Source organism: uncultured Serinicoccus sp., assembly GCF_947487915.1.
Taxonomy (GTDB): Bacteria; Actinomycetota; Actinomycetes; order Actinomycetales; family Dermatophilaceae; genus Ornithinicoccus.
Window position 1 is genome coordinate 1 of record NZ_CANKYH010000004.1, and the last position, 56,944, is coordinate 56,944.

Below are 56,944 nucleotides of genomic sequence, written 5' to 3' on the forward strand. Positions count from 1 at the left end.
ACATGGGGCTGTGGGCCCGCCAACGCGCTGGCCAGGACGTCACCGGGCTGGTCCATCACAGCGACCGCGGCGTGCAATATCGAGCGATTCGCTACACCGAGCGCCTCGTCGAGGCCGAGGCCGTCGCCTCGGTCGGGTCCAAGGGCGACTCGTATGACAACGCGATGGCCGAGGCGCTCAACTCGCTGTTCAAGGCCGAGTGCATCCGCAACCCCGTCATGCGACCGAAGGGCGGCTGGAAGTCGGTCGTCGATGTCGAGGTCGCGGTCGCCGAGTACGTCGACTGGTACAACCACCGACGGCTTCACGGCGAGATCGGGCTGGTCCCACCCTCCGAGTTCGAGACCAACCACTGGGCAACCCTGCACAGCGAGCACTACCGTAAGAACCCGGTCCTCACCGAGGTCCGAACCACCTAACCGAGCCTCCACGAAACCCGGGGCGATTCACCCCCCAGCACCGTGCCAAGCACCGCGCATCCCGCTCCGCCCCACGAGGGGGCACGGCCGCACTCATGGTCGGCGGCCTGGTCGCCGGCACGGTCGCCACCGCCGGCGCAAGCACCCTCAACCCGCCGACAGCGGAGCAGGCGGATGACCTGACCGGTGAGGCGTCCGGCGCGGTCATCCTGCCCGGCACCGACCGCCAGGACCCTCGCCCCGCCGGGGCCGCGCAGACGAGCCTGCGCAGCGCATCCCTGGACGAGCTGCGCGAGCAGTCGGCCGCGGACCGCAGCGAAGCCCGGTCGGCGCCCGAGGGCGAGGCCGCCTCGGTCACCACCCTGCTGGCCGACTCCACCTTCACCGGCACCACGCTCGAGGTGCAGACCGCCGACCCCGAGCCCGTCGAGCCGACCACCACGCCCCAGCCGCAGCCCGCCGAGCAGGACGAGAACCTTCACAGCGAGGCGCAGCAGGCCACCCCCGAAGCGGCCCTGCAGCAACCCGAACCGGTGCAGCAGCAGGCCACCGAACAGACGCAGCCGCAGGCGGCGCCCGCGCCCGCGGTCGGAGGATCCCTGTTCGACATCGCCGCCAGCTACGTCGGCTACCCCTACGTGCTCTACGGCACTCCTCCCCAGGCGTTCGACTGCTCGGCCTACACCTGGTGGGTCTTCAAGCAGGCCGGGATCGACATCCCCCGCACAGTGGCCGGCCAGAAAGCCGCGGTCACCCCGGTCTCCGACCCTCAGCCGGGCGACCTCATCTTCTACAACGACTGGTACCACGTGGGCATCTATGCCGGGAACGGCATGACCTACGAGGCGATGAACCCCAGCACCGACGTGCGGTACGGACCGCTGCTGTCGAACAACGTCTGGTACGGCCGCATCGGCTGACTCAGGAGGCGTCTTCAGCCCTCCGACCGCGGGCGCCTGGCGATGTCGGTGTGTCGGCGGAGCCATGCTCGTACCGGCATGCCTGCCCGACCTGCAGGGTGGAGAAGTCCCCGTCGAGGGCCGGTGAACTGGTGTGTGGTGCCTCCTGCCGCACCCGGTCTGTGTCCGCAGCGTCGGTCACCTGCAGGCGCGTCGGAGAAGACCGTCCGCCCGGACGTCGGGCTCCACGCCCGCACATGGTGCAGGTCCTCCACGCCGTTGGTGTCGCTGAGCACCGTTGTGGGCAGTTCGACCGGCTCGAAGAGCCACATGGCACCCATCCACAGCAGGTAGCCGGCCATGAGGGCCATGAAGAGCCCGTTGAACAGGGCGCCGAGAATCCCCCCCCGGCGCCATCTGAACGCGTCTTCCTGGCCGTGGCCGGCCGCTGACTGAGCCGCTGCGCGGCCAGGGCGATGAGCGCACCCCGCCGACGGCGGAGAAGGTGTGGAACGCCGTCGGAGATCACCGGATGACCACAGTTCTCCGGTCCGCCTCGGCTTCGGTGTGGGCGCCGTGCGACATCGTCCAAGCGGGCGACCTCCCTGCACCGGCGTCTCACGCACCGGGTGGACGACCGACCTTGACCAAAACTTCATCATCCGCGTTCTGAAACAGCAACCCGTGCGCAGGAGCCTGGCAGGACCACCACGAGTCGAGGAGCCCGGAAATGACCCAGTTCCCTCATGGTCCCGCGAACGGACCACGCGACAGCGGCAGCGGCGTCCCGCCGCTGCCGACCGTGACGACACCTCACCACGAGCACCCTGCCCAGGCTCCGCACGGGCACGGCAGGCACGCGTGGGCGATGTGGCTGATGTGCGTGCCCATGCTGCTGATCGTGGGTCTGCTGATCCTCAGCGGCTCAGCAGGGTTCGGTGCCATCGTCTACGCCCTGGCGTGCCTGGGCATGATGGCGGCGATGATGCTGTTCATGCAGCACGGCACCCGCCGATGAACCGCGTCACCGACGCGCGGGCCACCACCGGTCGGTCCAGGGACGCCCAGCCCGTGCCGCGAGCCACCCTGCTCACCACCACGGCGTGCCACCTGTGCGAGGACGCGCACCAGGAGCTGAGCCGTCGCGCAGGGTGCGGCGAGCTGTCCCTGGAGGTGGTGGCCGTGGAGTCTGACGAGGGGCGCGCGCTGGTCGCCACGCACCGACCAGCCATGTTCCCGCTGGTGCTCCTCGACGGCCGCCCGCTGGGTCACGGGCGCCTCTCCCGGCGCCGCCTGGACGCTGCGCTGCGGTCGGGCAAGGTGCGCTGATGGGCACCGAGCTGCTGGCCACGGGCAGCATCCTGGCGGCCTTCTTCGCCGGTGCCGTCGCGCTCTTCGCCCCGTGCTGCATCGTCTTCCTGGCCCCGGCCTACCTGGCCGCGGCGGTGAAGAACAACAGGTGGCGCCTGCTGCCGCTCACCTTCGTCTTCGCCGCCGGGCTCGCCCTCGTCCTGGTGCCCATCACCCTCGGTGTCAGCCTGATCGCCGGAGCGATCGCGAGGTACCACGTGCAGCTGTACTGGGCCGGCGGGCTGCTCATGATCGGGCTCGGTCTGCTGGCCCTGTCCGGGCGCATGTGGTCGATGCCCTCGGTGCTGCGCGCCCCGGACACCGCCCGGGGGGACTCGGCGACGTTCTTCAGCCTGGGCGTCTTCTCGGGGATCGCCTCCAGCTGCTGCGCCCCGGTCCTGGCCGGCGTGATGACCCTCTCGGCGCTGTCCGGCAGCGCCGCCGGCGGAGCGCTGCTGGGTATGGCGTACGTCTTCGGCATGGTGCTGCCGCTCTTCGTCATGGCGCTGGCCTGGGACGCAGCCGGGCTGGGGGAGCGCCGCTGGGGGCGGGCCAGGCCGCTGCGGTGGAGCGTTGCGGGACGGACGCTGCACACGAACACCGTCAACGTGGCCGTCGCACTGGCCTTCGTCGCCATGGGGGTCGCCGTCATCTCGCTGGCGGGGTCGACCACCATGACCGGCAACGCCACCTGGTTCCAGCGCCTCGCGAGCGACGGGGTCACCCGGACCGCCGAGCAGGTCCTCGGCCGGGTCGCGCCCGTGCCCGAACCCCTGCTCGGGCTGGGCCTGCTCGCCCTTGCCGCGTCGTTCGTGTGGTTCACGCTGCGCGACCGGAAACGCAGGACGACCACGGACGCCGACGGAACCGCCGACGGAACCGCCGACGATGCACCCACGCACGCGTGCCACGAGCACACGGGCGCACCAGGACAAGGAGCGCAGCAACCATGAGCACCAAGACCCAGCAAGCGCGGCGTCAGGCGCACGTCGCCCGGATCCGGCTCGAGCAGCAACGTCAGGAGCACACCGAGCGGCGCCGACGGCTCCTGGGGCTGGCCGGGCTGCTCGTCCTCGTGGCCGTGGTGACCTTCGGCCTGTGGCAGGCCCGGCCGACGACCAACGAGGTCAGCGGCGACGCGGCGCCCGGGTTCACGCTGCCGACGACCACCGGGCAGAGCGCGTCCCTGGCCGACTACCGGGGCAGCCCGGTCATCCTCTACTTCAACGAGGGCGCCGGGTGCGGGTCGTGCACCCAGCAGATGGCCGAGATCGAGAAGAACCGTGGCTTTGCCGACGCCGGCATCGTCGTCCTGCCGATCGTGATGAACACCGCCGCCCAGATCCAGGCCGACCTCGACACCTTCGGCGTGAGCACGCCATACCTGCTCGACGACGGGACCGTCTCGCAGGCCTACGGCACGCTCGGCAAGGGCATGCACGCCGGGCTGCCCGGGCACGGGTTCGTCCTCGTCGACGCCGACGGCGTGCAGCGGTGGCAGGGGAACTACCCCTCGATGTGGCTCGACCCCGACGACCTGCTGCGCGAGGCCACCTCGCGCCTGTGAGCGCCTTGACCCGTGTGACGAAGGTCCGACGTCGGTTCGATGAAGGTTTCCTGAAGGGACCCCCTCCGGGCTGGAATGACGCTGCATGGTCACGTTTACTCAGGGGGCACCGTCCCCCGACCTCTGGAGCTGGCCCCGATGATGAACACCTCTCGCCTTCGCCTCGCGACCGGCGCCCTGGCGCTGACCGCGTTCCTCGCCGGCTGCGGCGACTCCACCGAGCCCGCAGGCGGCGGCACCACCGCCGCCTCCACGACGGACGGTGAGCAGGCCGCCCAGGAGCACAACGAGGCGGACACGATGTTCGCGCAGATGATGATCGTCCACCACGAGGGCGCGATCGAGATGGCCCAGCTGGCCCAGGAGCAGGCGGTCACGCCCGAGGTGCAGGAGCTGGCCGCACAGATCGAGGCGGCCCAGGGCCCGGAGATCGAGCTCATGCAGTCCTGGCTGCAGCAGTGGGGTGAACCGGCCGCCTCCGAGGACGACATGGCCGGGATGGGCCACGGCGACACCAGCGGTATGGAGATGGACGGGATGACCCAGGAGGAGGCGATGGCTGAGCTCGAGGGCCTGTCCGGCGAGGCGTTCGACGCCCGGTTCCTGGAGCTGATGATCGAGCACCACCGCGGCGCCGTCACGATGGCACAGACCGCCCTGGACGAGGGGCAGCACCCCGACGTGCAGGAGCTCGCCGAGCAGGTCGTGACCGACCAGGAGGCCGAGATCGAGCACATGGAGCAGCTGCACAAGGGGTTGTGAACCCCGAGACGGCATGCAGCCGTGCCGGTGGTGAGAGGAGGATGGAGCCGTGACCTGGGTATTCACAGCCCTGCTCATCGGTGGCATCGCGCTGCTGGCCTACACGCTGGCGCGGGTCCTCGCCGGCGGCCTGGTTCACGGACCGACCGGGGCCGGCGTTCCGGGTCGGTCCCGCCGGGACCGGACCGAGGACACGGCACCTGCTGATGGGTCGAGCGCCCGGCGGATCCTGGACGAGCGCTACGCGGCCGGGGAGCTGAGCACGCAGGAGTACGAGCATCGCCGGGCTGTGCTGGCCGGGCGCGAGGAGGAGTCATGAGACCGGTCAGCCGGCGCACGGCGCTGACCATGGGTGGACTGGGTCTCGCCACCACCGTGATAGGTGGGACGGGCCTGTGGCGTGAGCTGACCACGCCCGGTGCGCCCGGCGATCCGGGGGGTGAGCTGGTGGAGCCGGAGGTGCTGGCCAGCGGCGGCGGGCGCCTGGACGTGCAGCTCCAGGCCCGCGTCGACACGCACGAGGTGGCGGGGCGGTCGGCCACCACGATGGGCTACAACGGCGGCGTGCCGGGTCCGACCCTGCGGCTGCGCCCCGGGGACCTGCTGCGGATCGAGCTGGACAACCAGCTGGACCACGTGACCAACCTGCACGTGCACGGGCTGCACGTGACCCCCGAGGGCGACGGCGACAACGTCTTCGTCGAGGTCGAGCCCGGCGCGAGCCGTCAGTACGAGTACCAGCTGCCGAAGGACCACCCGCCGGGGGTCTACTGGTACCACCCCCACCACCACGGCAGCGTGGCCGACCAGCTGTTCGCCGGGCTCTACGGCGCCATCGTCGTGGAGGAGGACGACCCGCCGGCCGTCGACCGCGAACGGGTGCTGGTCGTCTCCGACATCACCCTCTCCCAGGACGGGTCCGTCGTCGGCCCCTCGATGCCCGAGCGGATGATGGGCCGCGAGGGTGAGCTGCTCCTGCTCGACGGCCAGGTGGAGCCGGTCCTGACGGCACGGGGGGGCGATCGGGAGCGTTGGCGGGTGGTCAACGCCTGCTCCTCCCGCTTCGTGTCGTTGCGGTTGTCCGGCGAGGGCAGCTCCGCGCGAGTGGTCGGCCGTGACGTCGGCCGCCTCCCCACGCCGGTGGCCCTGGAGGAAATCGTCCTGGCCCCGGGCAACCGGATGGACGTGCTCGTCGACCTGGCCGAGGGCAGGACCGAGCTGGTCGCCGTGCCCGTGGACCGCGGCCAGATGATGGGCGGGATGATGGGCGGCGCCGTGGGCCCGGAGGACTCCGAACGGGTCCTGGCCAGCCTCGACGTACGCGGGGGCGGGGGGCCCTCGGCCGGTGAGGCCGGCGACGGCGGCGCGGGGGCGGCCCCCGGTCCCGACGGGCTGCTGGCCGACCTGCGGGACGCGCAGGTCGACCGGCGCCGGCAGCTGACCATGGAGATGTCCATGGGCGGCGGGATGATGGGCGGGGGCGGCCGTGGACCGGGCGGGATGATGGATCTCACCATCGACGGCCGGTCCTTCGACCCTGACCGCGTCGACCAGCGGGTGCGGCTGGGCACGGTCGAGGAGTGGACCATCGGCAACGTGGGCCCCATGGACCATCCCTTCCACCTGCACGTCTGGCCCATGCAGGTGCTCGACGTCGACGGGCAGGCTCCCGAGGAGGTGCTGTGGCTCGACGTGGTCAACGTCCCGGCCGGCGGCAGTGTCACCGTGCGCGTCCGGTTCGCCGACTTCGGCGGACGGACCGTCTACCACTGCCACATCCTCGACCACGAGGACCTCGGCATGATGGGCACGATCGAGGCCGAGTGACCCTGCGACGTCCGGACCGACCGACCACGAAGGAGAGGAGAGAACGATGATGGGCAACGGCTGGGGAGCAGGCATGGGTTGGATGTGGGTCCTGTGGCCCCTGGTCATCATCGCCACCGTCGCCGTGGTGGCGCTGCTGGTCCGCTCCGGCGCAGACCGCTCACGCCCGCCAGCGCCGGTGGACCAGCCGCCGGCGCACGAGGCGGACGAGCCGACCGCGGCCGCCGGGCAGCCCGCGGCGCGCCGGATCCTCGACGAGCGCTACGCCCGCGGTGAGATCGACGAGGAGGACTACCGGGCCCGGCGTCGACGCCTCGAGGAGCCCGACGCCTGAGAAGCACCTAGCCTGACCGCATACCCCTGCACGTACCCACGAGCCGAGGAGGCACCGCCGATGTCCGAGCACGACCAGGGCCAGCACACCGAGCACGACCAGCACGGCCGGTCCGCGCAGGACCACGAGCAGCACAAGAAGCACGAGCGCAAGATGTACCTGATCTTCGCCGGCATGATCACCACCTCGACGGTGACGATGTTCCTGCTGACCTACACCAACGCCTTCACCTGGTCGCACATGACGTTCAGCGAGGAACGGCTCTACATGGCCCTGCTCATGGGCTCGGCGATGGCCATCATCATGCTCGGCTTCATGTGGGGGATGATGTACAAGAACGTCAGGGTCAACCTGGCAATCATCGCCGGCGCCCTCGTCCTGGGCCTGACCGCGCTGTGGCTGTCCCGCTCCCAGACCCTGGTCGACGACCAGGCCTACATGAACGGGATGATCCCGCACCACTCGATCGCCATCCTCACCAGCGAGCGCGCCGACATCGACGACGTGCGCGTGCGCGAGCTGGCCGACGAGATCATCGAGGCCCAGCGCAAGGAGATCGCCGAGATGAAGTGGCTCGTCGACGACATCGAGAGCAACGGCGTGGTCACCACCGACCAGGAGGCCGAGCAGCGCCCCGTCCCCGAGTTCGGGGGTACTCCTTGAGAGGCACATCGTGATGGGGGTCGTGATGACCCTCGCCGGGATCGTGGTGATCGGCGTCGGTCTGCACGACATGTTCCACACCCTGCTGCACCCCACCGGCCAGGGACGTCTGAGCCGGATGGTGCTGACCGGGATGTGGAAAGTCTCGAAGGCGACCGGGCACCGCCTCGGCTCCACCGTGGGACCCCTGGCGATGGTCGCGGTCATCCTGGTGTGGGTGCTGCTGCAACTGCTCGGGTGGGCTTGACCCGCCGCACGTCCCCGAGGGGTTCATGTACTCCTCCGGCGTGGACCCCTCGGACTACCCTGACGCCCTGGAGGCTGTCTACCTGTCGGCCGTCACGCTGAGCACGCTGGGCTACGGGGACATGGTGGCGACCGACCTGTGGGTCAGGACCGCCTCGCCCCTGCAGGCCCTCACCGGCTTCGCTCTGCTCACCGCCGCCCTGACGTGGTTCACCCAAATCTACCCGCCGCTGTCCCGCCGCCGCGCGCTCGCTCTCGAGCTCAAGGGCCTGGCCGACAGCGACTGGGCAGGCAGCGTGGACGACGCCGACCCCGCCGTCCTCACCCGGGTCCTGGACACCCTCGCGGCGGAGGTGGTCACGGTGGGGATCGACTTCGCCCAGCACACCGAGGGCTTCTACTTCCAGGAACGTGACCCCGACCTGGCGCTGGCACGCCAGCTTCCCTACGCCCTGAGGCTGCGCGACGAGGCCCTGGCATCCTCCGAGGCGGTGGTTCGACGCAGCGGGCGGCAGCTGGCACTGGCCATCGACCAGCTCAGCTCCGAGCTCGACGACAACTTCCTGCTTACCGGTGGTGATGCTAAGGAGGTGTTCGTCGCCTACGCGGATGACCACCACCACGAACCACGCTTCTGAAGCCAGCTGTCGCGTGCGGGTGTCGTTCGCCCGTGGTTGTCCTACGCGGACCCGCCTGGGGCTGTGCCCGCCCAGCGACGTCGGCGGGCACGGCGTGCGAGGAGGCCTGTCTTAGGCGGTACTGGTCGGGCGGCCGCCGGGCAGGCCATACCACTCCTGCAGCCACGTCTGCATCATCTCGATCTCGCCGAGCTGGACGCTCTTGATCTCCTCGCACATGGCCAGCAGGTCCTCGTGCTCGGCCCGGTCGAGGCACTTCTCCGCCTCCCGGACCGCTCCCCAGTGGTGCCGGATCATCGAGCGCATGAACGCGATCTCGAACTCTTCCCCGTCAAGGTCGTGGAGGCGGTGCATCGACTCCATCCCCGTCATGTCGGGCATGTGCTCGAGGCCGTACCAGTCCATGAGCCAGCCCTGCATGGTCTCGATCTCCGCGGTCTGCGTGGCGATGATGTCCTCGCAGGTGGCGATCAGCTCGTCATGGACAGCCTTCTCCAGGCACATCTGACTCATCATGACGGCCATGTGGTGATGGTCGATCATCCCGGTGAGGAAGTCGACCTCGAACCGTTCCGCCTGCTCCGAGCTCGCCGGGGCATCCGCGACCGCGGCCGGGGCGGCTGCGACCGCCACACCGGCCACCGGGGCGAGGGCCACAGCCAGGGCGGTCAGGAAGGAACCGGTGCGTCGGCGGTTCTGTATCGCAGTCTTCACGTCGTTCTCCTTCTGTACGATGCCCGGTCCTTGTACCGGGCGGGATGGGGTGTCCCGAGAGGAAGTCCGGGCGCTGGAGGTATGAAGCTCCTGCTGGTTCAGCTGAGGCTGGCGAGGAGCTCGGCGCACGCGGTCTCGCAGCGTCGGCAGGCTTCTGCGCACACCCGGCAGTGCTCGTGCATCTGCGCGTGCTGCTCACACTCCTCGGCGCAGGCCCGACACGCGGTGCGGCAGGCCTCCAGCGCCGCCCGGGTGGTCTCGACGTTGTTCCCGGTCTGCCGGGACAGGACGTTGCCGGTCGCGGCGCAGACGTCGGCGCAGTCCAGGTTCTTGCGGATGCAGGTGACCAGGTCGGCCACCATGTCCTCGGCCAGACACGCATCCGCGCAGGCGGTGCAGGTCTGGGCGCACTCGAAGCACGCCTCGATGCACTCGGCGAGCTTGTGCTGGTCGATCGACCCCAGGTCCTTGGGGTAGGTCTGCAGCATCGTGGTCACGTGGTGGGTCATCGTGTTGCTCCTTCTCTTATGGCCGGCATCGGTGCCGGCGTCTGGATCTGGTGCAGGGCCGGCCGGGAGCTGGCCACCTCCCGACGGTAGACCTGGGGGAGACGGGTCGCGAGCGGAACCGGCCGGTGCGAGGCAGCCGGGTCACAGGGAGAAGGTGGCCCAGAGGGCTCCGGCTCCGATGCCGAGGAGAAGGCTCAGCGCTGCGGTCCCGATCGCAGCGCTGCGCGACCACCGGCCTTCTGTGCCGGCGTCCTGCTGGTGGTGCCCCGCTGTCTCCTGGTGGGTGTAGAGGGGCGCGATCCAGCGCAGGTAGTAGAAGAGGCTGGCGACGGTGTTGACGAGGACGAGCACGGCCAACCAGGCGTACCCGGCGTCCCAGGCCGCGGCGGTGGTGGTCAACTTTCCGACGAAGACCACGGTGGGCGGGGTGCCGACGAGGCCGAGGAGCGCCACGACCAGGGCTGCGCCCAGCCACGGATGGGCTCTGCCCATGCCCCGGTAGGAGCGCAGCTCGCGCCGCTGGGGGAAGGCGGTGGTGACCGCGAACGCCGAGAGGTTGGTGACGGTGTAGCCGGCGAGGTAGAGCAGCAGCGAGGGCAGGGCGAGGTCGCTGCGTCCGGCGACCGCGACCGGCACGAGCAGGTAGCCGACCTGGCTGACCGTGGACCAGCCCAGCAGGCGTCGCGGGTCGGTCTGCCAGTAGGCGGCGAGGTTGCCCAGCGTCATGCTGGCCACGGCCAGCAGCGCGACCAGCAACGGCCAGGCCAGGGTGTCGGGAAGCAGCTCGACGAGCCGGTATGCCGCGATCACGGCCCCGATCTTGGGCACGGTGGTGAGGAACGCCGCGACGGTCCCGCCGGCACCCTGGGCAGCGTCGGGGACCCAGAAGTGCGCGGGTGCTCCTCCGGCCTTGAACAGCAGCCCGCCCAGCACCGCCACGACGCCGGCGGCGACCACGCCTGCCGGTGCGTCGGCGAGCCGGTCGGTCAGCTCGGCGTAGGACGTGGTGGCTGTCACGCCGTAGAGGAGCGTGACCCCGGTCAGCAGCAGGATGCCGAAGAGGGCACCCAGCAGGTAGGTCTTCATCGCGGCCTCGGCGCCCAGGGGTGTGCGGGCGATCCCGATCAGGCCGTAGAGGGGGACGCTGGCCAGCAGGAACCCGACGGTGACGACGAGCAGGTCGTTCGCACCGGCCAGGATCAGGGTGCCGGTGGTGGAGAACAGCAGCAGCGCGTAGGTCTCGCTCTCCCGCGGGGTGCCGGCGATCTCGTCGGAGGCCAGCGCCAGCACGACGAGGGTGCCGAGCGCGGCGACGACCCGGGCGACCCCCGTGGTGGTGTCGACCGTGAAGGTGCCTTCCATCGCCACCTGCGCCGGGCCGGGCAGGTCCAGGGCGGCCAGGGCGGCCGCGACCAGCAGGGCGGCCGCGGCGACGGCACGGGTGACCCACTGGCGGGTCCGCGCCAGGAACGACCCGCCCAGCAGGGCCGCGAGCCCACCGAGGAACAGCACGATCTCCGGTGCGAGCAGGGCCGGCCGCATGGCCATGGACTCCACCGCGGTCTACCTCCCGACGAGCTGGACGAGGACCTGCGCCGCGGGCTCGATCACGTCGAGCAGCAGGCGGGGGAGGACCCCGATGAGCAGCGAGAGTGCCAGCAGCGGCCCGATGGCCCACAGCTCGGCCGGGCGCAGGTCACCGAAACCGACGGAGGCGCCCTGGGTGGCGCCGGTGAAGATGCGTTGCAGCGCCCGTAGGAACAGGGCGGCGGTGATGAGGATGCCCAGCAGCGCGACCGCGGTGACCGGTGCCGCGGCGATGCTGCCGGTGAAGATCTGGAACTCGGCGATGAAGCCGGACAGGCCGGGCAGGCCGAGCGAGGCGAACGCCCCGACGGCGAACAGCGCCGCGAGCCTGGGGGCACGGTCGGCCAGACCGCCGTAGGCGCCCATGTCGTAGGTGCCGGCCCGCTCCCACATCACGCCGGCGATCAGGAACAGGGCGGCGGTGACCAGGCCGTGGCTGACCATCTGGGTGACGGCACCGGTGACCGCCACGGACCGCGCCTGCACGGTGTCGTCGGCGACGATCCCGGCGGCGCCGACGGCCAGCACGACGTAGCCCATGTGGTTGACCGAGGTGTAGGCGACCATGCGCTTGAAGTCGGTCTGGGCTAGCGCGACCAGGGCGCCGTAGACGACGGAGACGATGCCGACGACGACGATCACCCAGGCCCACGCCCGCCACGCCTCCGGCAGCATCGGCATCGCGATCCGGACGAACCCGTAGGTGCCCATCTTGAGCAGGACGCCGGCCAGGACGGCCGAGCCGATGGCTGGGGCGTCGGTGTGCGCCGGGGGCAGCCAGGTGTGGAACGGCACCGTGGGCGTCTTGACGGCCAGCCCGAGGAGGATCGCGGCCAGCACCCACGCCCCGGCGGTCGAGGACCCCTCCAGCGGGGTCTGCTCGGCCAGCTCCACCATGTCGAAGGTGTGCGGGTCGGCAGCGACGTAGAGGCCGATGAAACCGGCGAGCAGGGCTAGGGAGCCCAGGAAGGTGTAGAGGAAGAACTTCATCGCCGACCGGCCCGCATCCCCGTGTCCCCACCCGGCGATCACGAAGTACATGCCGACGATGGACAGGTCGAAGAAGAGGAAGAACAGGATCAGGTCGGCGGCGACGAACAGACCCAGGCTCACGCTCTGCAGGAACAGGAACAGCGCCGCCTGGGTCCTCGGCCGGTCGCCGCTGCGCAGCGCGAAGACCGCGCAGGCCAGGAAGACCACCGTCGTCATCGCCACCAGGGGCAGCGACAGCCCGTCCACCCCGACGTGGTAGCTGCTGTTCACCCCAGGGATCCACTGGGCGCGTTCCTCGAACGCCAGTCGACCTGCGGCCGGTGGCTCGTAGGCCAGCCACAGCGCAGCGACGAGGGCAACGTCTGCGGCGGCCACGGCCACCCAGGCCCACCGTGCCGCCCCGTCGCCCAGCCGTGGCAGGGCCATCAGAGCCAGCGCGGCGGCCAGGGGCAGGAAGACGATCAGACTGAGCACGTTCACCTCACCGTGAGCAGGAGCAGGACGCCGACCGCGAGGACCGCGACGGCCTGGACGTAGTAGTGGTGCAGCTGTCCGCTCTGCGGGCGTCGCGCCAGCCGGCCGAGCTGGCGTACCCGTGCCGCGAGCCGCTCCACGGCGCCGTCGAGCCACCGGTCGTCCGCGCGCCCGGCCCGCTGGGCCGCCTCCATGCTCGCCCGGGAGACGGACTCCACGGCGCCGTCGAGCACCCGGTCGTCGAACCCCGCTGCCCGGCGCGCCAGACCGAGGGCGCCCGCCGCGGACCCGGTCACGGCCCGGTCCAGAGCGTGGTCGTCGAAGTGCGCCGCCGCCTGTGCCAGCGCCAGGGTCGGCCGGACGACGAGAGCCCGGGTCGCCGGCTCCAGACCCAGCCAGTCCTGCGCCCACCCGGGGCGGGGCGCTGGACGCCACCAGACGAGCGCCAGCACGGCCAGCGCGATCCCCGCCGAGGTGAGCATCTCCACGAGGGTGGGGTGCAGCGGTTCCTCCCCGAGCGCGCGGGCGAGCGTGTCGCCCACCGGTGGCAGCGCGAGCAGACCGAGGACCAGCGCACCCGCGGCGAGCACGACCATCGGTGCGCGTTCGAGCACTCCGACGCGGCCCGTGCCGCGCTCCTCCTCGTCGAGGTGCCCCTCGACCACGGCGCGCTCCGCGGCAGGGACGGGCCGCCACAGGACGACCAGGATCTTGCCGGCGTAGGCGGCCGACAGGGCGGCGGCGGCCAGTCCCACGGCATACAACCAGGGTGAGCGCGCCAGGGCCGCGGCCAGGACGGCGTCCTTGGTGGCCCACAGGGCCAGGGGTGCGACCCCGGCCAGCGAGAGCACCCCGAGCGTGCTGGCCCACCCCACCAGCGGCCAGCGCCGGCCGACCCCCCGCAGGCCGGTCAGGTGCTTGGTGCCCAGCGCGGTGAGCCAGGCGCCGGCGGCCAGGAACAGCAGCGCCTTGGTGGAGGCGTGCGCCACCAGGTGTGCCGCACCGCCGCCGACCGAGCCCAGCCCGGCGCCCATCACCACGAACCCCAGCTGGGCCGAGGTGGAGGCCGCGAGCAGCTGCTTGAGGTCCTGCTGGGCCAGCGCGACCGCCCCGAGCAGCAACGCGGTCACCGCGCCGGTCCAGGCCGCGGCCGGGGCGGCCCAGCCCGTGGAGGCGAGCAACGGCTCGGTCCGCAGCAGCAGGTAGCCGCCCATGGCGACCATCGCGGCCGAGTGCAGCAGCGCACTGACCGGGCTCGGGCCCTCCATCGCCCGGGACAGCCAGAACGAGAACGGCAGCTGCGCCGCCTTGCCCAGCGCCGCGACGAGGACACCGGCCGCCACCACGTGCCGCCACCCCTCGCTGCTCCCGGGCAGGTCGGCCAGGGCCAGCCCCGCTCCACCGGCCAGAGCCGCGCCGGCCGCGAGGTAGAGACCCAGGTCGGCCGCGCGGGTGGTCATGAAAGCGGTCATCCCGGCGGAGACCCGGTGCTGCTCGCGCCACCAGAACCCGATCAGCGCGAACGACGTCGCGCCCATGACCTCCCAGGCGAGCAGCAGCGCTGGCAGCGTCTGCGCGGTGGCGGTCAGGAGCGCGCTGGAGGCGAAGATGAGCATGAGCCCGTGGAACCGTGCCCGGGACCGCTGGATCTCACCCGCTGCGAAGAGCAGCACCAGCAGGGTGACGACCGCCACGGTCGGCACGACCAGTGCCGACAGCGCGTCCACGCCGAGGGCCAGGTCGCTGCCGGCCATGAAGGGCACCGACACCTGCGGTCGGGCCAGGGCCACGAACAGCGACAGGACCGCGGTCAGACCGGCTGTGGCCAGGGACATCGGGACCGCAGCACGCTCCAGACGCGAGAGGGCCAGTGCGCCGCCGACGACCGCGGGCAGCAGCACGAGCAGCCAGAGAGCGGCCTGGGCCATCGGCGGGCTCATCGGGTCAGGTCCGTGGCCATGTCGGTCATGTCTGCCTGGCGTTCCCGGTGCAGCAGGGTGGCGACCGCGAAGCCCATGGCCATCTCCAGGGTCATCGCCGCGATGATCACCAGGAGCAGGACCTGGCCGGTCGGGGCGGGCGCCAGGAACCACCAGAACCCGGCAGCGGCCAGGATGACCGCGTTGATCATCAGCTCCAGGCCCATCATCACCATCACCACGACCTGCTGGGAGATCGCGCCGTACAGGCCGACGGAGAAGACGGCTGCGGCGATGAGCAGGGTCGCCTCCAGGGTCATCGGCCCACACCTCCGGGCTGAGGGTCCTCGGGGGCGCGCTGCTTCAGGTCGTCGCCGAACCGGTCGTACCGGGTGCGGTGCGCCGCGAGCACGACGCCGGCCACGATGGTGGCGACCATGACCGGGCTGATCACGGCCATCACGAGCATCTTCGGGCCCATGAGGGCCTCGCCGAGGGCCACGGTGACCTCCGGTGGTGGGCTGCCGCGGCGGGCGGGCCAGTCCACCAGGAGGATGCCGGCCGCCAGCACCCCGAAGGTGAGGACCGCTGTCGCGACGGCCGTTCTGTTGCTGTGGACCATGCTCATCGGCATCAGGGCGGGGTTCATGCCCATGAACATGACCATGTAGACGGCCATGACGGCCATCTCCATGACCATCATCAGGACGGTCACCACGCCGACGTAGTTCTGCTGCAGGAACAGCACCTGCAGGCCCACGGCGATAAAGGACAGTGCGAGCGCGTACGTGGCGCGGGCCATCGAGTCGACGTAGAAGACCGCGGCGCCGCTGATCACGGCGACCAGACCGAGGCCCCAGAAGGCGATGTCTGCGACCACGCTCAGGCCCTCCAGACGGCGATGACGGCGACGAGCAGGTCCTGGACCAGCACGGCCGGGAGCAGCACCATCCAGCCCACCTCCATGAACATGTCGGGCCGGAAGGCCGGCAACCGCCGCTGCAGCCAGACCAGCAAGGAGAGCACGGCCAGGGTCTTGACCAGTACCCACGCCCAGTCAGGCAGCAGCGGACCAGCACCTCCGCCGAGGAACATCGGGACCGAGAACGCCGCACCGGCCCCCAGCAGGGCGTAGCGACCCGTCTCGAACACCAGCCGGTCCACCCCGGACAGCTCGGCCCGCACGCCGCCGGCGATGTCGCTGCCCAGCGCCGGGGCGAACGGGCCCCATACCGAGAAGGCCGCGACCCCGAGCAGGTAGACGAGGAAGGCCACCGGCATCCACACCGCGAACCACAGGCCGTCCTGGGCTGCGGCGACCGTGCCCACGTTGAGGCTCTGCGCCGCGATCGCCGGAGCGACTAGCGCAAACATCAGGGGCAGCTCGTAGCCCAGCCCGTGCGCCAGGAAGCGGTAGCCACCGACCAGCGAGTGCGCCGAGTTGGCGCCCCACCCGGTCAGCCACACCAGGGCCCAGACCAGGACGTCCATGGCGTTGAACCACATGACCCCCACGTCCAGGTCGAAGATCGTCCACCGCCCCAGCGGGACCACCGCCACCATCAGCGCAGCCGTGACGATCAGCCCTGCCCCGCCGACGCGCCACAGAAGGGTGTCGGCCTGCACGGTGGTGCGACGTCGTTGCCGCATCAGTCGCGCGGCCTCGCCAAAGGGGCGCGCCGCGCCGCTCGCGCCACCGCCCGGGCCGCCGCTGGAGCGTGCTGACAGGACGCCGTCGAGCATCCCTGCGACGAGGACCAGGGCACCGAGGATGGCCACCGCGGCCAGCGCCCAGCCGGGCGCCACGGTCACGACTGGGGAGTCCGGCACGCCTGGGCTCTGCACCAACGCCAGCTCACCCATGGGCCGCCTCGTGCTGGGCGTGGTGGGCCCGCAGCTCGTGGAGGTCGAGGCTGGCCAGGACCAGACGTGCAGCCGCGAGGTCCAGTCCGACGACCAGCTTCCCCAGGTGCTCGACACGGACAGCCGGGCGGTCGCCGAGTCGGGAGGCCGCTGCCGCACGGTCCACCATGCGGACCAGCCTGTCGTAGGTATCGCCCGCGGAGTCCGCGGGCAGCCCCTGGTGGCGGACCTCCTCCTCGGTCAGCGGGCGTAACCCCCTCAACGACCAGCGCAGCAGCCGTGAACGACGCACCCGGCGCTGGAGCCGCTCAAGGCCCCTCAGGTCCACCGGGTCTTCCCCGGCCCCCAGTGCCGCGTCGCGGAGCGTCCGTGCCTGGGCCGCGGCATCCTCCCACCCCGCCAGCGCCAGGAAGGAGACGATGTTGTCGAGCGCGCGGGCCCGGGCGTCGGTCTCGTCGCCGGCCTCGTCCGCGGCGCCGAGGACCTCAGCGCGTGCCTCGGTCACGACGTCGCCCTGCAGCGAGCAGTGCAGCACCAGTCCTGCCGGCCAGTAAGGCAGCACCGGGCCGAGCCGGACCTTCAGGACGTCCATCTCCAGACCGTCCCTGTCCTCCCCGCCCCCCGCCAGAGGGATTCCGCCAGGGGACATGTCCATGCCGTCGTGGCCGCCGTGACCTCCGTGGTCGCCGTGGCCTTCGTGTCCACCGCCTCCGCCGTGGCCTTCGTGCCCACCGCCTCCACCGTGGCCTCCGTGCCCCTCTGCGTCCTCATGGGCGTCGGGCTCCTCGGGACCTGCAGGGTGCCTGTGGTCTCCCTCGTGGCCGGCATGCTCCTCGTGGCCGGCATGCTCCTCGTGGCCGGCATGCTCCTCGTGGCCGGCATGCTCCTCGTGACCGGCATGACCCTGGTGCTCGCTGTCACCATGACCTGAGTCATCCGCGTCACCCGGCTCAACGTGGTGGTCGTGGCCACCGTGCGCGTGCTGGGCCTGGCTGTCGTGGGGCTGGCGTGCGAGCAGATCGTCTGTCCTGGGTCGGTCCGCCGCGTCGTGCCGGTGGCGGTCGGGGGAGAGAAGGAGTGCGTGTGCCTCGTCAAGGACGGCCGCGACGTCCTCGACGCGAAGGGCCTGGACGGTCACCCGCGGCCCTGGCATCTGGTGCCACAACTGGTCGACGGCCTCGCTGAGCCGTGGCCCGGGAGTGCCGCACACGACGAGAACGTCAGCGTCTGCCGGGGAACGGGCCACTTGCCATCCACGCGCGAGCACGGCGTGCTCGGCCACCATGCGCGTGCGTCCCCATCCGGGCACCTCGACCAGCAGGGCGTGCGCGTACCGCGCGGCGACGCGCGAGCTCGCCTCGCTCAGACCCATCGCAGGGCACCTTCCCGCCACGCCCAGAGGACGGCGACGAACAACGCAGCGAGGAAGAGGAACATCTCGACGACCGCCGTGGTGCCGATCTCGGCGACGACGACGGCCCAGGGGTACATGAACAACATCTCGACGTCGAAGGCGAGAAAGAGGAGGGTCGCCAGGTACCACCGCACGTGGTACCGGGACAGCGCGTGCTGCTCGGGGATCCAGCCCGACTCGAACGGGAGCACTTCGAGGGGATCCGGCGTGACCGCCGTCCGACGGTGCAGCCCGTACAGCACAAGCACGGGTACGACGGCGGCGACGGCCATCACGACGACACCCAGGTACATGGACCTCCCTTCGGCGCCCTAGATCCTGCCTGACGGTCGAGCATCTGTCGACCTGGGCGTTTAGCCAACGTCGCGTGCTGGCCCTGGCCGCGCCCGCACGATCGCAGGGGTCTACAGGGTTGGGCCGAGACCACTGTCAGGACCAGCGCCAGGCACCAACCACCGAGAGTGCAACATCGGCGAGGGCGCCGGGGCTGAAGACCGTGCTGACCGGCCCCGCCGGAGTGGCCACACGGACCGGCGGGACCGCGCTGGCCGTTCCAGGGCGAGGCATCGCCTGGAAACGCCTGACCCGTGGGGTGTCGAGGCCCTTCCTGGAGTTCTACAGAAAGGGCATCCGGCCAGGAAAACCATCGCGCAGCTCACCGAAATGGTGCACAAGGATGAGCCCTTGGGCCACCTGGCCGCTGCTGCCGTCTACGCGGAGATCCTCATCGGCATTGCCGCTCCCTTCGCTGAGCCGCGACGGCATAGGTCGACCCGCTGTGCGAGGGTCTTCATCAAAACTCCACCGTTCGGGAAGGCCTTACCCATGTCCGCCTGGTTCTCTGGGGTGGGACAGATGCCTTGGGTGGTATGGAGGTGGAGCATGACCACGCAGACGTACCGGGTGCTCGGTCTGACCTGCGGTGAGTGCCTGGCCGGGATTCTGGACAGCGTGCGCGCCCTGAGCGGCGTGCAGGCGGTCGCCGTGAACCTGGTCGGGGGTGGCCGTGCCCGCCTGAGGGTCGCAGCTCGGCATGCTCTTGACACCGAGACCGTCAGACGGGCCGTCGAGGGGGCCGGCTTCTTCATGGATGTCGCATCGTCGCACCGGGCAGCTCCGACGGCCGGAGATGAGGCGGCAGGCTCATCACGACCGCTGGGCAGTCCGGGGGACCGCTGTCACCCGGCGGGCGTCGATGCTCTGCGCGTCGCTGCGGGACAGCCATTGTGAGACTGCTGACTGAGGTCCCCTACCCGGACCTGCCGTCGTCGTTCGACGTCGGTCCCCTCACGGTGTACTGGTACGGCGTCATGTACGCCGTCGGGTTTCTGCTCGCCTGGGTCCTGGGGACCGTCCTGGCCAAACGACCGGGCTCAGGGTGGAGCACTGACCAGGTCAGTGACCTGATCCTCCACAGCGTCGTGGGTGTCGTCGTGGGCGGCCGTGTCGGGTACACCTTGTTCTACGGGTTCGAGAACGCGGTGGCCGACCCGGTCAGTGTCCTGCGCATCTATGAAGGAGGTATGTCCTTCCACGGTGGTCTGCTGGGAGTGCTGGTGGCGCTGTGGGTCTACGCACGCCGTGCCCGGCGCAGTTTCTTCGCTGTCAGCGACTTCGTGGCACCACTGGTCCCGCCGGGCCTCTTCCTCGGCCGGATCGGAAACTTCATCAACGCAGAGCTGTGGGGAAAGGAGACCGCCGTCCCCTGGGGCATGGTCTTTCCCGGCGCCGGGGACGAGCCCCGCCACCCCACCATGCTGTACGAGGCCCTTCTCGAAGGATTGCTCCTGTTCGGCGTCCTGTGGTGGTACACACGTCGCAAGCCCCCGGTCCGTGCTGTCTCCGGTCTGTTCCTGCTGCTCTACGGAGTGATCCGCGTCCTCGTGGAGTTCCTCCGCGTGCCCGACGCCCACCTTGGTTACCTCGCCCTGGAATGGATCACCATGGGCCAGGTGCTCTCGGCCCCCATGGTGATCGTGGGCGGCTACCTTCTGTGGAGCGCCCACCGACAGCCGTCGACCATCGACCCACCAGCCGTGGCACGGGCCCATGTGCGGGCGCACCCTGACCAGTCAGTCAATCGGTGATGCCTGCGGCACGTTGGGCTGCACGCGACGCTGCTCACCATAGGGTCTACGGGGGCGTGGCATGACGACCGCAAGGCCGTCGGTTCCGGGCGAAGTCCTGGGAGCGCGAACGGGCACTGCACCGGGCGGCCGGGTGCTCAGCGCCGAGCCGAGCAGTGGCGCAGCACGGGAACGGCGCCGGGCACGGCGGGTCGAGGCGCATGGCGGTTTTCCGGCGCCAGCGTGGGTGGCTCGGTTGTTGCTGGGCCTGCTGGGAGGTGTCGCGCTGTGGCTGGCGTTCCCCGGGTATGACGTCTGGTGGCTGGCGCCTGTCGGCTGTGCTGCCCTGGCCCTGGCGACTGCCGGCGCCCGACCGTGGGTAGGCGCAGCGGCGGGACTGCTGCTGGGGCTGACCTGGTTCGCACCGATGTTCACCTGGGCCAGCACCTACGCCGGTGCCCCGGCATGGCTGGCGATGAGCCTGCTGTCCGCGCTCTACCCCGCCGCGCTGGGGGCGCTCCTGTCCGTGGTGCAACGTGCGGGTGCGGTCCGGCCGGTCGTGGGCGCCGCCGCATGGGTGCTGATGGAGTGGGCCCGCTCGGTCACCCCCTTCGGCGGTTTCCCTTGGGCCAGGTTGGGGTTCAGCCAGGCGGACTCACCGATGCTGGGCGCCGCCAGCGTCGTGGCCGTCACGGGGCTGGGGTTCCTCGTCGCGCTGGTCGGCGGTCTGCTGGCCCTGAGCGTGCAGCAGACCCGAGCCCGCGAGGACCGCGGATGGCCGAGGGCGCTGGCTGGGCTGGGCGGGTCAGTCGTGCTGATACTGGTACCGGCTGCTGTGCCACGCCCCGTCTCGGGAGAGACGCTGACCGTGGCGGCGGTGCAGGGCGACATCCCGGAGGGGTATGACCGGACCCTGTCTGCGGACCCGGGGACCATGCTGGCCCGGTATACCGGGCGCACGGAGGACCTGGCCGCTCGGGTCCGGTCAGGTGCCGTTCCCGCTCCCGACCTGGTGCTGTGGCCCGAGGGCGCCACCGACCTGGATCCCCTCGACCCCGAGGTCGGACCCGTGGCGGAAGCGCGCATCCGGGCGGCCACGGACGCGGTGGACGCACCGGTCGTGCTCGGCGGGCTCTCCCGCAGGGGAGGGACAGGCGCCGCGGCAAACATGGTCTTCAGCTACCTGCCCGACCAGGGACTGGACCAGACCTACCGCAAGGTTTACCTGGCGCCGTTCGGCGAGGTCATGCCCCTGCGCCCCCTCGTGCGCCACCTGAGCCCATGGGTCGACCGGATCGAGGACCTCGTCCCGGGCGAGCGTCCGGGCGTCATCCCGGTTCCGGCACGTGACGGCCGGCCCGTGGTGCTCGGCCTGGCCGTCTGCTTCGAGGTCGCCGTCGACCGGGCGGTCAGGGACCTCGTCACCGGCGGCGCCGAGCTGCTCGTGGTGCCCACGAGCAACGCCTGGTTCGGTCGGGGGGACCAGTCCGTGCAGCACCTTGCCATCTCACGGGTGCGAGCCGTGGAGTACGGGCGGTCCGTCGCGCACGTCAGCAACGTCGGTGTCTCGGCGCTGATCACCCCCGACGGCACCGTCGCCGAACGCACCGCGCCGTACACCGAGGCGACACTGCTCGCTCGTCTGCCGCTGCGCACGGAGCTCACCCTGGCCGTGCGCACGGGACCGTGGGTGGTCCCCGGCGCAGCGATGATCGTGGCGCTGGCGGCGTTCCGGCCCCGCGGGCCGGGTCCAAGGGACCGAGCGGGTGCGTACTCGCGATCAGGCCTCGGTGGGTCTGCCTAGACGGTTCGCGCGCAGGGCGGTCGGCCGCGCGAGCCGCAGTAGTCCCCCTGGGCCGGCCGTCTGACGTCCGCTGATCGCAACGAGCAGCCACGACCGCACGGCCCGAGCGCCCCACGACCTCCCTCCGTCGAGGGTCTGCCGCGCGCCGAGGGCAGGCCGGGATGGGATAGCCCTGCTCGGCGGCCGGGTGTGCGGAGCGAGGGGGACCGAGTGCGCCACGCCGCCTGCCCTATACCCCATCGGGGTACGCTGTGAGTCGACGACAAATGAGGGACTCCGCCTGTGCGGGCCGGTATACGGACCGGGGTGATGTACATCCGCTTCGCTACGACCATTGGCGACCGCAGGTCGAGGACGACGCCGCCCACGGTCGGCTTGCCAGACCCGACACGCCGCCTGCCCGAGGAGGCGGTGGTCGGGACCCTGGGCGCCGTCAGTGCGCAACGCCGTCACGTCGAGCCGGCGGACCGACGCACCCTGACCTCAGACCGCCGGATTCCACATCCACGAGCAGGAGCGACGACATGGATCCCCAGGACCACCACGCACCGGTCACCGACGGCGCTCGTGGCCACCACGACGCCGCCATGACCAGAGTCAGGCCCAGCAGGCGCACCAGCAGCAGGCCGGTCCCGGTCACGGCGGTCAGAGTGAGCATGCCGACGGGGAGCACGGGCACGGTGACCATGCCCACGGGGACCACGTGGGTCAGTTCCGGCGGCTCTTCTGGATCATGCTCGTCCTCGCGGTGCCGGTCGTGGGCTTCAACGAGATGTTCGCGGACCTGCTGGGCTACCGGCTGCCGGAGGCGCCGTGGGTGTGGTGGGTCTCTCCGCTGCTGGGCACCGTGGTGTACCTGTGGGGCGGGTGGCCGTTCCTGACCGGCGCCGTGGCGGAGGCCTGGGCCTGCCGTCCGGGAATGACGCTCCTGATCGGGCTGGCCGTCACCGTCGCCTTCGTCGCCTCCTGGGGCGCGAGCCTGCGGATCCTGGGCCACGAGCTCAACTTCTGGTGGGAGCTGGCCCTGCTGGTGGTCATCATGCTGCTCGGCCACTGGATCGAGATGTGGTCCCTCGCGCAGACCACCTCGGCCATGGACTCGTTGGCCGCGCTGCTGCCCGACGAGGCGGAGAAGGTCGTCGGCGGCGACGTGGTGACGGTCGCTCCGTCCGAGCTGGTCCTGGGTGACGTCGTGGTCGTCCGTCCCGGCGCCTCCGTGCCGGCGGACGGGCGCATCGTCGACGGCTCGGAGCATGGACGAGTCCATGGTCACCGGGGAGTCGAGGACCGTCCGACGGGGCTCCGGGGATTCCGTGGTGGCGGGGACGCTGGCGACCGACTCGGGACTGCGGGTGGAGGTCACACCGCCATGGGCGAGGAGACCACCCTGGCGGGGATCCAGAGGCTCGTCGCGGACGCCCAGGCATCCCTCCCGCGCGCAGCGCATCGCCGACACGGCCGCCGGCTGGCTGTTCTGGTTCGTCCTCGCCGCGGCCCTGGTTACCGCGGTCGTGTGGAGCCTGCTCGGCATGCCCGACCGCGCGGTCGTCCGCAGCGTCACGGTGCTGGTCATCGCCTGCCCGCACGCGCTCGCCCTGGCCATCCCGCTGGTCGTCTCGATCGCGACCGAGCGGGCCGCCCGCGGTGGCGTGCTGGTCAAGGACCGGCCCGCGCTGGAGTCCATGCGCACCGTCGATGCCGTCCTGTTCGACAAGACCGGCACGCTGACCAAGGGCGAGCCCACCGTGACCGCGGTGCAGGCCGCTGACGGGCAGACTCGTTCCGAGCTGGAGGTCCTCGCCCTGGCCGCAGCCGCCGAGTCCGACAGCGAGCACCCGCTGGCCAAGGCGATCGCCGGGCCGCACGCGGCAGGGAGCTGACGGTCCCGCGCGCCACCGACTTCTCCTCCTCCCCTGCGGTGGGTGTCCGGGGCAGCATCGAGGGCACCGTCGTCGAGGTGGGCGGCCCGTACCTGCTCGAGCAGCACGCCGCCGCCGAGCTGGCTGTCGCCGAGGACTGGCGGCGGGAGGGCGCGATCATCCTGCACGTGCTCGCCGACGGCGAGGTGATCGGTGCCCTGCGGCTGGCCGACGAGATCCGGCCGGAGTCGCGGCAGGCGGTCGAGGCCCTGCGCGCCGCCGGTGCCCAGGTCGTCATGATCACCGGTGACGCGCAGGCGGTCGCCGACACGGTGGCGGCCGAGCTGGGCATCGACCGCGTCTTCGCCGGCGTCCGGCCCGAAGACAAGGCGGCGAAGGTGGCCGAGCTGCAGCAGGAGGGCCGGAAGGTCGCGATGGTCGGCGACGGGGTGGACGACGCGCCGGCCCTGGCCCAGGCCGACGTCGGCATCGCCATCGGCGCCGGCACCGACGTGGCCATCGGCTCGGCGGGCGTCATCCTGGCCTCCTCCGACCCGCGCTCGGTCCTGTCGGTCATCGAGCTCTCCCGTGCCTCCTACCGCTAGATGAAGCAGAACCTGTGGTGGGCGGGCGGGTACAACCTCATCTCGGTCCCACTGGCGGCCGGCGTGCTGGCTCCGGTCGGATTCGTGCTGCCGATGAGCGTCGGGGCGATACTCATGTCGGCCTCGACGGTCGTCGTCGCTCTGAACGCGCAGCTGCTCCGCCGCCTCGTCCTGACTCCCGCGCACAGCGCGGCGCGGTTCACGAACACGACGACCCAGCAGTGAGGCACCCTGCCGGCATGCGCGGGCGCCTGCCATGACCGCCCGATCCTCAGAGCGCTCGTCCGCCGACCGACGACGAGCCGGGGCAGTGCAACGGACCACGCGACGATGCCTGGCCCGCTTCGGCGTGCCGCGGCCCAGGCTGCGGCAGGCACCGCAGCCCTGCTCGAGGACCACCTCAGGCACTGGCCCGTCGACAGGCTCGGACCGGCTCGAGGAGAGGGTGACGATCGGCGGACGGTCTTGAGGCCGTCAGGCAGGAAGCTGACGCCCCCCGCCCCGGCCGTCAGAACGGCCCGGTGCGACACCGGTCGGCGTGGGAGGACCCCGCGGCGATGACACGCCCTGAGCGCCTCGTGTCCCGGACCGGACCGCGCCCGCCTGTGCCCCATCTTCGGACCCACGCCCCTTGCCAGGGCGCCGCGGGGCCGACAGGGTAGGGCCATGTCTGCCGAGCCGAAGACCGCGCCCGCCCCGCTGGGGGAGACCGACCTGGCCGCGATCGACGCCTGGTGGCGTGCGGCCAACTACCTGGCCGTGGGCCAGATCTACCTGATGGACAACGCGCTGCTGCGACGACCCCTGGACGAGCGCGACGTCAAGCCCCGGCTGCTGGGGCACTGGGGCACCTCACCGGGCCAGAACTTCCTCTGCGCCCACCTCAACCACCAGATCCGCCAGCGCGACCTCGACATGATCTACCTCAGCGGCCCCGGCCACGGCGGCCCGTCGCTCGTCGCCGCAGCATGGCTCGAGGGCACCTACTCCGAGGTGTACTCCCACGTCGGCCCGGACGAGCGGGGCCTGCAGGAGCTGTTCCGGCAGTTCTCCTTCCCCGGTGGCATCCCGAGCCACGTGGCCCCGCAGACGCCCGGCTCGATCCACGAGGGCGGGGAGCTGGGCTACGTGCTCTCGCACGCCTACGGCGCCGCCTTCGACAACCCCAACCTGGTCGCGGTCGCAGTGATCGGCGACGGCGAGGCCGAGACGGCCCCGCTGGCCACCGCATGGCACTCCAACAAGTTCCTCGACCCGCAGGTCGACGGGACCGTGCTGCCGATCCTGCACCTCAACGGCTACAAGATCGCCAACCCGGCGATCCTCGACCGCATCCCGCGCGAGGAGCTCGAGGCGCTGATGGTCGGCTACGGCCACCGGCCCTACTTCTTCGAGGCCGGCTTCGACGACGAGGACGCCGCCGGGATCCACCAGCGCTTCGCCGCCCTGCTCGGCGAGGTGCTGCAGGAGATCGCGACGATCCGTGCCCGCGCCCGCGACGGCATACTCACCGAGCGTCCGCGCTGGCCGATGATCGTCTTCCGCACGCCCAAGGGCTGGACGGGTCCGAAGGAGGTCGACGGCCTCCCGGTCGAGGGCACGTGGCGCAGCCACCAGGTCCCCATGGCCGCGGTGCGCGGCAACGAGGACTACACCCGGCTCCTTGAGTCGTGGATGCGCAGCTACCGGCCCGAGGAGCTCTTCGACGAGCAGGGCCGGATCGTGCCGCTCGTCGCGCGCAACAACCCGGTCGGCACGCGACGGATGAGCGCCAACCCGCACGCCAACGGCGGGACGCTCACCCGGGACCTGGACCTGCCCGACTTCCGCGGGTATGGCGTGCACGTCCCCTCTCCGGGCGCGGCCACGGCCGAGCCGACCCGGGTGCTGGGCAGCTGGCTCGCCGACGTGGTCGACCGCAACCGGGAGACGTTCCGGGTCTTCGGGCCCGACGAGACCCACTCCAACCGGCTCGGCGCCACGGTCGAGAAGGGCGGCAAGGCATGGCAGGCCGAGGTCGTGGACACCGACCTCGACCTCTCCCGTACCGGGCGGGTGATGGAGGTGCTCTCCGAGCACCAGTGCCAGGGCTGGCTCGAGGGGTACCTGCTCACCGGGCGGCACGGCCTGCTCAACAGCTACGAGGCGTTCGTGCACATCGTCGACTCGATGTTCAACCAGCACGCCAAGTGGCTCGACGCCTGCCGCGACATCCCGTGGAGGGTGCCGGTGCCCTCGCTCAACTACCTGCTCTCCTCGCACGTGTGGCGCCAGGACCACAACGGCTTCTCCCACCAGGACCCAGGCTTCCTGGACGTGGTGATGAACAAGACCGCCGACGTCATCCGGATCTACCTGCCGCCGGACACCAACACCCTGCTGTCGACCTTCGACCATGTCCTGCGCAGCAAGAACTACGTCAACGTCGTCGTCGCCGGCAAGCAGCCCGGCCCGCAGTGGCTCACGATGGAGGAGGCCGTGCTGCACTGCACCCGCGGCATCGGGATCTGGGACTGGGCCGGCTCGGAGGTTCCCGGCGAGAAGCCCGACGTCGTGCTGGGCTGCGCCGGCGACGTCCCCACCATCGAGGCGATCGCGGCGGCGAAGCTGCTGCGCGAGCACCTGCCCGACCTGGGGGTCCGCGTCGTCAACGTCGTCGACCTCATGCGGCTGCAGGACGAGAAGGAGCACCCGCACGGGCTGGACCACCGCGACTTCGACGCGCTGTTCACGACCGACCGGCCGGTGATCTTCGCCTTCCACGGCTACCCCTCGCTCGTGCACCGGCTCACCTACCGGCGCACCAACCACCCCAACATCCACGTGCGCGGCTTCAAGGAGCAGGGCACCACGACGACGCCCTTCGACATGCTGATGCTCAACGACCTGGACCGCTACCGGCTGGTGGCCGACGTCATCGACCGCGTCCCCGGCCTGGCGGAGCGCGCGTCGGTGCTGCGGCAGGAAATGCTCGACGCGCGCGTGCGTGCCCGGCAGTGGACCCGCGAGTACGGCGAGGACCTGCCCGAGATCACGAACTGGGTGTTCCAGGACACCGACAACACGCAGGGCTCCGGCGCGCCTGGCGCCGACACCGGCGGCGACAACGAGTAGCCCGCGGACGCCGTTCGGGGTCCGGGCGTGGCGCTGGTCATCCGCTGCCGGTGTGGTGAGCACCCCTTCGGGCAACGGGTGCGGTGATTCTGCGCACCGTGCGGCGCCCCGCGTGCGGCGCGTTACCCGGGGCGCCCGCAGGAACGCTGGGGATGGGCGGTCCGCTCGGACGGTTCTGCGTCAGGCCACGCCGGAGTAGGAGTGCAGGCCGGTGATCAGCAGGTTGACCACGGTGTAGTTGATGATGACGCAGAGCATGCCGGTGAGCGCGACGTAGGTGGCTTGCCGCTTGGTCCAGCTGCTGGTGGCCCGGGAATGGAGGTAGGCGGCGTACACGACCCAGATGACGAACGTCCAGACCTCCTTGGGGTCCCAGCCCCAGTAGCGCCCCCAGGCGACCTCGGCCCAGATCGCGCCGGTGATGAGGGTGAAGGTCCATAGCGGGAAGGCGAAGATGTGCATGCCGTAGGTCATCGCCTCCAGCTTGTCGCCCTGGGGCAGCGCGGCCAGCCAGCCGCGGACGCGGCTCTTGCGCTCGGCCGCGTCGCGCAGCAGGTAGGTGACCGCGAGCGCGGCGCCGATGACGAAGAGCGCGACCGAGAGGGTGGCCAGGGTGACGTGGATTGTCAGCCACATGGTGTTGTCGAGGGCGGGCATCAGCTGGGAGGCCTCGGTGTACCAGATCTTGCCTGCGACGAGCACCACCATGACGGGCAGCACCACGAAGGGGCCGAGCCAGAGCCGGTCCTGCCGCAGGCTCCAGGTGCAGAAGACGACGAGGGCGAAGGACGCGGCGACGATCGCGAACTCGTACATGTTGCCCAGGGGCCAGCGCTGCACCGACAGCCCGCGCATCAGGGTGCCCGCGAGCACTGCGAAGGTGGCCAGCCAGGTCAGCTGCATCCCCAGGACGCCCCAGCGGCGGGTGACGCCGGCCGGGTGGTCGACAGCCGGTGGCTCGAGGGCGGCGGAGGTCGGCGCGGCGTCGGGGAAGGTCGCCGACCCCTCCGTGCCGGTGCCCGTGCGCACGAGCAGGGCGGTCGGCTGGGGGACCGTGTCGTCGGACCGGCCCTGGCGGGCGGCTCCGGTGACCGCCAGGTGCGCGGAGAAGGAGATGAGAGCCAGGGCCAGCACGGCCAGGCCGGCCCAGATGGCGATGTCGCTGGCCAGCGCCAGCTGCGGGTCGGTCATGGGGTGTCCTCGTCGCTTCCTCGGGTGGGCGGCTGGGGTGGTGGCGGGGCGGTGGCGGTGATGCGGCCGAGGACGTCGTCGACGACGCCCTGCAGCGCGGGGTCGGTGCCCTTCGGCAGCCCGCCGACCGTCACCACCACCCGGCTGGCGCCGACCGGCGTGAGGTCGGCGGGGTCGATGCGGACGTAGATCCGGCGGTGTCTGACGCCGAGCATCAGGGTCAGCCCGGCGGCGGCGGCCAGTGCGAGGGCGAGGGCCGGCATCCGGCCCGGGTCGTGGCGGACCAGCAGCCCGGCCCAGCGGATGACGCCCTCGAACTCCACGGTGGTGCCGTCGGGCAGCTCGAAGTACTCGCCGGGTCGCAGGAGCATCGCGACCGGGGCGCCGTCGGCGTCGGTCATCTGGGTCATCTGCTCGGTGTCGATGGTGAAGACCGACTGGGGCCGGCCGTCGGCGAACAGGTCGCCCTCGAAGGCGGTCAGCGCCAGGGCCGGGTCGCCCAGCCCGGGGAAGGAGGAGGTCATGCCGAGCTCGGGGTCGAGCCGCAGGGTGGGCAGGAAGCCGCCGACCAGCCCGAGCCCGGGGTCGCGACCGGTGACCTTGATGGCTCCTTCGCTGGCGTAGTTGTTGTCCTGGGGCAGGAACGTCACGGCCTCGGAGTAGAGGACCTGCCCGTCGGGGTCGCGGACGGTCACCACGGGGGCGTAGCCGTTGCCGAGCAGGAAGATGGAGTCCCCGCCGACGGAGACGGGATGGTTGACCGCGAACTGCTGCTGCTCGGGGTCCCGTCCGGGGATGTCGACGGTGGCGAGGCCGTCGAAGCGGCGGGGCTGGCCGAACTGGGCACCCTCGGTCTGGGTCTCGAACGCCACGTCGAGCCGGTCGAGCTGCACGGTGAAGGTCGGGATGTCGTCGGTGCTGGCCAGGGGCCCGAGGTTGAGGGTGTCGAAGCTGGCCGGTCCGGCGGTCCACGACTGGCCCTCCTTGATGATGATCTCGCCCCGCCACCCGAGGAGGTGCCCGGCGGCGAACGCGACGATCACCCCCAGCATGGCCAGGTGGAAGATCAGGTTGCCGGTCTCCTTCAGGTATCCCTTCTCACCGGTGACGGACCGGTCACCGGTCCCGGCCCGGCTCAGCCGGTACCCCTTGGCGGCCAGGACGTCCCGGGCCGCCGCCAGAACGCCCTCCGGGGCGCCGGGAACGGTGGCCTCGGCGAGCGCGGGCAGCCGGCTCAGGCGCCGTGGCGCCCGTGGAGGCTCGGACCGCAGGGCCCGGGCGTGCTGCGCGGTCCGCGGGACGATGCAGCCGACGAGGCTGACCATCAGCAGCAGGTAGATCGAGGCGAACCACGGGGAGGAGAAGACGTCGAAGAGGAACAGCCGGTCCAGCCAGGGGGCGAGGCCGGGGTTGTCCTCGACGAAAGCCCGTACCCGTACCGGGTCGACCGAGCGTTGCGGGAACAGCGAGCCGGGGATGGCGGCGACGGCGAGCAGCAGCAGCAGCAGGATCGCGGTGCGCATGCTGGTCAGCTGGCGCCAGCCCCAGCGGGCCCACCCCAGCGGGCCCAGGCGTGGGCCGCCCATGGTGGTGCGGTCCTTGGGGTAGGTGGGCTCGATCCGCTGGGGCGTCTGGGTGTCGGGCACCTCAGATCACCGTGGTGAAGTTGCCGGTGAGCCTGGTCTGCACCCAGGCCATGGCCTCGGCCCAGACACCGAGGACCATGAGCAGGCCCAGCAGGATCAGCATGGCCCCGCCGGCCCGCTGCACGAGCAGGTAGTGGCCGCGCAGCCAGCGGGAGCCACGGCTCACCGATCCCATGCCGGCGGCGACCAGGACGAACGGCAGACCGAGGCCGACGCAGTACGCCACGGCGAGCACGACCGCGCGGCTGAGCGCGCCGTCACCGGGCAGGATCGAGGTGCCCAGGGTCTGGATCGCGGCGAGCGCGGGCCCGGTGCAGGCCGAGAAGCCCAGCCCGAAGACGACGCCCAGCAGCGGAGCCCCGGCGAGCCCGGACGCCGGGCGCCAGCGCACGGAGAAGGAGGGGGAGACCTGCAGCAGCATGACGAGACCCAGCCCGGTGACGATGAGGCCGCCCAGGCGCAGCAGCAGGCCCTGGTTGGCAGCCAGGACCATCCCGAGGGAGGAGATCACCACGCTCATCGCGATGAACACGACGGAGAACCCGGCCACGAACAGTCCTGAGCCGACGACGGGGCGCCACCGCGGCGGGGCGGGAGCCCGGGGGGCGCCGCCCGTCATGCCGGAGAGGTAGCCGATGTAGCCGGGGACCAGCGGCAGCACGCACGGGCTGGCGAAGGACACGAGGCCGGCCAGGGCCGCGATCGCGGCGGCCAGCAGCAGGGGGCCGGTGAGCACGACCTCACTCATCGCCGGCCTCGTTGCCGAGCACGTCGTCGACCAGGCCGCGCAGGGTGGTGGCGTCGACCGCGCCGCTGACGCGCGCGGCGACCCGGCCCTGCCCGTCGAGCAGGATCGTGGAGGGCGTGGCCACCGCCAGCCCGCCCAGCTGGGCCCGGGTGCGCCCGCCGTCGTCCTGCAGGGAGGGGTAGGGGATGCCGTGCGTCTCCTCGAAGACCAGGGCGCTGGGCACCGAGTCGCGGGAGTTGACGCCGACGAACTGCACCGGCTCACCGGCCTGGTCCAGGTCGGAGGCGACCCGGACCAGGTCCGGCGTCTCCTCGATGCACGGGGCGCACCAGGACCCCCAGACGTTGATGACGACGACCTCGCCGTTGTGGTCCGCGGCGGACCAAGGGTCGCCCTCGAGCGTGGTGCCCTCCAGCGCCAGCACGCTCCGGCGCTGCTCGGGTGCCAGGGACTCGATGGTGCCGTCGCCGGCGACGTATCCCTTCTGGTCGCCCTGGCGCATCTGCTCGGAGATGCTTGAGCCGGACTGGCCGCAGGCGGCGAGCAGCAGGGCGGCGGCCGCCACGAGAGCGGCCGTCAGGGAGGTCTGTCTCACCGGTGCTCCTCCTTCCCGCGTGGGCAGCCCTGGCGCTGCCGAGGGCGTCGCCTCGTCGGTCCCGGTACGCGTGGAGCCCTTTGTCTGGTGCGGGGGTTGTGCTGCCCCCGGGGAGGAGCTGGAGGAACTCTGGTGGCGGTGCTGGCTGGTCATGGTGCCGCCTACCGCAGCTGCAGGGTGGTCAGGCAGGTGGGGGCGTCCGCACCGGTGGTGATCGGCGTGCTGGCCGTGCGGCCCTCGTGCTCGACCGTGAGGGTGGCCGTCAGGTCGGCCGGGAGCCAGAGCCCGGCGAACCCGTTGTCCTGGGTCCGCAGGGTCTGGTCGACCAGGACGGTGCCGTCCGTCTCGCTGACCACCCGGACGGTGAGGTCCTCGTTCCCGAGCTCACCGCGGCAGGTGGTGAGGCTGTGGAAGTGACACTCGTGGGTCTGGTCCAGGTAGGGGGCCACCGAGAGGTAGAACGTGTCCTCGGGCAGCGGCAGCCGGGCCTCGCGGCCCTCGGCGTCCGAGAGCATCACCGCCGCGGGCTGCACGGAGGCGATCAGGCCTGCCGGGCGTTGGGACACCGGGGTCGCCTCCAGCCGGTCGATGACCTCCCGGGCGTCCAGGCCCTGCAGGCCGTGCGCGGTCACCAGGTCCTGCCGGCCGTCGGCCGTCGGGGTGGCGGTGCTGCACCCGCTGAGGACCAGCAGCAGGGTCACGAGGACCCCGGCGAGCAGCGGGAGGAGGGTGGCTCGAGAACGCATGCGGGCCACCGTAACAACCCCTACCGGGTAGGGGTATTAGGGGTCTCGCCCGGCCGGGGCCGGGCGAGACGTCCGGTCGCGTGCCGGTCGCTGCTGCCGCCGCCGCTGCCTGAAACGGAGGTCACAGGTTCTGCAGCAGCTGCTCCATCGTGGCGATCTCGGCCTCCTGGTCGGCGATGATCTTCTCGGCGAGCTCCAGCGCCTGCGGGTTGCGCCCGTCCTGCAGCTCGGCGTCGGCCATCTCGACGGCGCCCCGGTGGTGGGCGGTCATCAGCTCCAGGAAGCGCCGGTCGAAGTCGGTCCCGGAGAGGGTCTGGAGCTCGGCCATGACCTCCTGCTGGTTCATGCCGTCCATCTCCATGCTGCCCATGTCCATGTCGCCGTGGTCCATGCCACCGGTCCCGCCCGCGGGGGCAGTCTCCTCGCCCCAGGCGCTGAGCCACGACTTCATCTTCTCGATCTCCGGGCCCTGGGCCGCGGAGATGTCCTCGCCGAGGGCACGCACCTCCTCCGAGCCGGCCTGCTGCACCGCGAGGTCGGCCATCTCGATGGCGCCCTCGTGGTGCACGATCATCATCTGCGCGAAGGTGGTGTCGGCGTCGTTGTGCGCCTCATCCGCGGCCGTCTGCGTGGTGGCGGGGGCGCCGCCCCCGCCGGCCGTGCCGGATGGCGTGCCGGAGTCCCCGGCGCTCTCACCGCACCCGGCGAGGACGAGGGCCAAGGTGGCGATAGCAGCAGGGAGCAGGGTCTTGTGGCGGTTCATCAGAAGCCTCCGTGTGCGTCGGGCGGGTGACCGTCGCTACCCACGCCGCCGTGGACGAGGGTTGGGCGGACGGTCCTTTCCCTCCGACGCTAACCGCCGGTGGAAGTGCGGCGAGACCGCAACGGGCCGGGCGCGGGACATCTCCATCAAGTCTCCACAGTTCCTCGGTCTCGCGCACGGACAGGCCCGGGGACCTGCGTGCCGGGCAGCCTCGACGAGCTCGTCGGGGCCTGAGCGTCCTGCGTGGGCTGCTCTGCGTGCTCGACGCTCCTGCGCCGGTGCCTCGGCCCCGACGGGGGAGGAGACGTACCGGGCGGCGTGCCCCCGCGCAGCGGTCTGCGCGTGACGGGTCGCGGTGTGTGAGGGTGAGACGCCCGGTGTGGTGCCGGGATCGTCACACAACCCCGCGCCGTTCCTGAGGGTCACGCGGTCTGGGGGACCACGCTGTTCTGCGGCTGTCCGCCGGGGGGCTGCAGCCGCCTCCCGCCCAGGACCAGCGCCCCGCCGACGGCGACGCTGACCAGCGCCCAGAGCTGGGGCTGGGTCAGACCTGCCAGAACCGGGTCGTTGATGCGGACGAACTCCACCGACACGCGCGCCAGGCCGGACAGGACCAGGTAGGCGCCGAACACCTGGACGGGGGCCCACCGGCGCCCGAGATAGGCAAGGACCGCGACGATGAGGACGGCGGCGGCGGCCTCGTAGAGGGGGGTCGGGTGCACCGGGACGTCGGTGGGGACGACGCCGTTCGGGAACGCCATGCCCCAGGGCAGGTCCGTGGGGCGGCCGTAGGTCCCGTCCCCCGAAAGGAGGCATCCCAGGCGCCCGATCGCGTAGGCGACGGTGAGAGGGACCGCGACGGCCCCGGCGACGATGCCGCCGGGCAGCTGGTGGCGTCGGATGACGACGAGGGCGGCCGCGGTGCCGCCGAGGAGCCCGCCGTACCACGTGAAGCCCATGCCGCCCAGGTCGTGGAGGCTGATCGACGGGAGCTGCTCGAGGAGGTAGTAGATCTTCGCGCCGACGAAGCCCCAGACGGTGGACCACAGAACCAGGGCATGCGCGGAGTCCTTGCTCAGACCTCGTCGCTCGAAGGCCCGGCCGAGCAACCACGCCGCGACCAGCGCAGCTGCCGCCTTGCTGAGGCCGTAGGCCTGCACGTCGAAACCGAGGATGGTGAACAGCACCGGACGCATCGTCTCTTCTCCCGTCGTGGTCAAACGAAGCTGCGAGCCGCCCGTCTTCACCGGGAGCCACTGCGCCTTCGACGCCATCATCACCGGGTCACACGGAGGTGGGCGGGGCTTTCGGTCGAGATTTGATGAAGACGCACCGGAGGGAGGTGGCGCGAGAAGAAGGTCGCGGTCCACCGCAACCGGCGGGCGGTACCGGGATGCCATGACCGAGGGCTCCATCGAATCTCCACCGTCGCGGTGCCGGACCCCGACCATCCTGTGGTTTGGTGGCAGTCAACTGGTACCCCACGAGGGTAGGCGGAGGTGGACGATGGCGGTGACACGGACCTACCGGGTCTGGGGACTGACCTGCGGTGCCTGCCTGGCCGTGGTCCTGGACGCCGTGCGTTTCCTGCCGGGCGTGCGGTCAGCGGCGGTGGACCTTGTCCGCGAGGGCGGGTCCCGGCTGGTCATCACCGCGGCCAGGGAACCGCAGGTCGAGACCGTCCGTGCGGCGGTGGAGCTAGGAGGGTTCGTCCTGGGCCGGTCCAGAGGCGGACGGGCCGGCTCCGGCTCGTCACCGGGAACCGGCTCGGTGAACGGCCAGCCGGCCCTGACCGCCGACGGTCCTGTCGCGACCATGGTCCCCGACGCGGCGTATGCCTGACGGTTCGCGAGTCTGAGGTGGCAGCCACCAGGGCGGTCGTGCCGGCGCCTGGGCTGCAGCCGCCCTGCCGCTCGCGACGGGGCGGCGGCGTCACAGGTGCCGACCGAGTTCGAAGACCGAGGAGACAAGGATGGAGACACAGATGAACGTCCGGGTTGCCGTCAACGGTTACGGCGTGATCGGGAAGCGGGTCGCAGACGCGGTGCGGGACATGCCGGACATGGACCTGGTCGGTGTCGCCGACATCGCCACCGACTGGCACGTGCGCACGGCCGCCGGCCTGGGAATCGCGGTGTTCGCGGCGACCCAGGAGACACGCGCCGGGATGCGCGGTGCCGGGGTGCCGGTGGCCGGCACCCTGGATGAGCTGCTGGCCCAGGCCGATGTCGTGGTGGACACCACCCCCAAGAGGGTCGCCGCCACGAACCTGGAGGTCTACCGCTCTGCCGGGGTCAAGGCCGTGTTCCAGGGTGGGGAGTCCCACGCCACCACCGGGCACTCCTTCGTCGCCCAGGCCAACTACGCCACCGCGCTCGGCCGGGACACCACCCGGGTGGTCTCCTGCAACACCACCAGCATCGTGCGCGTGCTCGGCGCGCTGCAGGATGCGGGCCTGCTCGCCCGTGCGCGTGGGGTCCTGATCAGGCGGGCGACCGACCCAGGCCAGTCCCACCAGCGCGGGATCATGAACACCGTGGTCCCCGAGGGTTCGATCCCCTCCCACCAGGGCCCCGACGCCCGTACCGTCCTGCCGGAGCTTGACGTGGTCACCATGGCCGCCAGGGCGGCCCACACCCAGACCCACAACCACTTCTGGACGCTGCAGCTGACCCGCCCGGCCAGCCGGGAAGAGGTCCTGGACGCGCTGCGGGCCGCACCCAGGATCGCGTTCATCCGCATGGCCGACGGCCTGACCGCGACGAACACCACCGTCGAGCTCATGGGCGACCTGGGCCGGCCCCGCGGTGACATGTGGGAGGTCGCCGTGTGGGAAGACGTCCTGGCCGTCGAGGGGGACGAGGCCTACCTGACCTACCAGGTCAACAACGAGGCCATCGTCATCCCCGAGACCATCGACGCGATCCGGGCACTGGCCGGCACCGTGACCGACGGCGCCACCTCCATCGCGATGACGGACCAGGTCCTGGGCATGCGCCGGGAGTTCCTGCCCGCGCCGGTCCCGGTGACGACGGCCTGAGACGCCACGGACGGGTCGGCATCCGGCCGGGGGCGTCCGTGCTTGCACGATCTGTCGGCCACGGGCCGGGAAGGAAGACCAACCATGAAGAATCGGACCACTGTCCTGGAGGTGGGTGGCCTGCACTGGGCCACCTCCGAGCCTGTCATCGAGAAGACGCTGATGCGCCGCCCCGGCGTGCTCGCCGTCGAGGCCAGCGCCGCCTCCCAGAGCGCGACCGTCACCTACGACCCGGGCACGACGTCGGTGGCCCAGCTGGTGGGCTGGGTCAACGACTGCGGCTACCACTGCGCCGGGCAGTCCACGCCGGACCACATGTGCCACCCGATGGCCGAACCGGCCCCCGGCGGCGCCCACGCCGGGCACGACGCCCCTGAGGGCCACGCCGGGCACGACGCCCCTGAGGGCCGTGGCGGGCACAGCAGCCACGTCGGGCACGAGGCGCACGCCGGGCACGCGGGCCACGGGGGTGGTGAGGAGGCGGACCGCTCCGCGCAGGCGGTGATGGGCCACGGCGGGCACCACGGCGGCGGGTCGATGGAGGACATGGCCCGCGACATGCGCAACCGGTTCCTGGTCGCCCTGGTGCTGGCTGTCCCCATCACGATCTGGTCCCCGCTCGGGCGGGATGTCCTGGGGTTGGACCCGCCGCTGGCGTTCGGGCTGCGCGACGACGTCTTCACCCTGATCTTGTCGCTGCCGGTGGTCTTCTACTCGGCGTGGATCTTCTTCGACGGCGCCTACCGGGCGCTGCGGGCCAGGACGCTGGACATGATGGTCCTGGTGGCGGTCGCCGTGGGCGCGGGGTGGCTCTACAGCCTGGTCGTCACCCTCACCGGCGGCGGTGAGGTCTTCTACGAGGCGGTCACGGTCCTGACCACCTTCGTGCTCCTGGGGCACTGGCTGGAGATGCGGGCCCGGGGTGGTGCGAACGACGCGGTGCGCACGCTGCTGCAGCTGGCCCCCTCCCGAGCCGTCGTGGTCCGGGACGGCCAGCCGGTGGAGGTTCCGACGGCCGAGGTCGTCGTCGGGGACCTGCTGCTGGTGCGGCCGGGGTCGAAGATCCCCACCGACGCGGTGGTGGAGGAAGGTGAGTCCGAGGTCGACGAGTCGATGGTGACCGGGGAGTCCATGCCGGTGGAGAAGGCCCCCGGCGCGGAGGTGATCGGCGCGTCGATCAACACGACCGGCACGTTGCGGGCCCGGGCGACCAAGGTCGGGGCGGACACCGCGCTGGCGCAGATCGTCAAGATGGTGCAGGAGGCCCAGAACTCCAAGGCCCCCGGTCAGCGCCTGGCCGACCGGGCCGCGTTCTGGCTGGTGTTCGTCGCCCTCATCGGCGGCACCCTGACCTTCACCGTGTGGATGCTCGCCGGCGCCGGTGTACCGACCGCGATGCTCTTCGCGATCACCGTGGTGGTCGTCACCTGCCCCGACGCCCTGGGGCTGGCCACCCCGATGGCGATCATGGTCGGCACCGGGCTGGGCGCCCAGCGGGGGGTGCTGTTCAAGAACGCGACCGCCCTGGAGGGGACGGCGAAGATCGACACGGTGGTGATGGACAAGACCGGCACGCTGACCAAGGGCGAACCGGAGGTCACCGACGTCGTCGCGGCAGGCATGAGCGAGGAGGAGATGCTGGCCCTGGTCGCCGCGGTCGAGCGTGAGTCTGAGCACCCGCTGGCCCGGGCCATCGACAGCCATGCCGCTGCGCGGGGTGTGCCCGTGCTGGCCGTGAGCGAGTTCCGCAACGTCCCCGGCCACGGCGCCACCGCCACCGTCGACGGACGCCGGGTCCTGGCGGGCAACCTGCGCCTCATGAGCGCCGAGAGCGTCGACCTCGGTGACCTGGCCGCGAGCCGGGACGAGCTGGCTGCGTCCGGACGCACCGCGGTGCTGGTCGCCGTCGACGGTCGTGCGGTCGGCGTGATCGCCCTGGCCGACGCCGCCCGGGACACCGCTGCCGCAGCCGTCGCCGCCCTGCACGAGTCCGGGATCGAGGTCGTCATGCTGACCGGCGACAACGAGGCGACCGCCCTGCGCATCGCCGACCAGCTCGGCATCGACACCGTCATCGCCGAGGTCCTGCCCGGGGATAAGGCGGAGAAGATCGCCGAGCTGCAGCAGGCCGGAAAGACGGTGGCGATGGTCGGGGACGGCGTCAACGACGCCCCGGCGCTGGCCAAGGCCGACATCGGTATCGCGATCGGCGCCGGGACGGACGTGGCGATCGAGACCGCGGACATCGTCCTGATGCGCTCGGACCCGTTGGACGTCTCCGTGGCTCTGCGCATCGGCAGGGGCACCGTGCGCAAGGAGCGTCAGAACCTGACCTGGGCCGTCGGTTACAACGCCATCGCGCTGCCGATCGCCGCCGGGGTGTTCTACCCGGCCTTCGGACTGATGCTGCGCCCGGAGATCGCGGCATTGACGATGTCGGGGTCTACGGTGATCGTCACGATCAACGCCCTGCTGCTCAAGCGGCTCAGGCTGCCCGCGCAGCAGGTCCCCGGGGCGCCGCAGCGCGCCGCCAGCGAGCCGGAGCCTACCGCACCGGTCCCGGCCGGCACCCGCTGACCGGGGCCGGCGTGGACGTCCCCGCGGGCCCCACAGCTCCTGCCGCCGCGGCGGCCGGAGCGGTGACCGCCGCACCTCGGCGGCCGAAGCCGGTGCGGATGCTGTGGGTCACCGCGGCCTGGGGTGCGTGCTTCGTGGCGATCGAGTGGGGCCTGCGCGACGCCCCGCTGCTGTGGTTCGCCGCCCTGCGGGCGGTGGTGGCCGGCGCCGCCCTGCTTGCGCTGGGTGGTCTGCAGCACCGCCCCGGCCCCACCGGTCGGCGGGCCTGGGGGCTCCTGACGGTCCTGGGCTTGGTCAACGTCACGGTCGCCTTCGCCGCCATGTTCGCGGGCGTCGCCGGCGGCGCTGCCGGCACCGCGGCGGTGCTGGCCAACGCCCAACCGCTGCTCATCCTGCTGCCGGCCTGGTGGATGTTCGGCGAGCGGCTGTCCCTGCGCACGGCTGCCGCCCTGGTGGTGGGGTTCGCCGGGCTGGTCCTGGTGGCGCTGCCCGGGGGCGGGGGCCGCGGGGCCGCCCTGTCGCTGCTGGCGGCGGCTGCCGTCACCGCAGGCACCCTGCTCTCCCGCCGACTGGCCGGGCTGGACCTGGTCACCGCCACGGCGTGGCACCTGCTGATCGGCGGGGCGGGCCTGGTGCTGCTGGCCGCGGCCGTGGAGGGCGCACCGGTGATCTCCTGGACCCCCCGCTTCGTCGTCTCGCTCCTGTTCCTGGCCCTTGTCGGCACCGCGGCGACCACGGTGGCGTGGTTCACCGAGGCCCGCCACAGCCGGCTCGACACGTTGACCGCGTGGACGTTCCTGACGCCCGTCCTCGGCATCGCACTGGCCGCGCTCGCCCTCGGCGAACGTCCGGGCAGGTGGACCACCGTCGGCCTGGCTGCGGTGCTCATAGCCATGTGGGCCGCCCTGCACGCACCACGCCGAACTCCCGCGCCCGCCGTGCGCGTCGCTAGCCCTGAACGCCGCGACGGCGACCGCCGCCCCGGGCGAGCGCACCCGCGGCGGCCCGGGGAGCGCCACCACACCTGAGCCACCGACCGAAGGAGAACCGTGACACACCCGAGCACGCATCCTGCACCGACCAGACAGACGCCGGCCCCGACCGGGGCCGTACCGCCGCAGGAGGCGGTGATCTTCGACCTGGACGCGGTGGTGACGGACACCGCCACGGTGCACGCCGAGGCGTGGCGGGTCATGTTCGACAGCGCCCTGACCGATCCCCGGGCCGGGACAGGAAGCACCGGCGGACCGTTCGACGTCCAGACCGACTACCACCGCTACGTCGCCGGGCGTCCCCGCGAGGAGGGCGTGCAGGCCCTCCTGCGCTCCCGCGGCCTCCACCTACCGGTGGGGACGGCCCAGGACCAGCCCGGATCGTGGACGGTGCACGGCCTGGCCGCCCGCAAGGACGAGATCTACCTCGAGCGGCTCCAGAAACAGGGGGAGCGAGCGTTCCCGGGGACGGTGGACCTGCTGCGCCGGCTCAAGGCCGGCGGGGTGCCGGTGGCGCTGGTCAGCGCCAGCCGCCACGCCCGGGCCGTGCTCGCCGCGACCGACCTGCAGGACCTGTTCGACGTGGTGGTCGACGGCAACGACGCAGCCGAGCATGACCTCCCGGACAGGCCGGACCCGGCCGTGCTCCTGCGGACGGCCCGAGAGCTGGGAGTGGACCCTGGCCGGGTCGCGGTGGTGGACGACGCCGTGGCCGGGGTTCAGGCGGCCCGCCGCGGCGGGTTCGGCCTGGTGGTCGGGGTGGCCAGGGCCGGGCAGCGCGGCGCCCTGGAGGCGGCGGGGGCGCACCTGGTGGTCGAGGACGTCGCCCAGCTGGACCTCGGGGCGTTGCGCGCCGACCCCTGGGTCCTGGTCTACGAGGGCTTCGACCCGGCCCACGAGGGCCACCGGGAGGCGCTGACCACTCTGGGCAACGGGTACCTGGGCACCCGCGGCGCCGCCCCGGAGCGGGCCGCTGACGGCGTGCACTACCCCGGCACCTACCTGGCCGGGGTCTACAACCGGCTCACCTCCACCGTCCACGGTCGACGGATGGAGGACGAGCACATGGTCAACGCCCCGAGCTGGTTGCCGATGGACGTGGCCACCGAGACGGGTCGCTGGTGGTCGAGCGGCGGCCTGACCACCTCGCAGGAACGACGCGAGCTGGACCTACGCGCCGGCGTGCTGACCCGGACCGCGGTGCTCACCGACGGCGCCGGACGCCGGCTGCGGCTGACCCAGCGACGCCTGGTCTCCATGGCCCGCCCGCACCTGGCCGCGCTGCAGACCACCCTCGTGGCCGAGGGGTGGGACGGCACCGTTCAGGTGAGGTCGGGCATCGACGCCGCAGTGGTGAACTCCAACGTCGCCGAGTACGCCGCCCTGGCCGACCGCCACCTGCGCACCGCCGCGATCGAGACGCCGCAGGAGGGCACCCTGCTGGTGGAGGTGCGGACCACCCAGTCCGAGGTGAGGATCGCCACGGCCACCCGCACGGTGGTCACCGGCGCAGGACCGGGGGGACCGGTGCTGGCTCACCAGGAACGGTACGCCCAGGTGTTCGAGGTCGACCTGCGTGACGGTGACCCCGTCACCGTCGACAAGACGGCCGCCATCTTCACCTCCCGGGACCGGGCCATCGCCTCCCCGCGCCTGGCGGCGCTGGAGGCCCTGGCCACCGTCCCGCGCGGGTTCAGGGACCTGCTGCCCGCGCACGAGGAGGCGTGGGCGAGGGTCTGGGACCGGTGCGGTGTCCAGCTGGAGACCGACGTCCAGACCCAGCTGGTGATCAACCTTCACCTGTTCCACCTGCTGCAGAGCCTGTCGGTGCACACCGCCGAGCTGGACGCCGGAGTGCCGGCCCGCGGACTGCACGGGGAGGGCTACCGCGGGCACGTGTTCTGGGACGAGCTGTTCGTGCTGCCGGTCCTCACAGCCCACCTGCCACAGGTCAGCGGTGGCCTGCTGGACTACCGGTGGCGGCGCCTGGACGCCGCCCGCCGGGCCGCCGACCAGGCGGGCCTGCCCGGGGCGATGTTCCCCTGGCAGTCCGGCAGCGACGGGCGGGAGGAAACCCCAGTCATGCTGTTCAACACCCGCTCGGGGCGGTGGATGGCGGACAACTCGCGCCGCCAGCGCCACGTCGGGCTGGCCGTGGCGTTCAACGCCTGGCAGCACTACCAGGCCACCGGGGACGTGGCGTGGCTGGCCCGGCGCGGCGCCGACCTTATCGTGGAGGTCGCGCGGTTCTTCACCGCCCTGGCCACCCACGACGCCGCCACCGACCGCTACCACATCACCGGGGTGATGGGCCCGGACGAGTACCACGACGGCTACCCGGACGCGCCCGGGCAGGGCCTGACCGACAACGCCTACACCAACGTCCTGACCGCCTGGGTGTGCCGACGTGCCGGGGAGATGCTCTCGATCGTGGCCGGCCACGAGTGCGACGACGTCCGCACCCGGTTGCACGTCCGCCCGGAGGAACCGGCCGCCTGGGACCGGCTCGGCAGACGCCTGCACGTGCCCTTCCTGCCCGATGGCGTCATCGGACAGTTCGCCGGCTACGAGGACCTGGCCGAGCTGGACTGGGACGGCTACCGGGCCACCTACGGCAACATCGGCCGGCTCGACCTCATCCTGGAGGCAGAGAACGACTCCACCAACCGGTACAAGCTCGCCAAGCAGGCCGACGTGCTGATGCTGGTCTACCTGCTGGGACCCGAGGGCCTGCTCTCGACCCTGGAGCGGCTGGGCTACCCCACGAGCCACCAGCAGCTGGCCCGCACGGTCGAGTACTACCTGGCCCGCACCGCGCACGGCTCCACCCTCAGCCGGGTGGTGCACGCCAGCGTGCTGGCACGGATGGACCCCGGACGCGGGTGGGCCACGTTCCGGGAGGCCCTGGCCGCCGACCTGGACGACACCCAGGGCGGGACCACGCAGGAAGGCATCCACCTGGGCGCCATGGCGGGCACCATCGACATCATCACCCGGGCCTTCGCCGGATACCGCACCGAGGGTGACCGGGTCATCCTCGACCCGCGACTGCCGCACGGACTGGGCGCCGCACGCTTCCAGCTCCAGCACCGAGGCCAACGCCTCCACGTGACCGTGGACCGGGACACCCTGTCCGTCGACGCCGATCCCTGCGCGGGGCGGGCACAGGCGCACCTGCAGGTCGCGGGCGCACCCGTGGTGGTCCCCAGCGGGCAGACCCGTTCCTGGCCCGCCCACCCACGTACGCCCGCGCCGAGGACCGGGTCAGGGTGACGCGGGTCCCGGTCACGACCGGGACGGTGGCCGTCGAGGCGCCCGCTGCGAGACGGCTGCCTGGGCCCGCTGCGTGCCCACTGTGCGGGCGTGCCGGGAGCTCCTGGCCAGGTAGGTGCCCAGCACGCCGAGTGCGCCCGCGCCGGCGACCACCAGCGGTCCCTGCAGCAACTTTCCCCGTCCGGTGCTGGCGGCCACGATGTGCCCGACCCCGTCGATCAAGGCCGCGGCGACCAGGCCCGCGATCACCCGGTCGCCGATGCGGTCGGCCTCCCGGACGACCTGGTGCAGGTCGGTGCTGCGCAGGGAGACGTCGAACCCGCCGCGTTCCAGCACCTCGGCCAGACCGCGGACGCTTCCCGGCGCCTGAGCCCCGGCGTCCAGCAGGTCGCGTGCTACGTGAAGGATCCGGTCTACCATGGCGTCGGGGGAGTGGCGTCGCAGGGCGAGGCGTTCGGCATACGGGGCAACCACGCTGCTGAGCTGGAACTCCGGATCGAGGCGCCGCCCCAGCCCTTCGGCCATCAGCAGCATCTTGAACAGCAGCGCCAGGTCGGTGGGCAGGCGCAGCTGGTGGCGCCGCACCAGCGCCAGGACGTCGATGATCAGCCCGGTCAGCGCCAGGTCCGCCAACGGCACCCCGCCGAACCGCCCGACCAGGGGCTGCAGCCCGGCGCGCAGGGCTTCCCGGTCGACGCCGGGAGGGTTGCCGACCAGGTCGAGCATCGCCTCGGTGGTCCGGTCCAGGTCCCCCCGCAGGAGAGGAACAAGCAGGGCGACCAGGTGCTCTCGAAGGGCGTCGTCGAGCTCGCCCACCATGCCGAAGTCGATCACCGCCAGACTGCCGTCGGGTGCGACGAAGAAGTTGCCCGGGTGCGGGTCGGCGTGGAAGAAGCCGTCCTCGAAGACCATCTGGCACAGCACCCCGGTGGCCCGCGCCGCAAGTTCCCGGCGGTCGATGCCGGCCGCGTCGAGGGCCGCCACGTCGTCGATCTTCAGGCCCTGGACGCGTTGCAGGGTCAGGACCCGGGAGGTCGTCGTCTCCCAGAACACCGCCGGGAACTGCACGCGGGGGTCGTCGGCGAAGCTGGTGGCGAACCGCTCGGCGTTGTGGGCCTCCGCGAGGTAGTCCAGCTCGGCGAGCAGCGTCGTGGAGAAGTCGTGCGCGATGCCGACCACGTCGTAGCCGCGGGCCACCTCTGAGTGGCGGGCCGCGGTGACCGCGAGGTTCTGCAGGATCTCCAGGTCGGCTCGAACCGTCTCCACCGCCCCCGGCCGGCGGACCTTGACCACCACCTCCCTGCCGGCGAGGCTCGCGGCGTGCGCCTGCCCGATCGACGCGCTGGCCAGCGGCTCGTGGTCGAAGCGGTCGAACACCCCCGGGTCGCCCACCTCCTCGGAGAGCGCCTCCAGGATCACGTTGGCCGGCACGGCCGCCGTGTCGTCCTGCAGCTTGGCCAGCTCCACGGTGTACTCGGAGGGCAGCAGGTCGGAGCGGGTCGACAGCAGCTGGCCGAGCTTGACGAACGTGGGACCGAGCTGCTCCAGAGCCAGCCGCAGGTGTTCCGGCTGGGTGTACGTGCGCCCCTGCTGGTGCCCGGGAAGGCCTCGGCGGAAAGGAAAACGCCCCTGCAGCCCCATGGCCCCGATGGTGAACCCGAACCCGTGGACCGACAGGGTCTCCACGATCTCTCGGTACCGGTCCCGTCGCGAACCCACCGGTCACCTCCACGGACGTCCTTCTGGTCGCACCTCTGATCGAGGAGAGGCCCAGCCTACAGAGGGGCGAGGAGCGGGGCCCGATCTTCATCAGATCACCACAGAAGAGCCGCCTCGTCCCCGGGTTCGAGAGGGACCCTGAAGGTGTCAAGAGAATGCGCTCCAGCAGCGAGCACACCTGAGCGCGAACGCGCAAGGGTTGCGGAAAGAAAGAACCATGATGAACCACAGCGGTGCCGGTCACCTCAAGGGAATGGCCCTGCTCGTCGCAGGAGTGTTCGTCGTCCTGCTGCTGCTCGGCAGGGCACCGGGGGAGGCCCTGCTCCTCGCCGCCGTGCTGTCCTGCCCACTGATGATGGTGCTGATGATGGTCGGCGGCCACGGCAGCCACGGCGGTCACGCGGAGCACGGTCCGCAGGACCACGCCGACGACCCGTACCCGCTGGACCAGACGACGCCAGCCGGCACGCGTCCGGGCACCGAAACCGGACGGCGCACGCACTGACACGCCTACCGCTGACAGGGGTGCGTGCACGGCGACCGGTGGGCGCGCAGCCCTGTCGACGAGCTGCCACCGCTCGCCCGCAGACTGGCGTCCTGCGTCACGGCCTGTGTCCTGTGCGGAAGCTCGCGGTTGTGTCCCGGAATGAACCCCCGAGGGGTATAGTTGTCCCTAGCGGAAGGAGGTGCCCACCATGGCGCTCGAGGAGACGACCGCGGGCCCGGCAGGTCCCGGGTACGTGAACAACAAGGACGCCCAGCTCAACCGGCTGCGCCGGATCGAGGGTCAGGTCCGCGGGCTGCAGCGGATGGTGGACGCCGACTCCTACTGCATCGACATCCTCACCCAGGTCTCCGCAGCCACGAAAGCGCTCGAGGCGGTGGCCCTCGGCTTGCTCGAGGACCACCTGCGCCACTGCCTCGCGCACGCGAGCAACGACCCGGCACAGCTGGACCAGAAGGTGACCGAGGCCTCCGCGGCCGTCGCCCGGCTCATCCGCTCCTGATCAGACCCAACCCGCAACGACCGAGAGAAGAACCACATGGACACCGCAAGCACCCCCAGCACCCAGCTGCCGATGGCTCAGGCCGGCGGCTGCGCCTGCTGCGCAGCACCCGAGACCAGCCAGGCCACCACCACCGTCCAGGAGGACACGATGAACACCCAGACCTTCGCCGTCACCGGTATGACCTGTGGTCACTGCGCCAGCGCCGTGAGCACCGAGCTGCAGGGCCTGCCCGGCGTCACCGACGTCACCGTCGACCTGGTCGCCGGCGGCACGTCCACGGTCAGGGTCGCCAGCGACGCTCCGCTGGCTGAGGCCGACGTCACCGCAGCCCTCGACGAGGCCGGCGACTACCAGCTCGCCAGCAGCTGAGCACCCCTCCGGCGAACGGGCAGGAAGGGACAGGAGTGGCCACCCAGGTGGAGGCGTCGGCCGAGCAGACGCGTGACCTCGAGCTGCTGGTCGGGGGAATGACGTGCGCGTCGTGCGCCAGCCGCATCGAGAAGAAGCTGAACAAGCTGCCCGGCGTCACCGCGACCGTGAACTACGCCACCGAGAAGGCCAAGGTCACCTTCGGTGGAGACGTCGAACCGGCCGACCTTCTCGCCACGGTGGAGGCGGCCGGGTACACCGCCGCCCTTCCGGCCCCGGCCCCTGCCGGGTCCGACCAGGACGACACGCAGCGGGCCGGGGACCGCGAGGCCGACGCCTGGCGCCAGCGACTGCTCGTCTCGGGCGTCCTGACCGTGCCGGTGGTGCTGATGTCCATGGTCCCGGCGCTGCAGTTCGACAACTGGCAGTGGGTGTCCCTGACCCTGGCCTCCCCGGTCGTGGTGTGGGGCGCGCTGCCGTTTCACCGCGCGGCCTGGACCAACGCCCGCCACGGCGCCGCCACGATGGACACCCTGATCTCGGTCGGGGTGACCGCGGCCTACCTGTGGTCGCTGTGGGCGCTGCTGTTCACGCACGCCGGCACGACCGGGATGCGGATGCCGTTCGAGCTGCTGCCCAGCCGCTCCGGCGGCGAGGCGCACATCTACCTCGAGGTCGCCGCCGCAGTCACGACCTTCATCATCGCAGGCCGGTACTTCGAGGCCCGCGCCAAGCGGACCTCCGGCGCGGCGCTGCGCGCACTGCTGGACATGGGCGCCAAGGACGTGGCCGTGCTCCGGGACGGCCCCGACGGGCCGGTCGAGTCCCGGGTGCCGGTCGCCCAGCTCGCGGTCGACGACCGGTTCGTCGTCCGGCCGGGGGAGAAGATCGCCACAGACGGTACCGTGGTCAGCGGCACCTCGGCGGTCGATGCCTCCATGCTCACCGGTGAGTCGGTCCCGGTCGAGGTCGGCCCCGACGACAGTGTCGCCGGAGCCACCGTCAACGTCGGGGGCCGGCTGGTCGTGCGGGCCACCCGCGTCGGCTCCGACACCCTCCTGGCGCAGATGGCGCGTCTGGTCGAGGACGCCCAGAACGGCAAGGCCGAGGTGCAGCGCCTGGCCGATCGCATCTCCGCGGTGTTCGTGCCGATCGTGATCGGGCTGTCCCTGGCCACCCTCGTCGCCTGGTTGGTGGCCGGTGCCTCCGCGACGGCGGCGTTCACCGCCGCCGTCGCCGTGCTGATCATCGCCTGCCCGTGCGCGCTCGGGCTGGCGACGCCCACGGCGCTGCTTGTCGGCACCGGCCGCGGCGCCCAGCTCGGCATCCTCATCAAGGGGCCCCAGATCCTGGAGTCCACCCGCCGGGTCGACACCATAGTGTTGGACAAGACCGGCACCGTCACCACCGGGCGCATGGGCGTCATCGGCGTGCACCCCGCTGACGGCGAGTGCCTCGAGGAGGTCCTCGCCCTGGCAGGCTCCCTGGAGGACGCCTCGGAGCACCCCATCGGCAGGGCGGTCGCCGACCACGCCCGGGCCACCGGGCAGCACCTGGTCCCGGTGCACGACTTCGCCGCCCACGGCGGCAACGGCGTCTCCGGCGTCGTCGAGGGTCGCGCCGTCCTGGCGGGCCGCCGTTCCTGGCTGGCCGCCGAGTGGGCGCTCACCGTGCCGGCGGACCTGCTCGAGGCGGCTGAGCGTGCCGAGGCCGAGGGACGCACCCCCGTGTGGGTGGCCTGGGACGGCCAGGTCCGCGCGGTCGTGGTCGTGGCCGACACGATCAAGGACACGTCGGCACAGGCGATCACCGAGCTGCGCCAGCTCGGGCTGCGACCGGTGCTGCTGACCGGCGACAACACCCGGGCGGCCCAGGCCGTGGCGCACGCGGTCGGCATCGCGCCCGGTGACGTGGTCGCCGAGGTGCTACCGGCCGGCAAGGTCGCCGAGGTCAAGCGCCTGCAGGACCAGGGCGCGATCGTGGCGATGGTCGGCGACGGCGTCAACGACGCCGCCGCCCTGGCCCAGGCCGACCTGGGACTGGCGATGGGCACGGGCACCGACGTGGCCATCGAGGCCTCCGACCTGACCCTGGTCACCGGCGACCTGCGCGCCGCCGCCGACGCCATCCGCCTGGCCCGGGCCACCCTGGGCACCATCAAGGGCAACCTGTTCTGGGCCTTCGCCTACAACGTCGCAGCCCTGCCGCTGGCCGCTGCCGGCCTGCTCAACCCCCTCATCGCCGGCGCCGCGATGGCGTTCAGCTCGGTGTTCGTGGTTACCAACAGCCTGCGGCTGCGTCGTTTCGACCCCAGCCGCTGAACTCCGCGCGGCGCAGGCGTCGGAGCCGCCGGGTGAGGGCGGTCCACGAAGGTCCTACGGCCCGCCACGGGCGGGGACGGTGAACCGCCTCGAGGTTCGCCGTGTCGCCCGTGCAGTCGATCCTGCCCAGACGGTGGGCAGTTCCGCCGCGGACCTGAACGCCGCGGCGGACCCGGGCACCGGCAGATTCAACAGCCCTCTCTGCTTGGCCCCGACGACGTTGAGGACCTTCGGATCCGAGGACATGGACGCCGCTGACCCTGGGTCCGAGCAACCCCTCCCGCTCGAGCATCGACCGGGTTCGCGCTGCTCACGTCGGCACTGACGTGGTTCACCCAGATCTACCCCTCGGCTCGCCAGGCGCGCCGGGTGCTCCCTGCAGCTCGAGGGCTTTGCCGTCACAGGCGGCGCCGAGGCACTCTGCGGGGTGTGCAGACAGCCGTCGCCGCTCGCGGGCTCGACACGCTCACGGCCGAGGGGTCAAGGTGCACATCGACCTTGCCCGGCACCGCGAAGGCCGTTTTCGGCGGCGGGTTCGCGGCCCTATCCCTCCCGCTGCTCCTTTCGCTCTACGGCTGCCCAATGTCCCCGTGGAACTGCCAGGGCGGTGCGCAGCAGCGGCAGGCGACGGTTCGAAGCACTTGAGCACTTGGACACCTGGCCACCGGGCTGCGACGGTCCGGTGCAGGCTGGGGAGAGCTCGTGGGGGGTTCGCCGCGTCGCCGTCGAGCACGTCCACGGTTCACCGGGCTGAGCGGTCCGGAGGTCCCCCGGCGAGGGTGGCGCTGGCCGGGAACCGGCGCCCCGGCCGGGGCCGGGCTCACGTCAGGCGAGGTCGGCGAGCAGGTCGGCGCACGCGGTTTCGCACCGTCGGCAGGCGTCGGCGCACACCTGGCAGTGCTCGTGCATCTGCGCATGCTTCGCGCACTCCTCGGCGCAGGCCCGGCACGCCTCACGGCACGCCTCGAGCACCGCTCGGGTGGTCTCGACGTTGGCACCGGTCTGGCGGGACAGGACGTTGCCGGTGGCGGCGCAGACGTCGGCGCAGTCGAGGTTCTTGCGGATGCAGGTGATCAGCTCTGCCACCATGTCCTCGGCAAGGCAGGCGTCTGCGCAGGCGGTACAGGTCTGGGCGCACTCGAAGCATGCCGCGATGCATTCCGCGAGCTTCTGCTTGTCCACCGTACCCAGGTCCTTGGGGTAGGTTTTCAGCATCGAGGTCACGTGGTGAGTCATGATGTCGCTCCTCCTCTTTCCCGACTGCGTGAATGGTGCTTCTGTCGAGCTGGTGACGGCGGGGCCAGGCAAGCACCTACCGCGTCTGCACGGTAGGGAGCAGTCTTGTGCCCGCCACCGGTGGCGCCCCACCGTGGGCCCGAGAGGCCGTGGCGTCCCAGGTGCACCGCGGAGGCCGCAACCGCGCCGGTGCTGCGGAGCCCTGCACCGGCTGACGGTGAAGGCACCGCCAGCGGCGCAGGGCTCGAGACCACCCGGCGGCTGAGCGTACGGTCAGCCGAGGCGGCCGTACCAGACGTTGTTCGACAGCAGGGGGCCGTAGCGGACGTCGGTGCTGGGGTTGAGGGCTTCGTAGGTCATGCCGTTGCCGGCGTAGATGCCGACGTGGTACCAGTCGTTGTAGAAGACGAGGTCGCCGGGCTGGGGGTCGGACACGGGGGTGACGGCGGCCTTCTGCCCGGCGACCGTGCGGGGGATGTCGATGCCGGCCTGCTTGAACACCCACCAGGTGTAGGCGGAGCAGTCGAAGGCTTGGGGCGGGGTGCCGTAGAGCACGTAGGGGTAGCCGACGTAGCTCGCCGCGATGTCGAACAGCGAGCCACCTACGGGGGCCGGCGCGGCCTGCTGCACCGGCGCGGGAGCGGCGGCAGGCTCCGGCTGCGGTGCGGCGGCAGGCTCCGGCTGCGCAGCGGGTGCGGCCTGCTGCGGCTGGGGGTGGTCCGCGGGCTGCTCGGTAGGTGGCGCCGGCGCCTCCGCCTGTGGAGCGGCGACCTGCGCGGCCGGCGGAACGGGCGGGTGCTCGTGCTCGTCCTCGATTGTGGTGCCGGTGAAGGAGGAGTGTCCCAGCAGCGTCTCGACCGGTTCTGCGTGGTCGGGGGCGCTGCGGGCGATGCTGCGGTCGGCGGCCGGCTGGGCCCGCAGCTCTGCCAGGGACTGTCCGCCCAGCCGTTCCAGTGCTGGCTCGGGATCGCTGCGGGAAGGGTCGACGCGAAGGGGCGAGGGCTCGTCGGGTGAGGTGAGCTCCTCGGCGCTGGGCTGCTTCAGCGGCGACGCCGACGCGGCCGTGACGGTGCCGACGACGAGGCCGCCGACCATCAGGACGGCGGCGCCGGTACGGGGGAGCGTGCTGGGCGCACGGTGCTTGCCGGTGGACTTCATGAAACCTCCGGGTCGTGCAGGACGACCTGGTCAGGGACAGGGACAGGGACAGGGGTGTCCCGCTGCGTCCGCCGCGGGACACGGGTGCGGCGCGGGCAGCGGGTCCTACGCTCTGCGCTCGATCTTGGGGTCCGGGACTGGTTGTGTTGAGATTTGATGGAGATGCGGGGTCAGGCGGTGGGGGTGTGGTCCTCGCCCCGCTGGTTCCGTGTGGCGGCCGGAAGGCTCACCCTGAAGGTGGCACCCTGCCCGGGCCCGTCGCTGGTCGCGGTGATGGATCCGCTGTGGGCGTCGACGAGGGCCTTGCTGATGGTCAGGCCGATGCCGGAGCCCGAGCGGTCGCGGTCGCGTGCGCTGTCGCCCCGGTAGAACCGTTCGAAGACGTGGGGCAGCTGGGCGGCGGGGATCCCTTCACCGTCGTCACGGACGGTGAGCACCACCTCGGGACTGTCGCGGCGGGCAGCCAGGTACACGGTGCCGCCGGCGGGTGTGTGCCGCAGGGCGTTGCTGAGCAGGTTGGTGAGCACCTGGCCGACCCGGGTGGGGTCGACCTCGACGAGGGCGTCCAGGGCGCGGGAGGTCTCCAGCTGCAGGTTCACGCCCTTGGCCGCGTAGGGCTCGCGCAGGGCGTCGGCCGCGGCGGAGAACAGCTCGGCCACCCGGACCGGCCGGCGGTCGAGGAGGAGGCGTCCTTCCTCCGCCCGGGACACCTCGTCGATGTCGTCGGCCAGCCGCGCCAGGCGGGCTGTCTGCTCGACCAGCACGGTCCTGGCCTCGGGTCCCAGGTTGATGACCCCGTCGGTGAGGCCCTCGTGGTAGGCGGCGAGGGTCGCGATCGGGGTGCGCAGCTCGTGCGCGAGGTCGGACAGCAGTCGCCGGCGGGTGTCCTCGACGCCTTGCAGGCGGTCGGCCATCACGTTGAAGGTCGCGGCGAGCGTGTCGAGCTCGGTGCCGGAGCCGGCGATGGCCACCCTCGCGGCGTAGTGACCCCGGGCCAGCTCGCGGGCGGCGTGCGTCAGCTCGGTCAAGGGTCGACGCAGCAGCCGGGCGAGGAACCAGGTGACGACGCCGGCCGCCACGACGGAGATGAGCAGTCCCCAGGCCAGGGAGATCAGCGAGGCGTCCCGGTAGGCCAGCTCGATGTGGACCAGCTCGGGGGAGTCGGCGGGGTGACCGGTCTGCAGCAGGTGGTCGTGGAAGATCGGTGGCCCGACGACCGCCGCGACCAGGCCGACCGTCAGCGCGCCGGCGAGCAGCACGAGCGTCTGGCCGATGAGGAGCCGGGTCGCCAGTCCCTGGTGCAGGGCCGGTCGGCGGGGCCCGCTCATCCCTGGCCCATGCGGTAGCCGACCCCGCGCACGGTGGTGACGTAGCGGGCCGTCTCCGGGTCGTCGCCGATCTTGCGGCGCAGGTGCGCGATGTGACTGTCGACGAGGTGCTCGTCACCCACCCAGCCACCACCCCAGACCTCCTCGATGAGCTGGCGGCGGGAGAAGGCGGTGCGGGGGCGCGAGGCGAGCGTGATGAGCAGGTCCCGCTGGGTCGGTGTCAGATCTACTCGTTCGCCCGCCAGACGCACCTCGAGCGCGGCCGAGTCGATCTGCAGGTCGCCGAAAACCCAGACGGGTTCGTGGGAGTAGGCGCGGGCCGGTGAGCCCGTCCGCGGGCGGCGCAAGACCGCCTGCACGCGCGCAACCAGCTCCCGGACGCTGAACGGCTTGGTGATGTAGTCATCGGCGCCCACCGACAGGCCGATGAGCCGGTCGACCTCGTCGGTGCGGGCCGTGACGACCACGATGTAACAGTCGGAGAACGTGCGGACCTGCCGGCACACCTCGATGCCGTCCAGCCCCGGCAGGCCGAGGTCGAGCACGACGACGTCGGGGCTGTGCTCGCGCACCGCGGCCAGCGCGTCCGGTCCGGTGTGGACCACGGTCGTCTCGTACCCGGCCTTGGACAGATAGGCCGCGACCATGCCGGCCAGGGCGCGCTCGTCCTCGACGACCAGGATCCGGGCGGCCGGTTCGGGGGGGCTTGCAGGTGCCATGCCCGCATCCTCCCGCACCGGCCACCGGCCGCCGACGCCGCGGGGGCCCTGAGGGGCGAGAACTTCACCAAACCTCCATCAACCGTGCGCCGCGCGCCAACCACCGAGGTCAAGACTGCTGGGTAGTGGCAACCGGAGGCAGGAGGTCGACATGCTGACGCACAGCATGGGCTGGGGCATGTGGTTCCTGATGGGTGTGAGCACGGTCGCTTTCTGGGCCCTCGTGCTCCTTGTCGTACGGGCGCTGCTGAACGTACCGCCGGCCGCCTCCCCGGACCCTGCCGGACCCGTCCTGCTGCTGCAGGAGCGCCTGGCCAGGGGAGAGCTCACCCCGGAGCAGTACGAGCAGCACCGTCGCCTCGTGGTCGACGGCCGCTGAGACGTCCCGACCCTTCCTGGAAGGAACCATGACCCGCCCCTCACGACGCCAGCTCATCATTGCCGGCCTTGGCCTGGGCGCCTCGGCGACCCTGGCCGCCTGCTCCGGGGGCGCCTCGGCGACCTCGCGCCCGGCCGCCGGTTTCGCGCTCCCCGAGCCCGTGGCCCCCACGGCCGGGCAGCCCGTGGTGAGCACCCGCCTGACAGCTGCTCCGGTCACCCTGGACCTGGGCGGCAGGACGGTGCAGACGTGGGCCTACGGGGACACCGCCCCCGGCCCAACGTTGCGGGCGACGGCCGGGGACCTGCTGCGGGTCACCCTGGACAACCAGCTGCCCGCCGACACCACCGTCCACTGGCACGGTGTCCGGCTGCGGCCGCAGGCCGACGGCGTGCCCGGCCTGACGCAGGACCCGGTCGGGACGGGGAAGAGCTTCCTGTACGAGTTCACCGCGCCCGACCCGGGCACCTACTTCTTCCACCCCCACGTCGGCACCCAGCTCGACCGCGGCCTGTACGCGCCGCTGATCATCGACGACCCGGCCGAGCCCGGCGACTACGACCTGGAGTGGGTCGTGGTCCTGGACGACTGGATCGACGGCACCGGCACCACCCCCGAGGAGGTGCTGGAGCAGCTGGTCGCCGACGGCGCCTCCGGCACCGACGGCACGGACCACGGGACGATGGCCGGCATGGACCACGGCTCGATGTCAGCAGGGCGGGGCGAGGCCCCCTGGGGCACCGACACCGGTGACGTGAGCTACCCCCACTACCTCATCAACGGCAAGCTGCCCGCCGACCCGCCGGTCCTGCAGGGCCGACCCGGGCAGCGGGTGAGGCTGCGCGTCATCAGCGCCGCGTCGGACACCATCTTCGCGGTCGCCCTGGGCGGGCACCGCATGACCCTCACCCACACCGACGGCTGGCCGGTCAGGCCGGTGCAGACCGACGCCTTCTACATCGGCATGGGGGAGCGCTACGACGCGGTGGTGACCCTGGAGTCGGGTGTCTTCCCGCTCGTGGCCCGCCCGGTGGGCAGGAGCACCGGCGGGCAGGGGTTGGCCGTGGTGCGCACCGCCACCGGTGCCGTGCCCGCGGCCGACGTGAGCCCGGGCGAGCTGGACGGGAAGGTCCTGGCCGGCTCGCAGCTCGAGCCGGACGACGCTGCCCGGCTGCCCGCCAAGGGTCCCGACGTGACGGCGGCGCTGACGCTCGGAGGGTCGATGGCGCCCTACCTCTGGACGATCAACGGCGCCCCGTACGGGCAGAACGAGCCGCTGCGGGTGGCGCCCGGGCAGCGCCTGCGGCTGAACGCGTCGAACATGACGATGATGCCGCACCCGCTGCACCTGCACGGGCACACCTTCGCCCTGCCCAACGGGCTGCGCAAGGACACCCTGCTCATGGCTCCCATGGAGTCCGTGGCGCTCGACCTCGACGCCGACAACCCAGGCGACTGGATGATCCACTGCCACAACACCTACCACGCCGAGGCCGGGATGATGATCGACCTGAGGTACACATGAGCACCCGCGAGTCGCGCCCGCACCGGGGTCTGGCGGCGGTGGCGGCCGCGGCCCTCGGCCTCGCTCTCGCGGGGTGCGCCCCGACGGCTGACAAAGGACCTTCGGACACAGAGGCGGGCATCGCGATCACCCACATCCACGCCGCCGTCCGCGACCCGGGCAGCGGCGACCTGCTGCTCGCCACGCACCAGGGCCTCTTCCGTCAGGACGGCGCCGACCTGGTGGCCGTCGGCCCGGTCATGGACCTGATGGGCTTCACCGTCGATGCCGACGGCACCTACTACGCCTCTGGCCACCCCGGCCTGCAGACGGACCTGCCCGAGCCGCTCGGGCTGATCACCTCCCGAGACCGGGGCGTGAGCTGGACCGTGGCCTCCCGCGGTGGTGAGTCCGACTTCCACGCCCTGACCGCCTCCACCAGCACGGTGACCGGCTACGACGGGACGTTGCGCACCTCCTCCGACCGGCGCACCTGGCAGGAACGCCCGATCGCCGCGCCGCCACGCGCGCTGGCCGCCTCCCCGGACGGGACGCTGCTGGCCACCACGGAGGCAGGGCTGCTGCGCAGCACCGACGACGGTGCCACCTGGAGCACGCTGACACCGCCGGAACCGGCGGTCCTGGTGGCCTGGGCCGACACGAGCACCGTGGTGGCCCTGACCACCGGCGGCAGGATCGCCACGAGCACCGACGCGGGGCAGAGCTGGACCCTGGGAGCGACCGTGCTCGGCGAGGCCGGGGCGCTGTCCGCCGGCCGGACCAGCGACGGGGCCCTGGAGGTGATCGCCGTGGTCGGCGACACCGTGATCCGCACCCTGGACGAGGGCGCCACCACCGAGGTCCTCGTGGGGTGACCACGCGACATGACGAAGGAGCAGCACCATGAGGCACCACGACCACCCCGACGCCGCATACCCGGCCTTATCCGGCCCCCAGGGCCCGCCCCCACCACTGCCGCTGTCCCCGACCGACCGTCCCCGCCAGCGGCACCAGCACGGCTGGCTGATGTGGCTCATGTGCCTGCCGATGCTCGCCCTGGTCGGGATCCTGCTCCTCACCGGCGCGGTGGGCGCCGGAGGCGTCCTCTACGCCCTGGCCTGCGTGGGGATGATGGCGGCCATGATGCTGTGGATGAACCACGGAGGCGGGCCGAGGGACCGTTGAGCGGCTGCACGGCAGGCGCCACATTGCCTGTCCGATCGTGCACCGCCATCGAATCTCCACCGTCCGACCACCGGACGGACAGACGGACCGCTGTATCGTCGAGATACCCCCCGAGGGTATGGATGCCGGCGGGGGGCTGTAGGAGCCCGAGAGAGGAAGCACGATCATGGATGTCCTGCTGACAGTGGCCACGGCGGCGGTGCTGACGGTCTTGACCGGCTGGTACTTCTTCGGCCCCAAGAAGTCCCGGCGCGCGGAGGTGGAGGGGGGACGTCAGGTCGTCACGGTGACCGTCAAGGGCGGCTACAGCCCCGACCTGGTCGAGGTCGTCCAGGGCGTGCCGGTCCGCCTGGTCTTCGACCGGCAGGAGAGCGGCGACTGCTCCTCCAGGGTGGTCCTTCCCGACTTCCGGATCAACGAGGCGCTCCCGGCGTACGCCAGCACCACCGTGGACTTCACCCCCCGGCAGACCGGAGAGTTCGGGTTCGCCTGCGGGATGAACATGCTCCACGGCAAGGTGAGGGTGGTGGCCGGTGACGCGGCGCAGCCGGGGGGTGAGGCGGCCGCGCTCCCTCGCACCGACGGGGAGCCCGAGCCGGCCGCCACTTCAGCCGGGCCGGCGACCGGCTCCGGCGCCGGGCAGGGCGACGACGCGGAGGCCACCGAGCGGGCCGCGGAGATCGCCGACCTGCGACGGCGGGTGATCATCGGCACGGTGCTGAGCCTGCCCCTGGTCTTCGCGGTGATGGCGCACGAGGTCTTCGGCGCCACCTGGGTGCCGGACCTGCTGATGAACCGCTGGTTCCAGCTGGCCCTGGT

55 protein-coding genes and 2 pseudogenes (1 of these 57 cut by a window edge) are annotated in these 56,944 nt (G+C 71.8%); 35 read left to right on the forward strand and 22 right to left on the reverse strand.

The annotated features are described in order from the left end of the window. The 13 genes from Q0795_RS05335 to Q0795_RS05395 form a co-directional block, all read left to right on the forward strand. The coding region (locus Q0795_RS05335; protein ID WP_298887592.1) for an integrase core domain-containing protein at nt 1–419 on the forward strand (419 nt) is incomplete at its 5' end. A gap of 95 nt (nt 420–514) precedes the next feature. Continuing rightward, entirely contained in the window at nt 515–1,339 is an 825-nt protein-coding gene (locus Q0795_RS05340; protein WP_298887595.1) for a C40 family peptidase, read from the forward strand. Nucleotides 1,340–2,207: 868 nt separating this feature from the next. Further along, nucleotides 2,208–2,336 carry a hypothetical protein gene (locus Q0795_RS05345; protein WP_298887598.1) on the forward strand — a complete coding sequence of 43 codons (129 nt, stop codon included), beginning with the start codon at nt 2,208–2,210 and terminating at the stop codon, nt 2,334–2,336. Next, a complete protein-coding gene (locus Q0795_RS05350; RefSeq protein ID WP_298887601.1) occupies nt 2,333–2,647 on the forward strand; it encodes a glutaredoxin family protein in 315 nt (104 codons plus the stop codon). Before Q0795_RS05345 ends, Q0795_RS05350 begins: the two co-directional genes overlap by 4 nt. Continuing rightward, nucleotides 2,647–3,621: a cytochrome c biogenesis CcdA family protein gene (locus tag Q0795_RS05355; RefSeq protein WP_075812233.1), complete on the forward strand. Its 975-nt coding sequence runs from the start codon at nt 2,647–2,649 to the stop codon at nt 3,619–3,621. The genes Q0795_RS05350 and Q0795_RS05355 overlap by 1 nt, the downstream gene beginning before the upstream one ends. Next, nucleotides 3,618–4,235: a peroxiredoxin gene (locus Q0795_RS05360; protein ID WP_075812231.1), complete on the forward strand. Its 618-nt coding sequence runs from the start codon at nt 3,618–3,620 to the stop codon at nt 4,233–4,235. Before Q0795_RS05355 ends, Q0795_RS05360 begins: the two co-directional genes overlap by 4 nt. Nucleotides 4,236–4,373: 138 nt before the next feature. Beyond that, nucleotides 4,374–4,997, forward strand: coding sequence for a DUF305 domain-containing protein (locus Q0795_RS05365; RefSeq protein WP_298887613.1), 624 nt, complete (start codon nt 4,374–4,376; stop codon nt 4,995–4,997). A 49-nt stretch (nt 4,998–5,046) separates the two neighbouring features. Continuing rightward, nucleotides 5,047–5,316: an SHOCT domain-containing protein gene (locus Q0795_RS05370; RefSeq protein WP_075866998.1), complete on the forward strand. Its 270-nt coding sequence runs from the start codon at nt 5,047–5,049 to the stop codon at nt 5,314–5,316. After that, a complete protein-coding gene (locus Q0795_RS05375) occupies nt 5,313–6,824 on the forward strand; it encodes a multicopper oxidase family protein (RefSeq protein WP_298887624.1) in 1,512 nt (503 codons plus the stop codon). Before Q0795_RS05370 ends, Q0795_RS05375 begins: the two co-directional genes overlap by 4 nt. A gap of 46 nt (nt 6,825–6,870) precedes the next feature. Next, on the forward strand, nt 6,871–7,158 hold the full coding sequence (locus Q0795_RS05380) for an SHOCT domain-containing protein (protein WP_075812225.1): 288 nt from the start codon (nt 6,871–6,873) through the stop codon (nt 7,156–7,158). A 60-nt stretch (nt 7,159–7,218) separates the two neighbouring features. Next, on the forward strand, nt 7,219–7,821 hold the full coding sequence (locus Q0795_RS05385) for a DUF305 domain-containing protein (protein WP_083673486.1): 603 nt from the start codon (nt 7,219–7,221) through the stop codon (nt 7,819–7,821). Between the two features lie 10 nt (nt 7,822–7,831). Further along, nucleotides 7,832–8,068, forward strand: a complete 237-nt coding sequence (locus tag Q0795_RS05390; RefSeq protein WP_298887636.1) for a hypothetical protein — start codon at nt 7,832–7,834, stop codon at nt 8,066–8,068. Nucleotides 8,069–8,093: 25 nt separating this feature from the next. After that, entirely contained in the window at nt 8,094–8,705 is a 612-nt protein-coding gene (locus Q0795_RS05395) for a potassium channel family protein (protein WP_298887641.1), read from the forward strand. Between the two features lie 111 nt (nt 8,706–8,816). Here Q0795_RS05395 and Q0795_RS05400 read toward each other — a convergent pair whose 3' ends face one another. From Q0795_RS05400 to Q0795_RS05440, 9 genes are all read right to left on the reverse strand, one after another. Further along, entirely contained in the window at nt 8,817–9,419 is a 603-nt protein-coding gene (locus Q0795_RS05400) for a DUF305 domain-containing protein (protein ID WP_298887644.1), read from the reverse strand. Nucleotides 9,420–9,517: 98 nt separating this feature from the next. Next, nucleotides 9,518–9,928, reverse strand: a complete 411-nt coding sequence (locus Q0795_RS05405) for a four-helix bundle copper-binding protein (RefSeq protein ID WP_298887647.1) — start codon at nt 9,926–9,928, stop codon at nt 9,518–9,520. Nucleotides 9,929–10,069: 141 nt separating this feature from the next. Further along, on the reverse strand, nt 10,070–11,476 hold the full coding sequence (locus Q0795_RS05410) for an NADH-quinone oxidoreductase subunit N (RefSeq protein ID WP_202817147.1): 1,407 nt from the start codon (nt 11,474–11,476) through the stop codon (nt 10,070–10,072). A gap of 15 nt (nt 11,477–11,491) precedes the next feature. Further along, on the reverse strand, nt 11,492–12,982 hold the full coding sequence (locus Q0795_RS05415) for a NuoM family protein (RefSeq protein ID WP_075812219.1): 1,491 nt from the start codon (nt 12,980–12,982) through the stop codon (nt 11,492–11,494). Between the two features lie 2 nt (nt 12,983–12,984). Continuing rightward, nucleotides 12,985–14,910, reverse strand: a complete 1,926-nt coding sequence (locus tag Q0795_RS05420) for a proton-conducting transporter membrane subunit (RefSeq protein WP_298887653.1) — start codon at nt 14,908–14,910, stop codon at nt 12,985–12,987. 8 nt (nt 14,911–14,918) lie between these two features. Then, nucleotides 14,919–15,221, reverse strand: coding sequence for an NADH-quinone oxidoreductase subunit K (locus Q0795_RS05425; RefSeq protein ID WP_075812215.1), 303 nt, complete (start codon nt 15,219–15,221; stop codon nt 14,919–14,921). After that, complete coding sequence (locus tag Q0795_RS05430) at nt 15,218–15,781, reverse strand: NADH-quinone oxidoreductase subunit J (protein ID WP_075812213.1); 564 nt, start codon at nt 15,779–15,781, stop codon at nt 15,218–15,220. The genes Q0795_RS05425 and Q0795_RS05430 overlap by 4 nt, the downstream gene beginning before the upstream one ends. A 2-nt stretch (nt 15,782–15,783) precedes the next feature. Further along, nucleotides 15,784–16,731: a complex I subunit 1 family protein gene (locus Q0795_RS05435; RefSeq protein WP_058889692.1), complete on the reverse strand. Its 948-nt coding sequence runs from the start codon at nt 16,729–16,731 to the stop codon at nt 15,784–15,786. 25 nt (nt 16,732–16,756) lie between these two features. Continuing rightward, nucleotides 16,757–17,356: a hypothetical protein gene (locus tag Q0795_RS05440; RefSeq protein ID WP_134773242.1), complete on the reverse strand. Its 600-nt coding sequence runs from the start codon at nt 17,354–17,356 to the stop codon at nt 16,757–16,759. Between the two features lie 69 nt (nt 17,357–17,425). Here Q0795_RS05440 and Q0795_RS05445 point away from each other — a divergent pair, with 69 nt between their 5' ends. Next, nucleotides 17,426–17,695, forward strand: a complete 270-nt coding sequence (locus tag Q0795_RS05445) for a hypothetical protein (protein ID WP_075812211.1) — start codon at nt 17,426–17,428, stop codon at nt 17,693–17,695. Nucleotides 17,696–18,126: 431 nt separating this feature from the next. Here Q0795_RS05445 and Q0795_RS05450 read toward each other — a convergent pair whose 3' ends face one another. Further along, nucleotides 18,127–18,471, reverse strand: coding sequence for an NADH-quinone oxidoreductase subunit A (locus Q0795_RS05450; protein WP_058889656.1), 345 nt, complete (start codon nt 18,469–18,471; stop codon nt 18,127–18,129). Nucleotides 18,472–19,060: 589 nt separating this feature from the next. Between Q0795_RS05450 and Q0795_RS05455 the strand changes: the two genes are divergently transcribed. The 7 genes and pseudogenes from Q0795_RS05455 (at nt 19,061) to Q0795_RS05480 (ending at nt 27,626) form a co-directional block, all read left to right on the forward strand. Further along, the gene (locus Q0795_RS05455) at nt 19,061–19,408 is read left to right on the forward strand and encodes a heavy metal-associated domain-containing protein (protein WP_083673490.1); all 348 of its coding nucleotides are present in this window, start codon (nt 19,061–19,063) and stop codon (nt 19,406–19,408) included. Continuing rightward, nucleotides 19,405–20,265 (forward strand): prolipoprotein diacylglyceryl transferase, encoded by an 861-nt coding sequence (gene lgt / locus Q0795_RS05460; RefSeq protein ID WP_269087377.1) that lies wholly within the window; start codon nt 19,405–19,407, stop codon nt 20,263–20,265. The genes Q0795_RS05455 and lgt overlap by 4 nt, the downstream gene beginning before the upstream one ends. Nucleotides 20,266–20,503: 238 nt before the next feature. After that, nucleotides 20,504–22,048 carry an apolipoprotein N-acyltransferase gene (gene lnt, locus Q0795_RS05465; protein ID WP_298887696.1) on the forward strand — a complete coding sequence of 515 codons (1,545 nt, stop codon included), beginning with the start codon at nt 20,504–20,506 and terminating at the stop codon, nt 22,046–22,048. Nucleotides 22,049–23,141: 1,093 nt separating this feature from the next. Further along, nucleotides 23,142–23,814: pseudogene (locus tag Q0795_RS17215) on the forward strand (HAD-IC family P-type ATPase); the annotation flags it as partial. Next, nucleotides 23,803–24,512, forward strand: a pseudogene (locus Q0795_RS17220) (HAD-IC family P-type ATPase). The pseudogenes Q0795_RS17215 and Q0795_RS17220, both read left to right, overlap by 12 nt. After that, the gene (locus Q0795_RS05475) at nt 24,513–24,737 is read left to right on the forward strand and encodes a hypothetical protein (RefSeq protein WP_298887699.1); all 225 of its coding nucleotides are present in this window, start codon (nt 24,513–24,515) and stop codon (nt 24,735–24,737) included. A gap of 441 nt (nt 24,738–25,178) precedes the next feature. Next, complete coding sequence (locus Q0795_RS05480; protein ID WP_298887701.1) at nt 25,179–27,626, forward strand: phosphoketolase; 2,448 nt, start codon at nt 25,179–25,181, stop codon at nt 27,624–27,626. A gap of 180 nt (nt 27,627–27,806) precedes the next feature. Here Q0795_RS05480 and ccsB read toward each other — a convergent pair whose 3' ends face one another. The 7 genes from ccsB to Q0795_RS05515 form a co-directional block, all read right to left on the reverse strand. Then, nucleotides 27,807–28,817: a c-type cytochrome biogenesis protein CcsB gene (ccsB, locus tag Q0795_RS05485; protein WP_298887702.1), complete on the reverse strand. Its 1,011-nt coding sequence runs from the start codon at nt 28,815–28,817 to the stop codon at nt 27,807–27,809. Continuing rightward, nucleotides 28,814–30,463: a cytochrome c biogenesis protein ResB gene (locus Q0795_RS05490; protein ID WP_298887704.1), complete on the reverse strand. Its 1,650-nt coding sequence runs from the start codon at nt 30,461–30,463 to the stop codon at nt 28,814–28,816. The genes ccsB and Q0795_RS05490 overlap by 4 nt, the downstream gene beginning before the upstream one ends. Nucleotide 30,464: 1 nt before the next feature. Continuing rightward, on the reverse strand, nt 30,465–31,211 hold the full coding sequence (locus Q0795_RS05495; protein ID WP_298887706.1) for a cytochrome c biogenesis protein CcdA: 747 nt from the start codon (nt 31,209–31,211) through the stop codon (nt 30,465–30,467). Further along, nucleotides 31,204–31,806, reverse strand: coding sequence for a TlpA disulfide reductase family protein (locus Q0795_RS05500; RefSeq protein WP_298887708.1), 603 nt, complete (start codon nt 31,804–31,806; stop codon nt 31,204–31,206). The genes Q0795_RS05495 and Q0795_RS05500 overlap by 8 nt, the downstream gene beginning before the upstream one ends. A 161-nt stretch (nt 31,807–31,967) precedes the next feature. Beyond that, nucleotides 31,968–32,552 carry a CueP family metal-binding protein gene (locus Q0795_RS05505; RefSeq protein ID WP_298887709.1) on the reverse strand — a complete coding sequence of 195 codons (585 nt, stop codon included), beginning with the start codon at nt 32,550–32,552 and terminating at the stop codon, nt 31,968–31,970. 121 nt (nt 32,553–32,673) lie between these two features. Continuing rightward, nucleotides 32,674–33,315: a DUF305 domain-containing protein gene (locus Q0795_RS05510; RefSeq protein WP_298887711.1), complete on the reverse strand. Its 642-nt coding sequence runs from the start codon at nt 33,313–33,315 to the stop codon at nt 32,674–32,676. 422 nt (nt 33,316–33,737) lie between these two features. Then, entirely contained in the window at nt 33,738–34,511 is a 774-nt protein-coding gene (locus tag Q0795_RS05515; protein ID WP_298887713.1) for a prolipoprotein diacylglyceryl transferase family protein, read from the reverse strand. Between the two features lie 316 nt (nt 34,512–34,827). Here Q0795_RS05515 and Q0795_RS05520 point away from each other — a divergent pair, with 316 nt between their 5' ends. From Q0795_RS05520 to Q0795_RS05540, 5 genes are all read left to right on the forward strand, one after another. Next, on the forward strand, nt 34,828–35,157 hold the full coding sequence (locus Q0795_RS05520; RefSeq protein WP_298887716.1) for a heavy-metal-associated domain-containing protein: 330 nt from the start codon (nt 34,828–34,830) through the stop codon (nt 35,155–35,157). Nucleotides 35,158–35,299: 142 nt separating this feature from the next. Continuing rightward, nucleotides 35,300–36,355, forward strand: coding sequence for a type II glyceraldehyde-3-phosphate dehydrogenase (locus Q0795_RS05525; protein WP_366942455.1), 1,056 nt, complete (start codon nt 35,300–35,302; stop codon nt 36,353–36,355). An 84-nt stretch (nt 36,356–36,439) separates the two neighbouring features. After that, on the forward strand, nt 36,440–38,932 hold the full coding sequence (locus Q0795_RS05530; protein ID WP_298887723.1) for a cation-translocating P-type ATPase: 2,493 nt from the start codon (nt 36,440–36,442) through the stop codon (nt 38,930–38,932). A 98-nt stretch (nt 38,933–39,030) separates the two neighbouring features. Then, entirely contained in the window at nt 39,031–39,960 is a 930-nt protein-coding gene (locus tag Q0795_RS05535) for a DMT family transporter (RefSeq protein WP_298887726.1), read from the forward strand. A 99-nt stretch (nt 39,961–40,059) separates the two neighbouring features. Beyond that, complete coding sequence (locus tag Q0795_RS05540) at nt 40,060–43,197, forward strand: HAD-IA family hydrolase (RefSeq protein ID WP_298887728.1); 3,138 nt, start codon at nt 40,060–40,062, stop codon at nt 43,195–43,197. A 12-nt stretch (nt 43,198–43,209) separates the two neighbouring features. Here Q0795_RS05540 and Q0795_RS05545 read toward each other — a convergent pair whose 3' ends face one another. After that, complete coding sequence (locus Q0795_RS05545; RefSeq protein WP_298887731.1) at nt 43,210–44,883, reverse strand: AarF/ABC1/UbiB kinase family protein; 1,674 nt, start codon at nt 44,881–44,883, stop codon at nt 43,210–43,212. Between the two features lie 250 nt (nt 44,884–45,133). Here Q0795_RS05545 and Q0795_RS05550 point away from each other — a divergent pair, with 250 nt between their 5' ends. The 4 genes from Q0795_RS05550 (at nt 45,134) to Q0795_RS05565 (ending at nt 48,616) form a co-directional block, all read left to right on the forward strand. Continuing rightward, nucleotides 45,134–45,421, forward strand: a complete 288-nt coding sequence (locus Q0795_RS05550; protein ID WP_298887734.1) for a DUF2933 domain-containing protein — start codon at nt 45,134–45,136, stop codon at nt 45,419–45,421. 190 nt (nt 45,422–45,611) lie between these two features. Continuing rightward, nucleotides 45,612–45,923: a metal-sensitive transcriptional regulator gene (locus Q0795_RS05555; protein ID WP_134773252.1), complete on the forward strand. Its 312-nt coding sequence runs from the start codon at nt 45,612–45,614 to the stop codon at nt 45,921–45,923. A gap of 36 nt (nt 45,924–45,959) precedes the next feature. Continuing rightward, nucleotides 45,960–46,295 carry a heavy metal-associated domain-containing protein gene (locus tag Q0795_RS05560; protein ID WP_298887738.1) on the forward strand — a complete coding sequence of 112 codons (336 nt, stop codon included), beginning with the start codon at nt 45,960–45,962 and terminating at the stop codon, nt 46,293–46,295. Between the two features lie 98 nt (nt 46,296–46,393). Next, entirely contained in the window at nt 46,394–48,616 is a 2,223-nt protein-coding gene (locus Q0795_RS05565) for a cation-translocating P-type ATPase (protein WP_298888272.1), read from the forward strand. 825 nt (nt 48,617–49,441) lie between these two features. On the opposite strand, the gene Q0795_RS05570 is transcribed toward Q0795_RS05565, so the two are convergent. The 4 genes from Q0795_RS05570 to Q0795_RS05585 form a co-directional block, all read right to left on the reverse strand. Further along, nucleotides 49,442–49,852: a four-helix bundle copper-binding protein gene (locus Q0795_RS05570; RefSeq protein ID WP_075812239.1), complete on the reverse strand. Its 411-nt coding sequence runs from the start codon at nt 49,850–49,852 to the stop codon at nt 49,442–49,444. A gap of 273 nt (nt 49,853–50,125) precedes the next feature. Further along, nucleotides 50,126–51,010 carry a C40 family peptidase gene (locus Q0795_RS05575; RefSeq protein WP_298887741.1) on the reverse strand — a complete coding sequence of 295 codons (885 nt, stop codon included), beginning with the start codon at nt 51,008–51,010 and terminating at the stop codon, nt 50,126–50,128. Nucleotides 51,011–51,180: 170 nt separating this feature from the next. Next, entirely contained in the window at nt 51,181–52,338 is a 1,158-nt protein-coding gene (locus Q0795_RS05580) for an ATP-binding protein (protein WP_298887744.1), read from the reverse strand. Then, entirely contained in the window at nt 52,335–53,057 is a 723-nt protein-coding gene (locus Q0795_RS05585; protein ID WP_298887747.1) for a response regulator transcription factor, read from the reverse strand. The genes Q0795_RS05580 and Q0795_RS05585 overlap by 4 nt, the downstream gene beginning before the upstream one ends. A gap of 151 nt (nt 53,058–53,208) precedes the next feature. On the opposite strand from Q0795_RS05585, the gene Q0795_RS05590 reads away from it, so the two are divergent. The 5 genes from Q0795_RS05590 to Q0795_RS05610 form a co-directional block, all read left to right on the forward strand. Next, entirely contained in the window at nt 53,209–53,436 is a 228-nt protein-coding gene (locus Q0795_RS05590; protein WP_298887750.1) for an SHOCT domain-containing protein, read from the forward strand. Between the two features lie 28 nt (nt 53,437–53,464). Then, a complete protein-coding gene (locus Q0795_RS05595; RefSeq protein WP_298887753.1) occupies nt 53,465–54,961 on the forward strand; it encodes a multicopper oxidase family protein in 1,497 nt (498 codons plus the stop codon). Further along, on the forward strand, nt 54,958–55,815 hold the full coding sequence (locus tag Q0795_RS05600; protein ID WP_298887756.1) for a F510_1955 family glycosylhydrolase: 858 nt from the start codon (nt 54,958–54,960) through the stop codon (nt 55,813–55,815). The genes Q0795_RS05595 and Q0795_RS05600 overlap by 4 nt, the downstream gene beginning before the upstream one ends. Nucleotides 55,816–55,843: 28 nt before the next feature. After that, nucleotides 55,844–56,125 (forward strand): hypothetical protein, encoded by a 282-nt coding sequence (locus tag Q0795_RS05605; protein ID WP_298887759.1) that lies wholly within the window; start codon nt 55,844–55,846, stop codon nt 56,123–56,125. Nucleotides 56,126–56,291: 166 nt separating this feature from the next. After that, on the forward strand, nt 56,292–56,944 hold the beginning of the coding sequence (locus Q0795_RS05610; protein ID WP_298887762.1) for a heavy metal translocating P-type ATPase. 2,107 nt of this gene lie beyond the right edge of the window; only the first 653 of its 2,760 coding nucleotides appear in the window; its start codon is at nt 56,292–56,294; its stop codon lies off the right edge, out of view.

Coding starts and splice junctions, on each gene's coding strand:
- Q0795_RS05340 (WP_298887595.1), top strand. CDS start 515: ATGGTCGGCGGCCTGGTCGCCGGCACGGTCGCCACCGCCGGCGCAAGC.
- Q0795_RS05345 (WP_298887598.1), top strand. CDS start 2,208: ATGCTGCTGATCGTGGGTCTGCTGATCCTCAGCGGCTCAGCAGGGTTC.
- Q0795_RS05350 (WP_298887601.1), top strand. CDS start 2,333: ATGAACCGCGTCACCGACGCGCGGGCCACCACCGGTCGGTCCAGGGAC.
- Q0795_RS05355 (WP_075812233.1), top strand. CDS start 2,647: ATGGGCACCGAGCTGCTGGCCACGGGCAGCATCCTGGCGGCCTTCTTC.
- Q0795_RS05360 (WP_075812231.1), top strand. CDS start 3,618: ATGAGCACCAAGACCCAGCAAGCGCGGCGTCAGGCGCACGTCGCCCGG.
- Q0795_RS05365 (WP_298887613.1), top strand. CDS start 4,374: ATGATGAACACCTCTCGCCTTCGCCTCGCGACCGGCGCCCTGGCGCTG.
- Q0795_RS05375 (WP_298887624.1), top strand. CDS start 5,313: ATGAGACCGGTCAGCCGGCGCACGGCGCTGACCATGGGTGGACTGGGT.
- Q0795_RS05380 (WP_075812225.1), top strand. CDS start 6,871: ATGATGGGCAACGGCTGGGGAGCAGGCATGGGTTGGATGTGGGTCCTG.
- Q0795_RS05385 (WP_083673486.1), top strand. CDS start 7,219: ATGTCCGAGCACGACCAGGGCCAGCACACCGAGCACGACCAGCACGGC.
- Q0795_RS05395 (WP_298887641.1), top strand. CDS start 8,094: ATGTACTCCTCCGGCGTGGACCCCTCGGACTACCCTGACGCCCTGGAG.
- Q0795_RS05405 (WP_298887647.1), bottom strand. CDS start 9,928: ATGACCCACCACGTGACCACGATGCTGCAGACCTACCCCAAGGACCTG.
- Q0795_RS05410 (WP_202817147.1), bottom strand. CDS start 11,476: ATGGCCATGCGGCCGGCCCTGCTCGCACCGGAGATCGTGCTGTTCCTC.
- Q0795_RS05420 (WP_298887653.1), bottom strand. CDS start 14,910: ATGGCCCAGGCCGCTCTCTGGCTGCTCGTGCTGCTGCCCGCGGTCGTC.
- Q0795_RS05425 (WP_075812215.1), bottom strand. CDS start 15,221: ATGACCCTGGAGGCGACCCTGCTCATCGCCGCAGCCGTCTTCTCCGTC.
- Q0795_RS05440 (WP_134773242.1), bottom strand. CDS start 17,356: ATGGACGTCCTGAAGGTCCGGCTCGGCCCGGTGCTGCCTTACTGGCCG.
- Q0795_RS05450 (WP_058889656.1), bottom strand. CDS start 18,471: ATGTACCTGGGTGTCGTCGTGATGGCCGTCGCCGCCGTCGTACCCGTG.
- Q0795_RS05455 (WP_083673490.1), top strand. CDS start 19,061: ATGACCACGCAGACGTACCGGGTGCTCGGTCTGACCTGCGGTGAGTGC.
- Q0795_RS05475 (WP_298887699.1), top strand. CDS start 24,513: ATGAAGCAGAACCTGTGGTGGGCGGGCGGGTACAACCTCATCTCGGTC.
- Q0795_RS05480 (WP_298887701.1), top strand. CDS start 25,179: ATGTCTGCCGAGCCGAAGACCGCGCCCGCCCCGCTGGGGGAGACCGAC.
- ccsB (WP_298887702.1), bottom strand. CDS start 28,817: ATGACCGACCCGCAGCTGGCGCTGGCCAGCGACATCGCCATCTGGGCC.
- Q0795_RS05495 (WP_298887706.1), bottom strand. CDS start 31,211: ATGAGTGAGGTCGTGCTCACCGGCCCCCTGCTGCTGGCCGCCGCGATC.
- Q0795_RS05505 (WP_298887709.1), bottom strand. CDS start 32,552: ATGCGTTCTCGAGCCACCCTCCTCCCGCTGCTCGCCGGGGTCCTCGTG.
- Q0795_RS05510 (WP_298887711.1), bottom strand. CDS start 33,315: ATGAACCGCCACAAGACCCTGCTCCCTGCTGCTATCGCCACCTTGGCC.
- Q0795_RS05515 (WP_298887713.1), bottom strand. CDS start 34,511: ATGCGTCCGGTGCTGTTCACCATCCTCGGTTTCGACGTGCAGGCCTAC.
- Q0795_RS05525 (WP_366942455.1), top strand. CDS start 35,300: ATGAACGTCCGGGTTGCCGTCAACGGTTACGGCGTGATCGGGAAGCGG.
- Q0795_RS05530 (WP_298887723.1), top strand. CDS start 36,440: ATGAAGAATCGGACCACTGTCCTGGAGGTGGGTGGCCTGCACTGGGCC.
- Q0795_RS05535 (WP_298887726.1), top strand. CDS start 39,031: ATGCTGTGGGTCACCGCGGCCTGGGGTGCGTGCTTCGTGGCGATCGAG.
- Q0795_RS05550 (WP_298887734.1), top strand. CDS start 45,134: ATGATGAACCACAGCGGTGCCGGTCACCTCAAGGGAATGGCCCTGCTC.
- Q0795_RS05555 (WP_134773252.1), top strand. CDS start 45,612: ATGGCGCTCGAGGAGACGACCGCGGGCCCGGCAGGTCCCGGGTACGTG.
- Q0795_RS05560 (WP_298887738.1), top strand. CDS start 45,960: ATGGACACCGCAAGCACCCCCAGCACCCAGCTGCCGATGGCTCAGGCC.
- Q0795_RS05565 (WP_298888272.1), top strand. CDS start 46,394: ATGACGTGCGCGTCGTGCGCCAGCCGCATCGAGAAGAAGCTGAACAAG.
- Q0795_RS05570 (WP_075812239.1), bottom strand. CDS start 49,852: ATGACTCACCACGTGACCTCGATGCTGAAAACCTACCCCAAGGACCTG.
- Q0795_RS05575 (WP_298887741.1), bottom strand. CDS start 51,010: ATGAAGTCCACCGGCAAGCACCGTGCGCCCAGCACGCTCCCCCGTACC.
- Q0795_RS05580 (WP_298887744.1), bottom strand. CDS start 52,338: ATGAGCGGGCCCCGCCGACCGGCCCTGCACCAGGGACTGGCGACCCGG.
- Q0795_RS05585 (WP_298887747.1), bottom strand. CDS start 53,057: ATGGCACCTGCAAGCCCCCCCGAACCGGCCGCCCGGATCCTGGTCGTC.
- Q0795_RS05590 (WP_298887750.1), top strand. CDS start 53,209: ATGCTGACGCACAGCATGGGCTGGGGCATGTGGTTCCTGATGGGTGTG.
- Q0795_RS05595 (WP_298887753.1), top strand. CDS start 53,465: ATGACCCGCCCCTCACGACGCCAGCTCATCATTGCCGGCCTTGGCCTG.
- Q0795_RS05600 (WP_298887756.1), top strand. CDS start 54,958: ATGAGCACCCGCGAGTCGCGCCCGCACCGGGGTCTGGCGGCGGTGGCG.
- Q0795_RS05605 (WP_298887759.1), top strand. CDS start 55,844: ATGAGGCACCACGACCACCCCGACGCCGCATACCCGGCCTTATCCGGC.